Source organism: Bacillus salipaludis (assembly GCF_004358205.1).
This window is the reverse complement of record NZ_SMYO01000009.1, coordinates 173,015-230,685: the sequence shown is the minus strand read 5'-3', so window position 1 is coordinate 230,685 and position 57,671 is coordinate 173,015. Positions and strand designations below refer to the sequence as shown.

At 38.5% G+C, this 57,671-nt stretch carries 54 protein-coding genes and 1 pseudogene (2 of these 55 running past the window's edge); 46 read left to right on the top strand and 9 right to left on the bottom strand.

Annotated features, from left to right (window positions below; translation table 11 throughout):
- A protein-coding gene (locus E2K98_RS19920; RefSeq protein WP_133337179.1) for a winged helix-turn-helix transcriptional regulator crosses the window boundary here: on the bottom strand, positions 1 to 293 show its 5' portion. Its footprint begins 46 nt before the window's first position; the window shows 293 of its 339 coding nt (coding positions 1-293); it begins with the start codon at positions 291 to 293; its stop codon lies beyond the left edge, outside the window.
- Between the two features lie 168 nt (positions 294 to 461).
- Here E2K98_RS19920 and E2K98_RS19915 point away from each other — a divergent pair, with 168 nt between their 5' ends.
- From E2K98_RS19915 to E2K98_RS31095, 5 genes are all read left to right on the top strand, one after another.
- On the top strand, positions 462 to 590 hold the full coding sequence (locus E2K98_RS19915) for a hypothetical protein (RefSeq protein ID WP_407921221.1): 129 nt from the start codon (positions 462 to 464) through the stop codon (positions 588 to 590).
- Positions 591 to 607: 17 nt separating this feature from the next.
- Positions 608 to 1,159, top strand: a complete 552-nt coding sequence (locus E2K98_RS19910; RefSeq protein WP_133337175.1) for an NAD(P)H-dependent oxidoreductase — start codon at positions 608 to 610, stop codon at positions 1,157 to 1,159.
- 31 nt (positions 1,160 to 1,190) lie between these two features.
- Positions 1,191 to 1,904, top strand: a complete 714-nt coding sequence (locus E2K98_RS19905) for an SDR family oxidoreductase (RefSeq protein WP_133337173.1) — start codon at positions 1,191 to 1,193, stop codon at positions 1,902 to 1,904.
- Positions 1,905 to 2,596: 692 nt separating this feature from the next.
- The gene (locus tag E2K98_RS19900) at positions 2,597 to 7,684 is read left to right on the top strand and encodes an OmpL47-type beta-barrel domain-containing protein (RefSeq protein WP_235824878.1); all 5,088 of its coding nucleotides are present in this window, start codon (positions 2,597 to 2,599) and stop codon (positions 7,682 to 7,684) included.
- Positions 7,685 to 8,061: 377 nt separating this feature from the next.
- Positions 8,062 to 8,211, top strand: a complete 150-nt coding sequence (locus E2K98_RS31095) for a hypothetical protein (RefSeq protein ID WP_165976325.1) — start codon at positions 8,062 to 8,064, stop codon at positions 8,209 to 8,211.
- A 118-nt stretch (positions 8,212 to 8,329) separates the two neighbouring features.
- Here E2K98_RS31095 and fabF read toward each other — a convergent pair whose 3' ends face one another.
- Positions 8,330 to 9,565 (bottom strand): beta-ketoacyl-ACP synthase II, encoded by a 1,236-nt coding sequence (gene fabF, locus E2K98_RS19895; protein ID WP_133337169.1) that lies wholly within the window; start codon positions 9,563 to 9,565, stop codon positions 8,330 to 8,332.
- Between the two features lie 121 nt (positions 9,566 to 9,686).
- Between fabF and E2K98_RS19890 the strand changes: the two genes are divergently transcribed.
- Positions 9,687 to 10,538, top strand: coding sequence for a helix-turn-helix transcriptional regulator (locus E2K98_RS19890; RefSeq protein WP_133337167.1), 852 nt, complete (start codon positions 9,687 to 9,689; stop codon positions 10,536 to 10,538).
- Between the two features lie 357 nt (positions 10,539 to 10,895).
- Here E2K98_RS19890 and E2K98_RS19885 read toward each other — a convergent pair whose 3' ends face one another.
- Positions 10,896 to 11,792, bottom strand: a complete 897-nt coding sequence (locus E2K98_RS19885; RefSeq protein WP_133337165.1) for a LysR family transcriptional regulator — start codon at positions 11,790 to 11,792, stop codon at positions 10,896 to 10,898.
- 141 nt (positions 11,793 to 11,933) lie between these two features.
- Between E2K98_RS19885 and E2K98_RS19880 the strand changes: the two genes are divergently transcribed.
- The 23 genes from E2K98_RS19880 (at position 11,934) to E2K98_RS19765 (ending at position 35,513) form a co-directional block, all read left to right on the top strand.
- The gene (locus E2K98_RS19880) at positions 11,934 to 12,482 is read left to right on the top strand and encodes a flavodoxin family protein (protein WP_133337163.1); all 549 of its coding nucleotides are present in this window, start codon (positions 11,934 to 11,936) and stop codon (positions 12,480 to 12,482) included.
- A gap of 242 nt (positions 12,483 to 12,724) precedes the next feature.
- Entirely contained in the window at positions 12,725 to 13,324 is a 600-nt protein-coding gene (locus tag E2K98_RS19875) for a short chain dehydrogenase (RefSeq protein WP_133337161.1), read from the top strand.
- Between the two features lie 522 nt (positions 13,325 to 13,846).
- Positions 13,847 to 14,047, top strand: coding sequence for a hypothetical protein (locus tag E2K98_RS19870; RefSeq protein WP_133337159.1), 201 nt, complete (start codon positions 13,847 to 13,849; stop codon positions 14,045 to 14,047).
- Complete coding sequence (locus E2K98_RS19865) at positions 14,047 to 14,274, top strand: hypothetical protein (RefSeq protein ID WP_133337157.1); 228 nt, start codon at positions 14,047 to 14,049, stop codon at positions 14,272 to 14,274. Before E2K98_RS19870 ends, E2K98_RS19865 begins: the two co-directional genes overlap by 1 nt.
- Before the next feature lie 65 nt (positions 14,275 to 14,339).
- Positions 14,340 to 14,906, top strand: coding sequence for a hypothetical protein (locus E2K98_RS19860; protein ID WP_133337155.1), 567 nt, complete (start codon positions 14,340 to 14,342; stop codon positions 14,904 to 14,906).
- A gap of 294 nt (positions 14,907 to 15,200) precedes the next feature.
- Positions 15,201 to 15,446, top strand: coding sequence for an HpcH/HpaI aldolase family protein (locus tag E2K98_RS19855; protein WP_133337153.1), 246 nt, complete (start codon positions 15,201 to 15,203; stop codon positions 15,444 to 15,446).
- A gap of 106 nt (positions 15,447 to 15,552) precedes the next feature.
- A complete protein-coding gene (locus E2K98_RS19845; protein WP_133337151.1) occupies positions 15,553 to 15,780 on the top strand; it encodes a hypothetical protein in 228 nt (75 codons plus the stop codon).
- 510 nt (positions 15,781 to 16,290) lie between these two features.
- Positions 16,291 to 17,670, top strand: a complete 1,380-nt coding sequence (locus E2K98_RS19840; RefSeq protein ID WP_133337149.1) for an FAD-dependent oxidoreductase — start codon at positions 16,291 to 16,293, stop codon at positions 17,668 to 17,670.
- A 3-nt stretch (positions 17,671 to 17,673) separates the two neighbouring features.
- Positions 17,674 to 18,378, top strand: a complete 705-nt coding sequence (locus E2K98_RS19835; protein ID WP_133337147.1) for an isochorismatase family protein — start codon at positions 17,674 to 17,676, stop codon at positions 18,376 to 18,378.
- Positions 18,378 to 19,757 carry a dihydroorotase gene (locus E2K98_RS19830; protein ID WP_133337145.1) on the top strand — a complete coding sequence of 460 codons (1,380 nt, stop codon included), beginning with the start codon at positions 18,378 to 18,380 and terminating at the stop codon, positions 19,755 to 19,757. The genes E2K98_RS19835 and E2K98_RS19830 overlap by 1 nt, the downstream gene beginning before the upstream one ends.
- Before the next feature lie 25 nt (positions 19,758 to 19,782).
- Positions 19,783 to 21,039, top strand: a complete 1,257-nt coding sequence (locus E2K98_RS19825; protein WP_133337143.1) for a 3-isopropylmalate dehydratase large subunit — start codon at positions 19,783 to 19,785, stop codon at positions 21,037 to 21,039.
- 46 nt (positions 21,040 to 21,085) lie between these two features.
- The gene (locus E2K98_RS19820; protein WP_133337141.1) at positions 21,086 to 21,592 is read left to right on the top strand and encodes a 3-isopropylmalate dehydratase small subunit; all 507 of its coding nucleotides are present in this window, start codon (positions 21,086 to 21,088) and stop codon (positions 21,590 to 21,592) included.
- A 79-nt stretch (positions 21,593 to 21,671) separates the two neighbouring features.
- A complete protein-coding gene (locus E2K98_RS19815) occupies positions 21,672 to 22,961 on the top strand; it encodes an MFS transporter (RefSeq protein WP_133337139.1) in 1,290 nt (429 codons plus the stop codon).
- A 99-nt stretch (positions 22,962 to 23,060) separates the two neighbouring features.
- Positions 23,061 to 23,933 (top strand): isocitrate lyase/PEP mutase family protein, encoded by an 873-nt coding sequence (locus E2K98_RS19810; protein ID WP_235824872.1) that lies wholly within the window; start codon positions 23,061 to 23,063, stop codon positions 23,931 to 23,933.
- Between the two features lie 49 nt (positions 23,934 to 23,982).
- On the top strand, positions 23,983 to 24,714 hold the full coding sequence (locus E2K98_RS19805) for an IclR family transcriptional regulator (RefSeq protein WP_133337135.1): 732 nt from the start codon (positions 23,983 to 23,985) through the stop codon (positions 24,712 to 24,714).
- A 772-nt stretch (positions 24,715 to 25,486) separates the two neighbouring features.
- Positions 25,487 to 25,834 carry a PadR family transcriptional regulator gene (locus E2K98_RS19800; protein WP_133337133.1) on the top strand — a complete coding sequence of 116 codons (348 nt, stop codon included), beginning with the start codon at positions 25,487 to 25,489 and terminating at the stop codon, positions 25,832 to 25,834.
- On the top strand, positions 25,821 to 26,819 hold the full coding sequence (locus tag E2K98_RS19795) for an HAAS signaling domain-containing protein (RefSeq protein ID WP_133337131.1): 999 nt from the start codon (positions 25,821 to 25,823) through the stop codon (positions 26,817 to 26,819). Before E2K98_RS19800 ends, E2K98_RS19795 begins: the two co-directional genes overlap by 14 nt.
- A gap of 376 nt (positions 26,820 to 27,195) precedes the next feature.
- Entirely contained in the window at positions 27,196 to 28,392 is a 1,197-nt protein-coding gene (locus E2K98_RS19790; RefSeq protein WP_133337129.1) for an FAD-dependent monooxygenase, read from the top strand.
- A gap of 260 nt (positions 28,393 to 28,652) precedes the next feature.
- Positions 28,653 to 30,620 carry an LTA synthase family protein gene (locus tag E2K98_RS19785; RefSeq protein ID WP_133337127.1) on the top strand — a complete coding sequence of 656 codons (1,968 nt, stop codon included), beginning with the start codon at positions 28,653 to 28,655 and terminating at the stop codon, positions 30,618 to 30,620.
- Positions 30,621 to 31,058: 438 nt separating this feature from the next.
- Positions 31,059 to 31,292 (top strand): hypothetical protein, encoded by a 234-nt coding sequence (locus E2K98_RS19780; protein ID WP_133337125.1) that lies wholly within the window; start codon positions 31,059 to 31,061, stop codon positions 31,290 to 31,292.
- Between the two features lie 479 nt (positions 31,293 to 31,771).
- Positions 31,772 to 33,283, top strand: a complete 1,512-nt coding sequence (locus E2K98_RS19775) for a spore germination protein (protein ID WP_133337123.1) — start codon at positions 31,772 to 31,774, stop codon at positions 33,281 to 33,283.
- Positions 33,276 to 34,385, top strand: a complete 1,110-nt coding sequence (locus E2K98_RS19770; protein WP_165976324.1) for a Ger(x)C family spore germination protein — start codon at positions 33,276 to 33,278, stop codon at positions 34,383 to 34,385. The genes E2K98_RS19775 and E2K98_RS19770 overlap by 8 nt, the downstream gene beginning before the upstream one ends.
- An 18-nt stretch (positions 34,386 to 34,403) precedes the next feature.
- Positions 34,404 to 35,513, top strand: a complete 1,110-nt coding sequence (locus tag E2K98_RS19765) for a GerAB/ArcD/ProY family transporter (protein WP_133337119.1) — start codon at positions 34,404 to 34,406, stop codon at positions 35,511 to 35,513.
- Between the two features lie 334 nt (positions 35,514 to 35,847).
- On the opposite strand, the gene E2K98_RS19760 is transcribed toward E2K98_RS19765, so the two are convergent.
- Both E2K98_RS19760 and E2K98_RS19755 read right to left on the bottom strand, forming a co-directional pair.
- Entirely contained in the window at positions 35,848 to 36,594 is a 747-nt protein-coding gene (locus tag E2K98_RS19760; protein ID WP_133337117.1) for a response regulator transcription factor, read from the bottom strand.
- Complete coding sequence (locus E2K98_RS19755) at positions 36,569 to 38,347, bottom strand: sensor histidine kinase (protein WP_133337115.1); 1,779 nt, start codon at positions 38,345 to 38,347, stop codon at positions 36,569 to 36,571. The genes E2K98_RS19760 and E2K98_RS19755 overlap by 26 nt, the downstream gene beginning before the upstream one ends.
- A 231-nt stretch (positions 38,348 to 38,578) precedes the next feature.
- On the opposite strand from E2K98_RS19755, the gene E2K98_RS19750 reads away from it, so the two are divergent.
- From E2K98_RS19750 to E2K98_RS19710, 9 genes and pseudogenes are all read left to right on the top strand, one after another.
- Positions 38,579 to 39,931, top strand: a complete 1,353-nt coding sequence (locus tag E2K98_RS19750; RefSeq protein WP_133337113.1) for an ABC transporter substrate-binding protein — start codon at positions 38,579 to 38,581, stop codon at positions 39,929 to 39,931.
- Positions 39,932 to 39,986: 55 nt separating this feature from the next.
- Positions 39,987 to 40,937 carry a carbohydrate ABC transporter permease gene (locus E2K98_RS19745; protein WP_133337111.1) on the top strand — a complete coding sequence of 317 codons (951 nt, stop codon included), beginning with the start codon at positions 39,987 to 39,989 and terminating at the stop codon, positions 40,935 to 40,937.
- Positions 40,937 to 41,773, top strand: a complete 837-nt coding sequence (locus E2K98_RS19740; RefSeq protein ID WP_133337109.1) for a carbohydrate ABC transporter permease — start codon at positions 40,937 to 40,939, stop codon at positions 41,771 to 41,773. The genes E2K98_RS19745 and E2K98_RS19740 overlap by 1 nt, the downstream gene beginning before the upstream one ends.
- Before the next feature lie 53 nt (positions 41,774 to 41,826).
- The gene (locus E2K98_RS19735; protein ID WP_133337107.1) at positions 41,827 to 42,183 is read left to right on the top strand and encodes a cupin domain-containing protein; all 357 of its coding nucleotides are present in this window, start codon (positions 41,827 to 41,829) and stop codon (positions 42,181 to 42,183) included.
- Positions 42,184 to 42,215: 32 nt separating this feature from the next.
- Positions 42,216 to 43,301: a Gfo/Idh/MocA family protein gene (locus E2K98_RS19730; RefSeq protein ID WP_133337105.1), complete on the top strand. Its 1,086-nt coding sequence runs from the start codon at positions 42,216 to 42,218 to the stop codon at positions 43,299 to 43,301.
- Between the two features lie 14 nt (positions 43,302 to 43,315).
- Positions 43,316 to 44,230 carry a sugar phosphate isomerase/epimerase family protein gene (locus E2K98_RS19725; RefSeq protein ID WP_133337103.1) on the top strand — a complete coding sequence of 305 codons (915 nt, stop codon included), beginning with the start codon at positions 43,316 to 43,318 and terminating at the stop codon, positions 44,228 to 44,230.
- Positions 44,223 to 45,464 (top strand): Tm-1-like ATP-binding domain-containing protein, encoded by a 1,242-nt coding sequence (locus E2K98_RS19720; RefSeq protein WP_133337102.1) that lies wholly within the window; start codon positions 44,223 to 44,225, stop codon positions 45,462 to 45,464. Before E2K98_RS19725 ends, E2K98_RS19720 begins: the two co-directional genes overlap by 8 nt.
- Positions 45,451 to 46,293, top strand: a complete 843-nt coding sequence (locus E2K98_RS19715) for a phosphoenolpyruvate hydrolase family protein (protein WP_133337100.1) — start codon at positions 45,451 to 45,453, stop codon at positions 46,291 to 46,293. The genes E2K98_RS19720 and E2K98_RS19715 overlap by 14 nt, the downstream gene beginning before the upstream one ends.
- 381 nt (positions 46,294 to 46,674) lie before the next feature.
- Positions 46,675 to 47,162 (top strand): annotated as a pseudogene (locus tag E2K98_RS19710) (SDR family oxidoreductase); the annotation flags it as partial.
- Between the two features lie 477 nt (positions 47,163 to 47,639).
- Here the strand turns inward: E2K98_RS19710 and E2K98_RS19705 are convergent.
- From E2K98_RS19705 to E2K98_RS19690, 4 genes are all read right to left on the bottom strand, one after another.
- Positions 47,640 to 48,266, bottom strand: a complete 627-nt coding sequence (locus E2K98_RS19705) for an amino acid ABC transporter permease (protein ID WP_372512766.1) — start codon at positions 48,264 to 48,266, stop codon at positions 47,640 to 47,642.
- Between the two features lie 40 nt (positions 48,267 to 48,306).
- Positions 48,307 to 48,954 carry an amino acid ABC transporter permease gene (locus E2K98_RS19700; protein WP_208025393.1) on the bottom strand — a complete coding sequence of 216 codons (648 nt, stop codon included), beginning with the start codon at positions 48,952 to 48,954 and terminating at the stop codon, positions 48,307 to 48,309.
- Positions 48,955 to 49,047: 93 nt separating this feature from the next.
- Positions 49,048 to 49,854, bottom strand: a complete 807-nt coding sequence (locus E2K98_RS19695; protein ID WP_133337096.1) for a transporter substrate-binding domain-containing protein — start codon at positions 49,852 to 49,854, stop codon at positions 49,048 to 49,050.
- 18 nt (positions 49,855 to 49,872) lie between these two features.
- Complete coding sequence (locus E2K98_RS19690) at positions 49,873 to 50,601, bottom strand: amino acid ABC transporter ATP-binding protein (RefSeq protein ID WP_133337094.1); 729 nt, start codon at positions 50,599 to 50,601, stop codon at positions 49,873 to 49,875.
- 377 nt (positions 50,602 to 50,978) lie between these two features.
- Between E2K98_RS19690 and E2K98_RS19685 the strand changes: the two genes are divergently transcribed.
- The 8 genes from E2K98_RS19685 to E2K98_RS19650 all read left to right on the top strand — a co-directional run.
- Positions 50,979 to 52,763 carry a S9 family peptidase gene (locus E2K98_RS19685; protein ID WP_133337092.1) on the top strand — a complete coding sequence of 595 codons (1,785 nt, stop codon included), beginning with the start codon at positions 50,979 to 50,981 and terminating at the stop codon, positions 52,761 to 52,763.
- A 402-nt stretch (positions 52,764 to 53,165) separates the two neighbouring features.
- Positions 53,166 to 53,969 (top strand): STAS domain-containing protein, encoded by an 804-nt coding sequence (locus E2K98_RS19680; protein ID WP_133337090.1) that lies wholly within the window; start codon positions 53,166 to 53,168, stop codon positions 53,967 to 53,969.
- 2 nt (positions 53,970 to 53,971) lie between these two features.
- Positions 53,972 to 54,334, top strand: coding sequence for an STAS domain-containing protein (locus tag E2K98_RS19675; RefSeq protein WP_133337088.1), 363 nt, complete (start codon positions 53,972 to 53,974; stop codon positions 54,332 to 54,334).
- A 2-nt stretch (positions 54,335 to 54,336) separates the two neighbouring features.
- Positions 54,337 to 54,738, top strand: a complete 402-nt coding sequence (locus E2K98_RS19670) for an anti-sigma regulatory factor (protein ID WP_026572865.1) — start codon at positions 54,337 to 54,339, stop codon at positions 54,736 to 54,738.
- A gap of 10 nt (positions 54,739 to 54,748) precedes the next feature.
- Entirely contained in the window at positions 54,749 to 55,756 is a 1,008-nt protein-coding gene (locus tag E2K98_RS19665) for a PP2C family protein-serine/threonine phosphatase (protein WP_133337086.1), read from the top strand.
- Positions 55,757 to 55,809: 53 nt separating this feature from the next.
- A complete protein-coding gene (locus E2K98_RS19660; protein WP_133337084.1) occupies positions 55,810 to 56,409 on the top strand; it encodes a PP2C family serine/threonine-protein phosphatase in 600 nt (199 codons plus the stop codon).
- Between the two features lie 115 nt (positions 56,410 to 56,524).
- Positions 56,525 to 57,346: an STAS domain-containing protein gene (locus E2K98_RS19655; protein WP_133337082.1), complete on the top strand. Its 822-nt coding sequence runs from the start codon at positions 56,525 to 56,527 to the stop codon at positions 57,344 to 57,346.
- Positions 57,347 to 57,567: 221 nt separating this feature from the next.
- Positions 57,568 to 57,671, top strand: the 5' portion of a protein-coding gene (locus tag E2K98_RS19650) for an STAS domain-containing protein (RefSeq protein ID WP_133337080.1). Its footprint extends 733 nt past the window's final position; only the first 104 of its 837 coding nucleotides appear in the window; its start codon is at positions 57,568 to 57,570; its stop codon lies off the right edge, out of view.

The following is a 57,671-nucleotide window of genomic DNA, read 5'->3' as shown; positions in this document are numbered from 1 at the left end:
AATCGTTTTCCTTTTTCTGTTAACGTATATTCCACACGAGGAGGAACCTCTGGAAATACCTTTCTTTTTAATATCCCATGATCTTCTAGTTCCTTCAGACGGAGTGAAAGTGTTTTCGGGCTAATTCCATTCATTGATTTCAATAGGTCGCTGAATCGCATCGTTCCTTCAATAAGCAAATCACGAATAATTAAAAAGGTCCATTTAGTCCCAATCACGTCAAGCGTTTTAGCTATGGGGCAAGGCTCACCTGGTGCTCCTTTGGTCAGCACCACCGGCTCAATATCGCTCATCTGAAACATCCTCCTTAAAAATTTTTGACTAATTTTACCTTATCATATCACAATAGTATATTTTCGGAAACTTTATGAATTAAATATCACTACTTCCATAAATGAATTTACTACATATATAATATCGATGAATCTATTATTCTAACCCTATATTGAGGAGGTGATATTTTGCATTTCAGTAATGGAAAAATCGTTGAGGATTGGCATCTAGAGGATCATCTTACATTAATGCAACAGCCGGGAGTAGTATCTCCGAAAATTGAACACCTAATGGTTTTTAAAGAGACTACAGAATGAAAGGAGCTAGAAAAAAGATGAAAAATATACTTATTATTAACGGTCATCAGAAATATAGTTCAGCAGAGGGGAATTTGAACCAAACCTTGATGGACAAGATGGTCAGTTTGTTAAGTGAAAAGAACAATATAAAAACTACAATTATTCAAAACGGATATAAAATCGAAGATGAGCAAAAAAAATTTTTATGGGCTGATATTGTTATTTATCAAACACCTATCTATTGGTTTAGTGTTCCAGGCTTACTGAAGACATATATGGATGAAGTTTATGCTTATGGTTTATTTTTTAAGGGTGCTGATCAGTATGGAAGAGGCGGTTTATTGACCGAAAAGAAATATATGTTTTCGACTACCTGGAATGCTCCTGAAAAAGCATTTAACGATCCAAGTCAATTTTTTGAAGGGAGCAGCTTAGAAGATGCATTAAGCCATTTACATCGTATACAGAAATTCCTCGGAATGAAACCTTTAAAGAGTTTTACTTGCTATGATGTAATCAAAAATCCGAAGGTTGAAAAGTTTGTATCCGAACTTGATATACATCTGAAAGAGGTATTGAATTTTTAATCTATTAAGTAAATCAAGTGGAGGTAAAAACATGTTAAAAGATAAAAAAGTTGTAATTATCGGTGGAAGCTCTGGGATTGGTTTGGAATCAGCTAAACAGGTTATATCCCAAGGGGCAGAAGTAATCATTGCCAGCCGTTCTGAAGATAAATTACGGAATGCAAAAGAGCAGCTAGGAGATAGGGCTACGGCTTTTACGCTAGATACAACACAAGAACAGCAAGTTCAGTCCTTCTTTGAAAAAGTCGGCCAGTTCGATCATCTTGTGGTAAGCGCGGCAGAAACATCCAGCGGATCATTCCTCCAAACGGATACAGCTCAAGCCCGACAACTGTTTGAAAACAAATTTTGGGGACAATATTATGCAGCGAAATACGGTGCTCCGAAAATTTTACCAAACGGATCAATCATTTTATTCTCTGGGGTGGTAGCCTACAAATCGATGGTCGGTTCGTCCATTCTAGGGGCAGTCAATGCCGCTGTTTCGAATCTAGGACAGACCATGGCATTAGAACTTGCTCCAATCCGAGTGAACATCGTTTCACCCGGTATAATTGATACACCTTCCCGCAGTAAAATGCCAGAAGAAACTCGTAATCATTTCTATGCTACGGTTGAAAACATCCTTCCAGTGAAACGAATAGGAAGAGCTGAAGATGTTGCACAAAGCGTGCTATACTTGCTTCAAAATAGTTTCGTGACAGGAACCGTTCTTCATGTAGAAGGTGGTCACATTTTAGCATAAGCCAGCAACTGAGGAAAAATCATATCCTCTAAACAAGAAAAACGCCATTCTTTTTGTAGAACTATACGAAAGGATGGTGTTTTTTTATGAATCTTTCCATCACTGAGAAGCTTTACCTTTTTTCACAGGAATACATCGATATGTGTCACCACAAACTCTAAAACAACTAGCTAAAGATAAATGAATCATGAGTGCTTGTCTAGAAAAGATGGAGTTCTTGGCTATCTGAAGTAAATGTACCCTATAGAGTAGATACCAAAAATAGTCTACCAGTAGGGTACATTTTAGATTCCGTTAGAGTTTTCTTTATAGCTCCTTTTTTTCTCTTTAATATCAAAATATACATAAAGATATATAAGTATATTTCAATTTTATTATATATGAAGTTATAAATTTTCATGGTCTCACTTTGCGGTCTGTGTCAGCCACACTGGTATTGGGCTTTTATGGAAAAATTACCTACCACCTGGGAATACGGATATGATACAATCTGATATGTAATTGACAGACTATTAAGATATTTTTCTGTAGTCATGGGAGATTGCTAGAGGGGGAAGATGATGAGAAGGGGAAAGAGGAAGAGGCGTTTGGGCAGGTTCATGAAGGGGGTGTTCATTCTTCAGTTTGTACTGATGTACCTATTGGGGGGGACATCCTTACCAAAGGTGCTTGCTGAGGGGGATCAGTTCTTGATGTGGAGTGAAGACGGAAAAACGTTTGCGTCGTTCGGTCCGAATCAGGAAATACGGATTCACACCGGGCAAATTCGGTTTTTGAAGGGCTGCGGGGAAGGCGGAGCTGATGACTTCGTTGAGCCGTATGCCGATATTTATGTGGTGCCGAGCGGAAAAGGCGCTCCAGGTGAAAAGCTGAAGGATGTGTCGGGTTCGCCCAACACGGTACAAGGGGTGCATGGCGGTCTTTTCATATCGGAGGTGATCGGGTACACAGCTCCGGGCGGCAAGATCGGGCCTGGAAAATATACAGTCGTATACGATGAATGCCAGGACGGGACAGTATCGCCGGAGGATAAGGTGTTCACGGATGCCTTTGAGGTGGTGTTCCCGACGGATATTCCGAACATCATGGCGGATCCGGCCATCGCGAAAGCGAAGCAAAAAGCAGCTGATGCGGAGGCGGAGTGGCAGGACTTACATGATACATACCGGGATTTTTTCGCGCTTCAATCGAAGCTTGGGACGCTCGGGAAGGTGTGGCAGTGCGGCGGCCTGAAGGAAACGGCCATTTCCGTCAGCACAAGCTTCAGTTTGACGTTGGTTTGTCCCAAAATAGGCGGGAAGCCGCTTCCGGGTGTGGTCACCTCTTGGGATGTACAGAACGGAGCGCTAATTGACGGATTCTTTACTGGGCTGACAAAGGGAGTGGAATGGGCGACCGGCGTGAATCCAAAGCAGCTCGTGCTGAAGCAGATCTTGGCGACAGCTTCCCACTATAAAGGGATTGCGGCCGATCCGCCGAATCCGAATTTCCAGAAGCTCACGCCGCTGGATACGCGTGATGTGATCACGACGGAAAGCAACGATCCGGAAACGATCGCCGCTGTCGGCATCGGCAATGAGCTCGCGAATGAGGGGCCGCTCTTGCGGGCGTTCTTGACATCGATTGAAAAGTATCAAGGAAGCGCGATCGCGAAGGACGGCGATTGGGCGTTGATCCATGCGCGGGCTGTGAAGCAGTATGCGGCTCAGCTGAAGGAACAGATCAGGCGCACCAACACGTCTATTGCGATTGCGAAGCAGGTGGTAGAAGAAGATCCGCGTCCGCTCGATCAAACGGTAGCGGACCTGAAGGCATTCCGCAATGAAGCCGCGTCTCAAGGGCTTTCGCCGGAACTTGTGCGCAATCTGAAGAACTTAGGCTATACAGATGCCCAAATCGAAGACATGAAGAAGGAGTTCCTTGGGCAAAGCGATTCATTCAGCAAGGCAGCCATGCTGAATCAGCTTGATGCGTTGCGCAGCACAAATGACAAGTTGATCGCAGCCTTCGGGGAACTGGCGGTGAACATGGAGGAGGATTGGATCAGCTATTTGACTGCGATGCCGAATGTGCATGATAAAGCCCCGATTGTTAATGCGGGCGGCCCGTATGATGGAAAAGAGGGAAGTGTGATTTCGTTTGACGGCTCGGCATCGGCAAGCCCGAGCGGCATTGTCAGCTATGAATGGGATTTGGACGGCGACGGCGCATTCGATGACGCCACGGGACCGAAGCCAACCTATAAATACAATTTGAATGCCAACAAGCTGGCAGGCTTGAAGGTCACGAATGCGGACGGATGGTCCAACATCGGTTACGCGACTGTGTTCATCGAGAACAGCGACAAAGGCCCGATGATTACCAATATGGTGCCGGATAGGGCTGAAACAGAAGTGATTACGGGCGAAACGAAGAACTTCGCAATTGATGCGGAGGATTCGGAAGGCGATGCCGTCCATGTCGATTGGTATGTGGACCGAGTCCATGCGGGCTCCGGAAGTGCTTATGCGTATACGCCTTCCGATGAAAAGATCGGTAAGCATATTGTGGAAGCGATCGTGACGGATTCCGCCAAGGAAAGCTATGAAGCAGTAAGCTGGCCAGTATCTGTCCTCATGCTGGATGATGACGGCGACGGATGGAGAAACAATGCGGATTGCCGTCCTAAGGATCCTGGCGTGAACCCGGGTGCGGCGGAAAAACGCGGAAACGGCAAGGATGATGACTGCAATCCGAACACATCGGATGAAGATTTCGCGCCGAAGGTCTACTTCAATGCCGGCGGTTTAGGGAAGGTTGTTTCCTTCAATTTGCAGGGAGCGAAAATCGAGGCAGCATCAAGTTCATATGATGGACGGCATGTACCGGAGCAGTTATTGGCCTTGGGAAATGAGTCTGGGTTTCCGTGGGCGACGAGCCGGAAGGATAACCAATGGGTCAAAATCAGCTTGGCGGACAGCGGCACGTATTTGATTGATCGTGTGCAGGTTCAGCCGCGCCCTATGTATGACAATCAACGGGTCAAGGATTTTGAGGTGGCGGTATCCTCGACGACATTGGATGATGCCGCGTTCACAACAGTGCTGAAGGCAACGGCCGCCAATAACGGCAATGTGCAGGAGTTCAAGCTGCCGAAGCCGGTTTTGGCGAAGTATGTGATGTACCGGCCGCTGAACGCACAGGGCGGGGGAGATGTTATCTCCACACAGCAGTTCCGAGTGAAAACGCCGCAAATCAGCGTGCCAACGGTGACTTTTGAAAACCTGTCAACCGATCCGGAAGATGATATTGTGTTATGGGAGTGGAACTTCGGCGACAATAGCCCTGTCAGCACGGAGAAGAACCCGACCCATACGTTCCCGGATTCAGGCACCTATCCGGTCATGCTGAAGGCGACTGATGCAGCAGGGAACACCGACACATATACGATGCAGCAAACCATCCAAGCGGTGGACTTTGAATATGCGCCGAAGAATCCGAAAGAGGGCGAAACGGTGACGTTCTATAACACTTCCATCGGGGCGGATAACGGACAGCTGAAATCCCGCACATGGAATTTCGGCGACGGTTCCTCCGCGGCTGTACCGAATGATCAGCCGCTGACGCATAGCTTCAAGGATAATGACGCATACACGGTTATGCTTGAAACCGTGGATCAGAGCGGGAAGAAATATCAAGGAAAGAAAACGATCACACCGACGAACGTCGCACCGACAGTGAATGCGGGTTTAGATAAGGTGGCCCGCTCCGGTCAAAAGGTAGATTTCTTGCCTTCTATCACGGACCCAGGCGCAGACGGTAAAACATGCCGCTGGGATTTCGGCGACGGAATGACTTCGGACATTTGCAACGCGAGCCATACGTATCCGGCATTATCCATGGATGCGCCTGATAAGAAATATACTGCTGTTCTGATAGTGACGGACGATGACGGCGGTACAGGTACGGACAGCCGCGACATTATCATCCGGGCTGACCGCGAACAGAAAATTGCCGCCTACTACACATTCGACGGCGACTTCAAGGACTATTCCGGCTATAACAACAACGGCACTCCGACGGGTACGATGTCATTCGCGGACGGCCTAAGAGGGAAGGCGGCTAAGTTCGACGGGAAAAGCGGCATCAATGTGAAGGATGCGGATTCCTTGGATTTCTCCACCTCCCTGTCGTTTTCCATGTGGCTGTATAAAGAAGATGCGGGGGCTGGCGGCTGGGCGCCGGTGCTTTCCAAGGGCGAAACGTCCAATTATGAGGGGTATGCGCTCCTGCATGATTCTTATGGCATTTCGCCGGCAGTCCGCTTCACAGATGGTTTTGACGAGACGGACCATAATCTAGCCTCAACAGCATTAACGAAGATGAAGGAATGGTATTTGCTCACAGTGACTTGGGACGGCACGACCATCAAGTATTATGTGAACGACAAGTTGATGGAGACTAAACAATGGACCGGCGTGTTCCGGAATTCGAACAGCCAGCTGCTGATCGGCTATGACCCGCCAGGGAAAACGGAGTATTTCCGCGGGATGATGGACAATTTCAGACTCTACAACTATCCGCTCAGCCAACAGGAAATTTCCGATTTATACAAAAATGACCAGCAACCGGCCGATCAGGAGCCACCTGTCACAACAGCGAAAGTGACACCATCTGCACCGAATGGGAATAACGGCTGGTATACGACAGATGCGAGTATCACCCTGACAGCTGTCGACCTGGGTTCGGGAGTGGAGAAGACAGAATATCGTATGGATGATGGAGCATGGCAGGGGTATAACGGAACGATTGCGATTACTGATAACGGCTTTTACAATATCGAGTACCGCAGTACAGACAAAGCGGGCAATGTAGAGGCAAGAAAGTCCGTATCCCTGAAGCTGGATAAAACGAAGCCGGTGACAACGGCTGAAGTGACACCATTATCACCGAACACTTGGCGCAAAACAGATGCAAGCGTCATCCTTTCGGCGGAAGACCAAGGTTCAGGCATTGACAAGATACAGTACCGGCTGGATGAGGGAGATTGGCAAGTCTACGAAACTCCGATTGCGGTGAACACTGACGGTACCCATACGGTGGAATACCGGAGCATCGACAGAGCCGGAAACGCGGAAGAAAGCGAGTCTGTGACAGTGAGGCTGGATAAAACAAAGCCAGTGACAGCCGCAAGCGTGACGTCTGGCCGGCCGGACGGGGAGAACGGCTGGTATACGAAGGATGTCACAGTGGAGCTTTCGGCAAAGGATGAGCAGTCAGGTTTGAACAAAACCGAGTACCGGATAGACGGCAGCCAGTGGCTTCCGTATGGGACACCGCTCCAGTTGTCGACGGAAGGCGTCCACACCATCGAGTACTTCAGCACAGACAACGCAGGGAATACGGAGGATGCGAAGACACTTCAAATCAAAATCGATAAAACGGCGCCGGAGCTGACGCTCAAGCTGAATCAAGGGACGCTTTGGCCTCCGAACCATAAAATGGTGACGATTAAAGTGACGCCTGAATGGAAAGAAGCACTATCCGACATTCAGTCAATCGTACTGAAATCGATCACGAGCAATGAGCTTCCTGACAGGACTGGAGACGGTCATACGGCACAGGATATTCAAAATGCCGCATATGGTACGGCGGACTTTGAGTTCGATTTACGGGCGGAGCGGTCAGGCGGCGGAACGGGACGCATATACACGATTACGTATACGATCACCGATAAGGCTGGAAACGCCAGAAATGTGTCAACAGCCGTGGAAGTGGCTCATGACCAGTCAAAAGAATAAGAGATAAAGAAAAAAATAGAAAGCTGAATCCGGCTATACGGGCAGCAGGATTGGAATGAACAAAGAAACAGGATGGCGGGGCGTGTCCCTTGCTGTCCTGTTTTTTCTAGTACCGGACGGCCAAGTCAAGAGAGTTCATGCCTTCACAATTTTGTATTAGGAGTAAACATTTTGCCGATCATGTGTAATTGAAGAATGACAAACTGACCAAGAATGGGAAAGGGTTCAAACGATTTATTTTTAAACGCTTTTTTCGTATTCGGGGGAATCGGAGTTTACGAAATATCTCGATCAAAATTCAACAGAAAGAAGAAGGCTATTGGGGAGAATTGAAAATATAAAATAAATATAAATTTAGAATTGGGGGAGTGAGTAAATTGAGAAAAGTTTATATTATCAATACAAATCTATCAAATCGTCCAGATGGCGAAACTGAGCGAGATATGGTAGAAAATGAAAAGTGCGCGGCCTATTTTTCTCTTTGGAATTACCAAAAAATATTTGTAATCACTCTATCCATCTATTAGAGGTATTAGCTTTTTAAATTTTTGATAATTAGAGTTTTAAAGGTGAAATAATGGACGATGGCTAAATCTAACCGTTTCCTTAAGAAACGGTTAGATTTATTTACATGAGAAAGTTTATTCACTCGTATTTCCTTAAAACAATTGCCGCATTATGACCTCCGAAACCGAATGAGTTAGACAGACCCGTATTTATTTTCGCTTGGCGAGCAATAGATGGTACATAATCGAGATCACATAATGGATCAGGATTTTCTAAGTTCATTGTTGGAGGAATTATACCTTCCTTTAAACTCATTGCTAAAGCAATTGCTTCAACCCCGCCTGCTGCCCCTAACATATGGCCGATCATAGATTTATTTGCTGTTACTGGAATCTGATAAGATTGTTTACCAAACAGCTGCTTAATAGCCATTGTTTCGGAGATGTCTCCCACTTTGGTACTTGTTGCATGGGCACTAATAACATCAATTTCTTCAGGCGATATATTTGCATTTTTTAAAGCTGCTCTCATTGCAAGATAGGCCCCTTTACCTTCCGGATGCGTAGCTACAATATGGTGTGCGTCTGAACTTGCACCATATCCAATGACTTCTGCATAAATCTTTGCCTCTCTACGTAAAGCATGAGATAAAGATTCTAAGATTAGAATTCCAGCTCCTTCAGACATGACAAATCCATCTCGATTTTCATCAAATGGACGACTAGCTTTAGTAGGATCATCGTTTCTTGTTGATAATGCTGTAGCATTACCAAAGCTTGCTATTGATAAGTCTGTTATAGCTGCCTCTGTTCCACCTGCGAACAAAACGTCAACCTCTCCAGAACGAATTAGTCTAAAGGCTTCACCAATAGCTGTATTTCCAATTGCACAAGCTGAAACGGGCGACAAAGAAGGTCCCATTGCTTTCCACTTGATACTAATTTGTGCTGCAGCAGCATTAGAAATCATGGCAGGTACTAGGGTCGGGCTAACTCTTCTTGGCCCCTTCTGTCTAAGCACATCTATATTTTCAATCAAGGTTTCAATTCCACCTATACCTGAACCTACATATACGCCTAACCTTTCTACATCTATATGATCGAGGTCTAACTTAGAATCTACCCAAGCTTGTTCAGCTGCAGCCAAAGCAAATTGTGAAAAACGATCTAAACGTCTAGCTTCATTCTTTCCTAAAACTTCGTCTGCATCAAAATCTTGGACGATACCTGCAATTTTTGTCTTATGATTCGTAACATCAAATGTATCGATGGAGGATATACCAGATTCCCCGTTAATCAAATTGCTCCAAAATGTTTGGATGTTGTTTCCTATAGGAGACACTATCCCCATACCAGTAATCACAACTCTTTCCACTTTTCATCCCTCCAAATAAATATTTACTTGTATTTTACATCTCTTTTATCCTATTACAAGTGATAGTTTATCCTGGTATAATTACTAATAGGTTAAACTGATACGTTGAGGAGTTTTAAAAATGAATGATAAAACTAGGCTTGAAGCTTTGTCGACATTCTTAAAAGCTAAGCGTGCCCAAATTAAGCCAGAGTCTGTTGGTTTGCCTGCCGGAACCCGGAGAAGGACACCTGGATTACGAAGAGAAGAGGTTGCACAATTAGCAGGTGTGAGTACCACTTGGTATACATGGCTAGAGCAAGGAAGAGATATAAAAGTTTCTTCAATCGTACTTGATTGTATTTCTACAGCTCTACAATTAAATAATGATGAAAGAGATTACTTATATGACCTGGCATTAGAAACAAAATCAGAAATTCCAAATCAAAAAAAGAATCAATCAGAGCTTAGCCCTTCTTTAAAGCGAATACTAACTGAATTAACCTATTGTCCGACTATCATTACCGATCGACATTGCCATATAGTGGGCTGGAATCCTGCAGCTGCTCATGTTTTTTTAGATTTTGAACAAATACCGAATGATCAAAGAAATTTGATTCGTTTAGTGTTCACTAGAAAAGAATTAAAAGCATTGGCCGTCAATTGGGAACATTTTGCGAAAGGTTTTCTTGCTATTTTCCGTACCTATTATGGACACTATTTAGGCGATGAATGGTACAACCAATTTATTAAGGAAATGAGTGATGCACATTCAGAATTTCAGGATTTATGGCAAGAAAGTCAAGTAAGTAAGGCTCCAGAAATGATAATTGAATTCAGACATGCAAAAGCAGGCAAAATGTTGTTTAATTTAACTTCTCTTCAGGTTCAAGGCGATATGGATTTACGGTGCAGTATCTATACACCAGTAGAGGAAACAGATACAGAAAATAAATTAAAGCGATTAATGAAGAGGGTTACGGTTGAAAATTAATTTTCTTGTTTAACTAAAGGGAGCGATTGTTCAATAAGAGCGGTCGTTTTTCTTGTTCCGATAACTAGGCAGGTTAATTTAATAGTAGCAAGAGAAATGAAGATGTTAATCATTGTGTTTTAACCAAACCACAGATTAATGTACGGAAAAATGGACACCAGACTTAAATCTGGTGTCCTTAGTGGTGTATTTCGTTACACTAGCAATTTATCCAACTATATTTTCTTTTTGGTCTTAAATTCTTCTTCAGTAATGAAACCTGATTGTCTGTCGTAAAAAGGAAAAACACTACCGTTTGTGAAGAAACGACCTATTCTCAAGACATGTCGTTATAACATATTTAATCAAAATTTCTTTTCAACTGAAGTAGTCATCGGATAGAAATATCTGACGAGTTAAATTAATAAATGCCTCTAATGGGGGAGTTATCCATTTATCCTTATGCCAAGCAATTTGCGTAAAAAGTGATGATTCGGAACCCTTCCATGGTATTTCCTTCATTCTACCCTCTTGAATATCTTTTTTCACGACCATCTCTGGTAATAGTGCTACTCCTAGACCTGCGATTACACATTGTTTGATTGCCTCAATACTACTGAATTCGATTTTATCCAGTGAAAATACTCTTGCTGATTTAAGGGAGTCTTCGAATATCATTCTATAAGAACATCCCATTTCTGTGAGCAAGAGCGTCTCATCCTTAAGGTCATTTAGTGAGAGCACTGGTTTGGGGTGGTTTGGTGCGACGACCAATTTGAGCTCCTCTTTGATCAGTTGCTCCACTCTTAATGAACCCTCAGGCTTACTTAAATCCATAAAAAAAGCAACATCTAAAAGACCCTCCATAAGATGATTTCTCGCCATTTCGTCAGAATGTGCAGGTTTAAAGACGAGCTTCACTTTGGGAAATGCAGTCTTGAACTCTTTAAGAATTGGAGGTAAACGATAGGTGCACTGGCTCTCCTGGGCACCAATTATTAAGGTACCAGTTGGTTCTTCTTCTGCGTTCACTGCCGTAATCGCTTCTTCGCTTAGTTTTATCATCTTTTCAGCATATAGTTTAAACTGGTGCCCAGCCTCCGTTAAAATCAATCGTTTCCCTAGACGCTCAAATAAAGGTTTGCCAATTTCTTCTTCGAGAGATTTGATTTGTGCAGTCACACTTGATTGTGCAAAATTTAATATTTTTGCAGTCTGGGTAAAGTTCAAATTCTCTGCGGCATTTTTAAAAGTTAATAATTGTTTAATTTCCAAATTATCCACCTCCTTAATCGTTTTTTTCGATTTAATTAATCAAAATAATCATCTTTATCGATTTTTAAATTCATTATAAGATATAAGTAATCAAGGAACAAATAGTAAAATTTAAATTTAATGAAAAAGGAGAACTGAAAAATGTCAATAGCAGTCATATATGGGGGAACCCGTCATAATGGAAATTCGGAGATGCTGACAGAACATGTAATTCAAGAAATAGCTTCAGAAAAAATTCATTTAAGAGATTTTAACATTCAACCCATTATTGACATGCGTCACTCGAAAGATGGTTTTCAGGAAAGAAATGATGATTATAATTCAATAATTGATCGTATACTTCCACATGACATTTTAATATTCTCTACTCCAATTTATTGGTATAGCATGTCGGGAACAATGAAAAACTTTATTGATCGATGGTCACAAACTTTAAGGGACCCGAAATATCCTGATTTCAAGAAAAAAATGGCTTCCAAAAAAGCGTTTGTTATTGCTGTTGGAGGAGATGATCCTTACATTAAAGGACTGCCAATGATTCAGCAATTTCAATACATTTTTGATTTTATGGGAATTGAATTTGCGGGATATATTCTTGGAAATGGAAACAAACCTGAAGAAGTATTTCAAGACAAAAGAGCACTTTTCGCAGCTACTCAAATGCGAAATAAACTAACTGAAAATATCTAAAATTAACCATTCAAAATGGGTTAATGCAAAGGGGGTGAACTAGTAATGACACAAAAACAAGCAAACTTGATTTTAGTTACTGTCGCCATGGGGTGGGGCTGAAGGCTATATTCTACAAAAATATAATTCATGTAGAGCTAAAACTGTGTTTTGGAATTTGTAATATATTAACATGGAAATAGGTTATTCAGCGATCGGGCGAGATTGTCGAATAATCCTTAAAGAGAAAGGGGATGTTGAAATTGAAAGTAATTGTTGTGGGGGCAAGTGGTACGATTGGACAGGCAATTGCTAAAGAATTAGGAAAAAATCATGAAATTATTCGAGCTGGACGAAATGGCTTAGATGTTACTGTTGATATTACCTCTGCTCAGAGTATAAAAAAAATGTACGAACAAACTGGAAAAATTGATGCTGTAATTAGTGCAACAGGTGGTGCCCATTTTGGTTCCGTTTCGGAACTAACACCAGAATTAAATGAAATAGCAATCGAAAGTAAACTTAAAGGTCAAATTAATTTGGTACTTCTCGGAATGGACTATGTTAATGACGGTGGAAGCTTTACGTTAACAACTGGAATTATGATGGATGATCCTGTTCCACAGGGCGCTTCCGCTGCCATGGCAAATGGTGGTGTTAAATCATTCGTAAAATCAGCAGCGATTGAAATGCCGAGGGGAATTCGTATAAATAGTGTTAGCCCCAATGTATTGGAGGAATCATTAGACCAATACGGGGAATTTTTCCCGGGATTTGTGGCAGTCCCTGCCAGTCGTGTAGCACTTGCTTATAAAAAAAGCGTGGATGGAGCTCAAACCGGACAAAATTACGAAGTCTATTAATTTAATTTGAAAATGTGCTGATTCTAACAGGAGCGATAAGCTCTTTTTTTTTGCTTTTGTTCCCTTATTTTTTTCTAAAAATTTTGGATATAACTGTATACGGAGTATGACACATCTGTTGTGTTTCTCCTCATCAGAACTGTGGTGCCTGACCCCCGGTGAGTTAGAAATTATCCAAAGAGGCTTTCAATATTAAATTGGATTCTTGTCGAATTTATGAAAACGATTTGGATTAGTGGTGTATTAAATGACATAAATGTTAAAATTAACTTATGGTTAGTAATTTCTCCTTGGTTATAAATCAATCAATTCCTACCTCATTTAACTACCTTCTTCCTACCTTTGTTAAAGGCTTCTTTTGCTCTCGTTTTCATTTAATTTTCTACCTATATTCTCATTTTTATCGCAGTCTTCTTTGTCAATTAGACTATTTTTATATATTTCTCAAAGGGGAGGTGTATCTTTCGTTAAGTCAATAAATTAAACAACCTTGTTTTTATTTTATTGAGGGGGTATAAAATTATGGCATCTTTTTTTCTTCCTGTAGTTTGCCCAGATTGTGGAAGAATTGCTGTTGAAGACCATCATTATAAAACTGGTGCGGGCTATAGCATCTGCCAATGCTGTGGTTGTGAAGTTGACCCCGAAGCAAAATATGATAGAGAAAAAATATTTCTTATTTTGAGGAAGAAAAAAGAAAGGGGTATGGAAGATTTTTTTTAATGATGAAGGATGCAACCTTCAGTAGTAAACGCTTAATGAGTCCGTTGACGGATGAACAATTTGAGATTTTTAAAGGAAAATATGATGATGATGATGTGGATAAAGAGAAAAGCTATCTAGTTTGTTATCGAAATGGTGAGTTCGAAATTTTATTTGGTACTGTCCCTGAGTATTTCCATTTGTCTTTTGAGGAGTATGTTGAAAAATATGGATATGATTATATCTAAAATCTATTTTACATTTAATTGAAAATCAGTTAATGTTTTGTTAATCAATGAGCGGGGGTGCGTTTATGGAGGAAACATTAAATAAAATCCTTTCAGAACTGCAACATTTAAGTACTGGTCAAAAGGAATTAATAAACTGCACAAGTAATCTAGATAAAGGACAGAAAGAATTAAAAAGCCGTACAGACAATTTAGAAAAGGGACAAAAGGAATTAATAAGCCGTACAGACAATTTAGAAAAGGGACAAAAAGAATTAATAAGCCGTACAGACAATTTAGAAAAGGGACAAAAAGGATTAATAAGCCGTACAGATAATTTAGAGAAGGGACAAAAAGAATTAATAAACCGTACAGGTAATTTAGAAAAGGGACAAAAGGAATTAATAGGTCGAACAGATAAATTAGAAAAAGGGCAAAAAGAATTAATTACAAGTCATAAACAATTAACGATTCGAATGGAAAATGTTAAAAAGGGGCAACAAGAAATAATAGTTCAAACAGATCATTTGGAAAAGGGCCAGAAGGAGTTAATAGGGCGCACAGATAATTTAGAAAAGGGACAAGAATTATTAATATCGGGACAGCAAGAGATAAAAGATATTATTAAACACACAGCAACACTCATGACTTAAAATTTCATAACTATCAGAAGAGACATGAAAACATTGGCTTTTGATGTTAATTCAGATGTAGAACTTTTATTTAAAGAAATGGCAGAAGTAAAGAGAAAAGTGAATAAACTGGAACAGAAATAAACAATGATGATATAAATCCACTGGAAAAATCACTTCTCCTGACTCTCCAGAATGTCCATCCACAACGTTCAAGAATCCGTTGTCGATTCATGTCGTAATCAAAACGGTCAGGACCAAGCGTATATTCACCAGCACAAATGAAGACAATGATTGCCGTTGCCGTTGAGGTAATTGGTTAATTTAGTGCCAATTATCAGGGTTTCTTATGATGCATCAAGTATACAAAAGGCGCTGGATCGGGAAGCCAAAGGGATACAAGTGCCTATGGTGAACAATAAAGAAGATGCAGAACTAGTGGTAAAAAGAGCAAAATTTCCCCCACATGGACAGCGGGCAGCTGCTTTTGTGATCCGGGCGGCACGTTTTGGTAAGGATGGAGGGGAGCTTATTTTAATAATGCAGGTGAGAATATCTTAATTTCTGTTCATATCGAGACGCCTGAAGCCGTACAAAACTTTAGGGAAATCTTGAATGTTCCCGGAATAGACATGGCCTAATTGGATCAACAGATTTATCTGTTAATATGGGCTTTAAGGCAGAAGGACCAGGACATCCAGAAGTTCAGTTGGCCATCAATGAGTTGTTTGAGATGGGAAAAGAGGAAGGCTTTAAAATTGGGACAGTCGCTGCTAATTCTGCTGGAGTTCGTAAGGTTTTTGAGTCAGGGGCTTGCTATATCGGAATTACAGGGACTTCTGTTATTTCGAATGCGTTGGAACAGGTTGTTAGTGAAACGATCAAGGTGAATTAAAAAAGGACCAATATTAAATAAACCAATTTTCAGCCAATATAAACATTATTTTATAAATTTATAGGGAAACAAAAGAAAACCTGCCATTTTTTAATTGGCAGGTTTTCTTTTGAGATTGATTTGGCATTATTATCAAACTTGGGATTTTCATGCTCTTGTTACTTGTTAATCTTAAAGAATAGTCGGGAGACCCCTCTTTTTCCTTACATACAACCATAGATAAAAATTAGTTACACCTGTCGATTACGTTTAAAAGGCATATGACAGTACAACCACAAGTATGAAAAATTGCATTTTTCTAGAGTATTCAAAAAATAGTAAATCTTTTTAATATTGACAAAAACATTCTATGAATTTAAACTAAAAATATCTTATTCAGATTATGGAATGCGTTCCATAATGTGGAACGACAAGGAGGAGGAAAAATACAATTAAGGAGATTGTCAAAAATTAATGGAATGAATTCCACGATGCGAAACAAACAACTGTTTTAGGATGGTGATTTAATTTATGCAATGGGATATCGAGGTGGACGTTGTTGTTGTCGGTGGTGGGGGCTGTGGTCTAACTGCCGCTCTTGCAGCAGCGGAAAGTGGATTGGATGTCGCTATTTTGGAAAAAACAGAATTTGTTTTGGGGAATACTGCAGCAAGCGCAGGAATGATACCAGCGGCAGGCACACGCTTTCAGGAAGAAATGAACATTAGTGATTCTCCAGAAAAAATGGCAAATGAGATTTTAGAAAAAAATAAATATACAGGTGATCCTGAGCAAACTCTAAGAATATGTGAGGAATCAGCAAGTTTAGTTGAATGGTTGGTTGATCAACATGATATTAAACTATCACTAGTAACAGAGTTTTTACTGCCAGGCCACAAAACATACCGCATGCATGCTCCACCATCAAGATCAGGATTAGAATTAATGAAAATGTTAAGAGGAGCTGTAAGGAATAGGGATAACATTTACCTAATGCTGAAATCACCAGTTACTAAAATATTATTCACCGATAACAATGAAGTAATCGGTGTAGAAACGAACACGCCCAATGGAATGCAACGGATAGGAGCAAAAAAGGTAATCCTAGCCGACGGCGGATACGGTGGAAACAAGAAGATGGTGAGTGAATTTATTCCTGAGATTGCGAACGCAATATATTTTGGCTATGAAGGCAACACTGGCGATGCTGTATCCATGAGTGCGGAGGCAAATGCCGAACTGAAAAATATGAGTGCCTACCAAGGACATGCTTCCGTTTCCGAAGCACATGGACTTCTTGTTACATGGGGAGCCATCATGTTGGGTGGATTCATTGTCAACAACCAAGGTTTTAGATTTGGCGATGAATCACAGGGATATTCCGAATATGCTACAGAAGTATTAAAGCAACCGGAAAAGCATGCTTATATGATTTTTGATCGAGAAATTTACAATCAATTGCTTGGGATTGAGGATTTTAAAAATTTGGCGAATTTCGAAGCTTTTCATTACTCGGACTCCATTGAAGGCTTAGCAGAAAAATTAGGATTGAATTCAAAAACCCTTAAAACGACACTGGAAAAATACAATGATTCAGTTACGGTAGGGGAGGATGAATTTGGGAGAAAAGTTTTGCCAAAGAAACTTATAAATTCCTATTACGGAATTAAAATCGTTCCCGCCTTGTTTCATACACAGGGAGGACTGAAAATAAACGAAAATGCACAAGTACTTGGGATGAATGGTACTCCAATTCTTAATTTATACGCCGGGGGTGGAAGTTCTGTAGGTATTTCCGGAACTCGTGCTAATGGTTATGTAGCAGGTAATGGTTTGTTATGTGCATTGGGGTTTGGAAAAATTGCTGGGTCCCATGCAGCAAAATCAATAAAACAAGTGGAGGTAAGATAGCATATGTCTCATGTTTGGGAAAGCGCATTAACAGATGTAGATAAGATTGTAATTGAAAAAGGCGGTTATGGAAAAAGAAGAGGACTTGGAAAAAAGCCAGTCTTCATGATTATTGATGCACAGTACAACTATATCGGAGCAGATGAGCCCATTGAAGACCAGCTTGAACAATGGCCTAGCGGAGGGGGATCTTCTGCCTGGGCAGGAATAAGAAAAATTAAAGAGTTAAAAGAGCAGGTTCAAAATGTTGGTATTCCAGTCATCTATACAAGAAATGTACAAAAGAAAACGATTGCTTTCGATTCCTTCGGTTTAAAAGCTGCAAGAGACAATTCTAAATATATTGATGGACGGCCAGAAACGCAAATTGTTGAAGAGTTAAAGCCAGAATCTCAGGATATTGTTGTCGATAAAAGTTATGCAAGCGCTTTTTTTGGAACTCCACTCATTAGCTATTTGATCAAGCTCGGTGTGGATTCTATTATCATTGTCGGCGGGTCTACGAGCGGATGTGTGAGAGCAACGGCAGTTGATGCGGTTACACACAACTTTAATGTAGCGGTAATAGAAGATTGCGTTTACGATCGTATCCAATTATCCCACCAAGCAGGACTCCTAGATTTATGGATGAAATATTGCGATGTCATGAAGGCTGATGAGGTCGTAACGTATCTACAAAACTTACAATACAAGGAGGTCATTAAGTAATGTTGGATCTATTAATTAGAAACGGGCAGGTTGTTTTTCCTAAAAGAGGAGTTTTACGTGCAGATTTAGGAATAAAAGATGAAAAGATCGTTGGAATTTATGACCCAGATCAAGAAATGGACGCTATGAAAATTATTGATGCAGAAGGCCTACATATCTTCCCAGGAGTGGTCGATGCCCATGAGCATTTGGGAATTTACAATTCGCTGGAAGATGATTTTATCGATACAAAGCAGCATGCCGTTGGTGGCGTAACAACGTTAGTTAATTATGATCGAATACCTAAAAGTTATTTGGAAGCTTTTCCTAGATTGAAAGAAATAGGCGAGCAAAACAGTTATATTGATTTCGGCTATAGTTTAGGGATTTTATTAGAAGACCATATTGATGAACTTGAAGAAGTAATTGAAAGATTTGGTGTTACGTCATTTAAATTTTTTAGAAATTATGAAAGACAGCTCAACGATAAATTTAAGGTATCCAATGCCATCGATCTTACTTCCATGGACTTAATGAGAATACTAGAGCGGTTTATAGGCATTTCTCCTAAACTACTTTTGGGCATGCATTGTGAGAACATGGATATTAATCGGTATCTAACCAAAAAGCTGAAACAGGAATCTGTGGAAGACACTTTGAAAACATGGTCGAAAACGAGTCCGGGATATGCTGAAGCAGAATCCATGCTTAGTACCCTCTATTTAAATCAGAATGTTGGTGGAAACGTATTTGTTGTTCATTTATCTTCCGGAACGAGTGTTGATCTGCTGGAGAAAGCTCCATGGTTATTGGAAAGCGGTGCAAAAGTCGAGACTTGTGTCCATTACCTAACATTGACGAATGAATCTCCAACGAATCTTCATGCCAAAGTCGGTCCCCCAATTCATACACAATGGGATCAAGATCGCTTGTGGGACGGGATTAAAAAGGGACTTATTAATGCCATCGGTACGGATCATGTTCCATGCAGCCAAGACGTGAAATATAAAAGTGGAACCGGTGTCTTCGAAGCACAATACGGGTTTCCAGGCGTAGGTGCTTTGTTGCCGCTCATGATTACAGAAGGTTATGTAAAAAGGGGTGTTCCGCTTGAAAGAATTGCAGATATTTGTTCTACCCAAGTGGCCGATTCTTTTAACTTACCACAAAAGGGCCGCATTGAAGTAGGGGCGGATGCTGATTTTGCCATTGTAGATTTACAGGAGAAAAAATCGATTACCCACCAGCTGCTTCAAAGCGCTTCTGACTATACAGTGTATGAGGGAATGGATGCAGTTGGCTGGCCAGTGTACACCATTAGCCGAGGTGAAGTGATATTAGAAAAAGGTAAGATTACTGCAAAACCAGGCAGGGGGAAATATCTCCATCGCCAAATCTAGTTTTACAGAAGGGAGTGGAGTTCATATGGGATATACTTTAGCCCAAAAGATTATTGCGAGAGCAAGTAAAAAGAGTCAGGTCCAAGTGAATGAAATTGTTGAGGTCGATATTGATTTTGCAATGATTCATGACTCGAGTGGACCACGAAGATTCGGTTCTACCTTGGAGAAGTTAGGAGCGACTGTTTGGAATCCTGATAAAGTTGCTTTGATATCTGACCATTTTGTTTCATCCAGCGATTCTACCGAAGCTTCCATTCTGAAATTGACTAGGGAATGGGCGAAAAAATATCGGATTTCGAAGTTCCATGAGAGGGAAGGTATCGGTCACATTGTACCCGTTGAACGAGGATACATCACACCAGGTATGATGTATGTCGGAGCGGATTCTCATTCAACAACAGCCGGAGCAATGGGATGTTTTGCAATCGCACTAGGATCAACTGATATGTTAGGTGTCATGGCGACTGGGAAAACATGGGTGAAAGTACCTGAATCCATCAAGATTATTTGGAAAGGGAAACTTTCCAAAGGGGTAATGGCTAAAGATATGATGCTGAAATCAATACAGAGAACGGGTATTGATGGTGCTACCTATAAATCCGTTGAGTTTTCGGGAAGTGCAGTCGATACATTACCAATGGATGAAAGATTAGTTCTGTCAAACATGGCAATTGAAATGGGAGCAAAAGCTGGAATAATCGAAGCTAATGATATTGTTATCGACTACCTTAATGAGAGGAATGTTAGTAATTTTGAGGTAGTAACTGCGGATAAAGATGCTTTCTATTTCGAAACTTTAGAATTCAATGCGAATCAGCTAGAACCAATGGTTGCACTTCCGCATTCTCCTGATAATGTAAAGCCTGTTTCAGCAATTGATCACTTCGAGCCTCTAGATCAAGCTTATATAGGGGCTTGTACGGGAGCTAAGTATTATGATTTGGAAATAGCTGCCCAAGTTCTTAAAGGCAGAAGAGTTTCCAAAAACACGCGATTGCTGATTGCACCGGCATCATCGGAAGTCATGCGAAGGGCTACAAAAAGCGGCATAGTTGAAACGTTGCTCGATGCGGGAGCAACATTTCTGCCGACAGGTTGCGGAGCGTGCGCTGGACTTGGCAATGGTGTGCTTGCTCCCGGGGAAAGATGTATATCTTCGACAAACCGGAATTTCCCTGGCCGGATGGGATCTGGGTCGGAAGTATATCTAGCTTCCCCTGCCACAGTTGCGGCATCCGCTATTACAGGCAGAATAACCGACCCAAGAGAGTTTTTATAGTCTTACGGTACCCAGACTACATGTCAGCTTACTTAGGAGGATAGATATGCAAAAGATTAAAGGGAAGACATGGGTGTTTCCAGATAATGTGGATACGGATATGATTAACCCCGGACGGTATTTAAAATTATCAGCTGATCAAGCTGCAAAACATATATTTGAGGGTATCGACCCCGACTTTCCTTCCAAATTCCAAGCGGGGGACATTATCGTTGCCGGTAAAAACTTTGGATGCGGATCAAGTCGGGAGTCAGCCCCGGCTGCTATAAAATTATCTGGTATTAGTGCCATCATTTCGGTATTTTTTGCAAGGATATTTTTTCGAAACGCGATAAATTTAGGTTTACCTGTAATCGAATGTAAGGAAGCAACTAGAATTGAAGAAGGAAATGAGATTGAAATTGATTTTGAAAATGGTGTGATTTATAACTTAACGAAAAACGAGTCTTATTCAACAACGATCTATCCGCCGTACATACAGGAAATTATCAATCATGGCGGTCTGGTTAACATGCTAGAACGAAAGTTGAGCAATAAGGAAATCAAATTATAAACTAGATGTGCTTTTCTTAAGGTAGGTCGACTATATTAATTCACCACTATAACGTTGGAAAAAGGAGTCGGTTGGGTATATGAAGGGTAAGTTCCGCTGGGTCATTGTAAGCATTATTGCTCTTACAATTTTAATAAATTACTTGGATAGGTCTGCTCTTGGTTTTGCCAATGGAGCAATTACGAAACAGTTTAATATTAACAATGCGGAGTGGGGCCTAATTGGCAGTGCCTTTTCTATTGGTTACTTGATTCTCTCCTTTGTAGGCAGTCCTATTATAGACAAAATTGGAGTAAAGAAGGCATTGTCCCTTTCTGCAGGGCTCTGGTCAGTATTTAGTATTTTGACCGCTTTCATGGGTTCTTTTGTCAGCCTTTTCCTAGTTCGGGTATTACTCGGTGGATCTGAAGGACCAGCCTTTCCAGCAGTCAGCAGGGGAATTAGCCGTTGGCTGCCAGGAAAGGAAAGAGGGAAGGCTTTAGGGATGATCGTTGGATTTGGGGTCCCTTTTAGCCTCATGATCGGTGGACCTATTATTACACAGCTAATGGAAAGCCTGGGATGGAAATCGCCGTTCGTTATTTTGGGAGCATTAGGATTGATATTGGTTGGAATTTGGTTATGGCTGTTTAAGGATTCTCCTATTGGCTACCATCGAGTTAGCCCTCAAGAACAAGAATACATTAAAAGCGGCTTAGTAGAAGAAGAGACAACGGAGCATGTAAAAAAAGTAGAATGGAAGAAGATATTTACCAATAAGAATCTTTTGATTTCCGCATTTGGTTATTTTTCTTGGGGATTCATGTTCTGGGGATTTATGTATTGGTTGCCGGGCATACTCAGCCAGGTTTATCATCTCAACATCGTTAAAGTTGGATTTTTCACGGTTTTACCATGGGCCGTTGGGACGGTAGCTACCATTGCAGGCGGACTTATTGCAGACCAACTATATAGACGTAAACCAGGTATACGAAGCCGATTTAATTTGATAGGAATATGTTTATTGTTATCGGGTGCTTCCCTTATTCCAATCATGTTTAATCCATCCCTATATGGTGCCATTACATTTATCTCCCTTGGAGTAGGATTTGGGATGGTTACGGGTTCGATTTGGTGGATCGTTGCGATTGATTCTGCTCCAGACCAGCCCGCAGCTGCATCAGGGTTTTTGAATGCTGCATTTGCTCTTGCCGGAATTGTTGCACCCACTGCAATGGGAGTTGCTATTCAGATAACGGGCAGTTTCAGCGCAGGTTTTGGGGTTATGATTGTTCTTGCTTTACTTAGCTCAATCGGATTCTTATTCTTTACAAAAGAAAAACAAGGTACAATTTCAGAGGAACAGAGAATTAAAACCATAGTCCATTAAAATTACTTCGATTAACCCGCCATAGATTAAAGAATCATTAATTAGGCGGGTTGGTCAACTTATTAATAAAAAAGTTGAGCAAATAAAGGGAAGTGAGATATGATGAATTCAATTAGAAAAAAATTCAAAGAACGAGTATCGCAAACTGGAATTATCATTGCACCGGGGGCATATGACAGTTTGACTTCGGTACTAATCGAACAGGCTGGGTTTGAAGCACTTTATATGACAGGCGGCGGCATCTCTTATACCACATTAGGAAAACCTGATATAGGTTTAATGACGGCAAGTGAAATGGCAACAAGAGCATCATATATATGTGACGCGGTACAAATTCCAGTAATCGCAGATGCTGATACGGGGTACGGAAACTACTTGAATGTGATGAGGACCGTAAAAGATTTTGAGCGAGCAGGCATTTCCGCAATCCAACTGGAAGATCAGGATTTCCCGAAAAGGTGCGGTCACTTGAGAGATAAAAATGTAATCCCTTTGTCTGAAATGATTGGTAAAATCAAAGCTGCAGTAGACACTAGAGTAGATGAAAACTTGCTAATCATTGCACGTACTGATTCGAGAGCAATAAACGGTTTACAGGAAGCAATTGAACGGGCACAATGTTATGTGGAAGCAGGCGCAGATATAATTTTTGTAGAGGCTTTGGAGAACAAGGATGAGTTCTCGATCATAACAAATTATATCCAAAAGCCTTTATTGGCGAATATGGTGGAAGGCGGAAAATCCCCATTAATGTCTGCTTCTGAACTTGACAGCATGGGTTATAAAATTGTCATCTTTCCAAACAGTGTTACTCGTGTAGTTGCAAAGGCGGCACAAGATTTATTTCATGAATTGAAAGAAACAGGAACTACGGCTGGGATGAAAGACCAGATGTTGAATTTTAGTCAGCTTAATCAACTACTTGGCATCCAACGGTATCATGAGATAGAAGAAAAATATGTCTTGAGATAATCGTTCCTGAAATTTTAAAAAGCGCTATCTATGAAAGGAACAAAAATATATGGTTGCGAGTATTGAAAAATTATTTAAGATTTTAATGTTATTTTCATTTGAACGAAACACACTTTCAATCGCCGAGATTCATGCTGAGCTTAAATACCCTAAAAGTACAATTGTCAGGTTATTAGCTACGCTAGAGAGCATGGATTTTATCAAACAAGATCCTGACACGCGCAGGTATTCTTTAGGATTTCCGTTCTTTAGGCTAGGGAATATTGTGATGAATGATTTTGATTTACGTAAAGTTGCAAAACCGATTATGGCTGAGTTGGTAAATGATACAGGGATGACAGTGGATTTAAATATCAGGGCTGGGAATTCCCGGGTTTGTATTGATAAGATTGACGGGCCTGAGATTGTGATTAATTTTATCCGGATTGGTGAACATACCCCTCTTTTCACCGGGGCATCCGGAAAAGTGTTGCTTGCCTATTCAAAAGATAAGGATGAAATCTTACAAAAGATCATTGAAGAGGCTGATGTTAACATTGAGCAACTAAATGAAGAATTAAACGAAATTCTTGTTAAGGGATATAAAATAACTACAGGTGAAAGAAGACCCGGAAGCTTTGGAATCGCAGTGCCGATTTTTGATCATTCCAATGAAATTACGGCGAATCTTACCGTTGCAGGCCAAATTCATATGTTAACAGAAGAAAACAAAATATTTTTGGTAGACAAGGCTAAATATTGTGCAAATTTAATAAGTGAAAGATTAGGATATAGGTGTTAAATAATTTTTGTTATCCAAATGGAAGATTTAAAGAGAAAAAGATTCCTTAGTTCTTAAATAGAACTTATGATCCAAAGGGGAGTTAATATGAGGTGGATTCGGCGAATTCGAACCAATATATATTTCTGGAGTAGGTTCTCGTATTGCTAAAAGAAAAGCTGCTTGATTTTTCTATTATTTCGGAGGCAATAGTTCGTGTGTAATTTCCAAATATTATTCTAGTAGTAAAAACAAAGCACCCGTTACATTCGGGTGCTTATAATTTTCTTAATGGAGAAAAACTTTACAGGTCCTTCTGTTATTTCGAATGCGTTAGAACAGGTTGTAAGTGAAACGATCAGAAATAGAGATAGATAAAAACTTTTTAAATTAAAATATTTAGGCTTAATTATAGTCATAAAATAGAAAGAAAAGTTCCCATTTTTATAAATTTTGGGAGCTTTTTTTGCGTAGATTTCAGGGGGATTTGACGACTTCTACAAGAAGTGAATGAAATGTAATATAAAGATGCTAAAAAGCTCCTCAACTACTGTATTTCAGTTTCTATGAAACATTTTTTAGTAAAAATAAAAACAGAAAAGTAAATAGCATTTTTTAATTGCCAAAAACACCGGAAAAGGCTTTTCAAGAAAAACAATTCGTCCCCATGGTTTTTTGTTATTTCAAAAAAGGCTATTTAATTTACATTGATATTGTAACAACAATAGTGTATGACGCATAGCATAAATCATATGCTGTATGTCATATAGTAAATAAAAAATGAGGTGGGTGAATGAGTACTTTATTGAATTCATTAATGACAGAGCTTAGGAGAGGAACGTTGACATTAGCCGTTTTAAGTCAATTACAAAAACCACAGTATGGATATTCACTTGTTCAATTATTGGAGGAATCGGGCATTACCATTGACCAAAGTACCTTATATCCATTGCTTCGACGATTAGAAAAACAGGAGTTAGTTTCGAGTAGTTGGGATACATCTGAGAGTAGACCCCGTAAATATTATGTTTTAAGTGAATATGGCTTAGAGATTTTTTTGCAGTTAAAAAGAGAATGGATTAAGAATTCGAAAGAGCTCTTTGGCTTATTAAAAGGGGAGGGAGACGATGAATCTAATTGAGATTTATATACAAGAAGTTACTCGGAGGCTGCCTGAAAAAAATCGTGAGGATATTGCACTCGAGTTGCGGTCAACGATAGAGGATATGCTGCCTGATGATTACCAGGAAGAAGATATAAAGGCAGTTCTTGAAAAATTGGGGAGCCCCGTCACATTGGCTAGTGGTTATCGAGATCGGCCAATGCACTTAATTGGTCCACGCTATTTTGATGTATATGTGACGCTGCTAAAAATGATTTTACCGATTGCTGCTGTCATTTCGTTCATCTCGATGATTGCCGAATATTTTATTGGATATAGTGGTGAACAAGCGGTTATTAATATTGTTTTGAGTCTTATGGGCGAAGGAATAGGGAGGATCATTGAAGTGGGGATCCAAGTATTCTTTTGGCTAACACTTATGTTTGCCATATTAGAAAGAACAGATAAGGGAAGAGATGAGCAGCCATTAACAGCAAGCCTTAAAAAATGGACTCCCGATGATTTGAAAAATATCCCGTATATCCCTAAGAAAAAAGCGATTTCTAAGGTCGAAGTATTTGGAAGTCTATTGTGGACTGCAATCTGGGCAACACTTTATTTTAATGCGAATCATCTTGTTGGTGTATATATAGGTGGTGGAGAAGGACTTAAATTCGTAACTCCTTCTTTAAATCAGGAAGTTTTACTGTGGTATTGGCCAATCGTTCTTGTTGTTATTGGTTTAGAAATAGCCTTAGCCCTTTATAAATTAATAAAGGGACAGTGGACAAAAAGAATGGCCATTTGTAATACTGCCCTCCAGCTTATTGCAACCATTGTATTCATTGTGATATTCAGAAATCCGAATGTAATCACCCATGATTATATTACGTATATGTCTAATTCATTTACCATTACAGCTAATCAATTTGAATTGTGGATCGTGGGCGGTGGAATTTTAATCTTTATGATATCTTCGGCAATCAGTGTATTTGATGGGTTCCGTAAAGCTAGAATTCGTTAATCTATATTTGCTTATTAGTTTATAAGTTTAATAGGTTGTATATAGAGCTTACAGTTTTTGTATTGGGGGCATTTAAGCAGAATTAAGTGATCTCATGATTGGGGATATATTTTAATTAAAGGGTGCGATTTCGCAGCAAGAATTGTGCTCTTACTTTATGTTAAGAGTGCATTTCTGTAGTAAGAAATGCACTTTTTTGTATTGGGCCACTTATGTAATTAGTTATGGGATTACTCAAAGGGAAATCGAGTTAATTTAGAGTTATGTTATTTTATTCGCCAATTTAGAGTACCTATGTTATGTAGGGAAGGGCCAATATGACCTGAAAGTTGCCTACGAAAGGTTTAAAAGCAGTAGATTGGAGTGAATCATAATTATGAAAAAAACGATGCGCGTTCTTATTTCTGGTGCCAGTATTGCCGGACCGGCACTTGCTTACTGGCTTCACCGCTACGGTTTTGATGTGACTGTCATAGAACGTGCGCCCTCATTACGCCCAGGTGGTTATGGGGTTGATATCCGTGGTGCAGCCATTACGGTGCTTAAGCGGATGGGTATATTCGATCAAGTTTTTGACGCTGACACAAACATATCAGGTGTTTACTTCGTGAATAGTAAAGGTAAGATTGAAGGTCAAATAAGCGAAGCAAGTATGGGGAACCAGAAAGGTCTGGACATTGAAATCATGCGCGACGATCTAAGTAACATTTTATTTGATTTAACCAAGAATACGACCAATTATATTTGGGGCGATTCAATTACCGCCATACATGAGACTGAAACTGGTGCAGAAGTTCAATTTATTCATAACAAGCCGCAGACATTCGATTTGGTAATTGGTACGGACGGGCTCCATTCAAATGTACGCACATTGACTTTTGGCGACGAAGCACAGTTTAAACGTACGCTTGGCTGTTATATATCGATTTTTACTCTCGAGAATTACCTCAACCTTGACCACCGCCAACTGTTGTATACGGTTCCAGGCAAAACTGTAGGGATGTATAGCGCACGTGACAATACCGAAGCAAGAGGGATGTTTTTGTTCCAATCAAATGAATTAGAGTACGATCGCCATGATACAGAATATCAAAAGAATCTTGTAGAAAATGCCTTTGTTGGCCAATCGGGTTGGGAAACCTTGCCTCTACTCAAAAGCATGAAAGAAGCGACAGACTTTTATTTTGATGAGATTTGCCAGATTCATATACAGACATGGTCAAAAGGTCGGGTTACATTGGTAGGAGATGCGGCGTTTGGCCCATCACCTCTCTCAGGTCAAGGCTCAAGCCTGGCACTCGTTGGAGCTTATGTATTAGCTGGCGAACTCAAAGCTGCAAATGGCGATTATGCCCGAGCTTTTGTTGCCTATGAACAAGAAATGAGAAAGTTTGTTGAGAAAAATCAAAAAATAGGACGAATAGCCGCAGGGAGCATGATTGAAAAATCAAACTTCAAAATCTTTCTAAGAAATTTAATATTGCGCGTACCCACTCTTATGGCCGTACAGTTTAAGATGATTTCAAAAATGATAGCGAAAGCTGCCAACGGAATAGAACTGAAAGATTATTGAAATGAAAGGGAAAACCAAGGGGACGGTTCTGGCTTAAAAGCCGCAAGAACGTCCCCTTGGTTTTTTCAAAGTAATTTTCATATTTTGTTCACAACTTGTTCATATCTTGGGGTTAATATAAAAACATGAAAAGTACTTTTTCATGTTGACCCCCTATTTAATATATTTTTGTTTATCCGGCTTCTAGCTGGATAATTTTTTTTGTAATAAGGGACGAGTATGGTAAAAATAGTATTTATCGATTTGAAAGGAGTTTTAAGATGGAAAAGGTCGGACTACTAAAAAGATTCGAAAAGAGTCATATTACCTTTTTTGTTATAGCAGTTGTGTTATTTTGGATCAAGACCTATGCAGCCTATCAAATAGAATTTAAATTAGGCATAGATAATAATCTACAAAAGTTTTTGTTAGCTATTAATCCAATTAGTTCTGGATTATTCTTTATTGGATTAGGTTTACTTTCTAAAAAGCATACCAAAAAGATTATGATTATCATCAATTTTGTATTGTCATTCCTTTTATATGCGAATATTGTTTATTATCGATTTTTCAATGACTTTATAACAGTCCCGGTCATTATGCAGGCGAAAACGAATGCTGGACAATTGGGGGATAGCGCCAATTCCTTAATGTCCCCACTTGATATTTTTTATTTCACAGATACCCTTATTCTAATTGTTCTTGCGCTAACGATATTTAAAAAAGCTAGTGCGAAAAATCGCAAATCCTATAAAATCGTATTATTATTTGCTGTCACTGTTTTTCTTTTTAACCTTGGATTAGCAGAAAAAGACCGTCCGCAATTATTAACACGTTCCTTCGACAGAAACTACCTTGTTAAATATTTAGGAGCATATAATTTTACCATTTTGGATGTCATTCAAAATATCAAAACTTCTAGTCAAAGGGCACTCGCTAGCAGCAGTGATATCACAACTGTAGAAAATTATCGAAAAGCCCATTATACGGCACCAAATCCAGCTTACTTTGGCAAAGCAAAAGGGATGAACGTTATTTACGTCTCCTTAGAATCATTCCAAAATTTTATGATTGATTATAAAATGCCAAATGGACAAGAAGTGACGCCATTTTTAAATTCATTGGCTCATGATGGCAACACCTTCTATTTTGATAATTTCTATCATCAAACAGGACAAGGTAAAACATCAGATGCTGAATTCTTGATGGAAAATTCACTATATCCGTTAAATCAAGGTGCTGTTTTTATCAATAAGGCACAAAATACGTATCAAGCGACCCCTGCTATTTTAGGTCAAAAAGGCTATACATCTGCAGTTTTTCATGGAAACTATAAAACTTTCTGGAACCGGAATGTTATGTATCGAGCATTAGGCTATGATCAATTTTTCGACGCAGAATATTATAATATGTCTCCTGAAAATATAAAGAACTATGGGATGAAAGATAAGCCATATTTCCAAGAGTCCATGTCCATGCTTGAGGGGTTAAAACAACCTTTTTATACCAAATTTATTACGTTATCCAACCATTTCCCATTTGAAATGGACAAACAAGATACTAATTTTCCAGCCGGAGACTTTGGTGACTCAGTTGTAAACAATTACTTCCAGTCAGCCCATTATATGGATGAAGCCCTTAAACAGTTTTTCGATGCTTTAAAAGCAGATGGGCTATATGATAAAACGGTCATTGTCCTTTATGGAGACCACTATGGTCTTTCCGAAAACCACAATAAGGCAATGGCAAAAGTTCTTGGCGTTCCAAAAATTACGCCAACCATTAATGCCAAGTTGCAGGAAGTACCATTATATATACACGTTCCAGGTGTAAAAGGTGGGGTTCAGCACCAATTTGGCGGTGAAGTAGATGTTCGACCAACCCTTCTACATTTATTAGGTGTTGATACAAAAGATTACATTGAATTCGGTTCCGATTTATTATCAAAAGATCATCGCAACTGGGCATTGTTTAGAAATGGTGATTATGTATCTCCTCAAGTAACTGAAGTAAGCGGGAAATTCTACAACCCTGACACGGGTGAATTATTACCGAATCAAAGTGCCTATAAATCAATTAATGATAAGATCTCAACAGAACTTCAAATGTCCGATGCAGTGGTCAATAAAGATTTATTACGGTTCTATACACCAAAGGGATTTAAACCGATTGATCCTAATGAATATCAATATCTTGGTCCTAAAGGAAATACGAAACAGCCTAAGGTTCAAACAACTGGGGCTCAATAGATCGTTTGTTCCAATCTAGTTATTTGCTGACTTATATTTCATATCTCTTGAAATATAAGTCGGCTTTTTTTCTTCATTTTGAACTCTTTACAAGTTTGGTTTAGCAATATTTTTTATGAAGTAAATGCTCTAATTTCTTATGGTAAATTTATTATCTTTATTTGTTTATTCATGAATTCCTTTCTTACCTATCCTTCTAATACCTACATAAATTCTTCCTTTAAGACTTTTTTGCTATCGCTTTTATTATTTTTTTCTACCATTTTGCAAAATCTTACAAAATACCGGCAGCACCTAGAATGACAAACCGACCAAGAGTGGGAAACGGTTCTGACGATTTATTTAAACGCTGATTTTGTAAATATTGCTGCTGGATTATAATAAACTATAATTGACTTCAATTAACTTACAATAAAATCCTATAAAGGGGGTATCTGTATGATAAAGAAAACTTTTTGGATTCCAACCATTGTATTTATCGTTACAACGTCTGTATTATACTTTTGCGGTCATTTGTATAATATTGAATCACTAAGTTGGTTCAATTTTGAGGAAACCTCAAATGGCGGATTTACCTTCGATGGTTCATTGAATCCAATTATGTTTGGTTTTGTAGTTGGATTTATTGCGGAATGGATATATAAAAGGAGAGAAAAAAAACGCACGACTTAATATAGTGGTCGGTTTAAGAACAACTAAACATATACAGGAATCTGCAAGATGATGAAATAATCCACCCGAACTCACTCAAGGATGGATTATTTTTTATGGTTAAAGACAGAATGACTACAATTAGACTAGCTTTTTGGGTGATATTTCATATCATTATGACCACGCCTCGATTCCACAGCAAAATTCTTTAATTTATAATGTGTGGGTAGATCACTTGAATTCTAATATTCTTTCTAAATTCCTTAAGAGGGATTTTTTTTAATTTAAGTAAATAATACTTTTTCATATTGTCTATTTTCAATTTTTTTGCTGGTGAATAATGGCGAAGGGGAGAAATATAGGGAATTTAATTTAAATGTAAGGGCATATTAATCATTGTGAAATTCATAAAAAGGTGTGATTTTTTATTTTTTAGAGTGTTCATGGTTTATCACACGACAAATTTTAAAAAAATGTAAAAGTCCATTCAGGTGATATAAATGTATTTCAAGTTTTTAGAAAGATTTAAAAATAGTCAGGAACCAGAGAACGGGACAAAATCAATAAAAATGATTTTTCAACAAGCTGCTAAATCAAGTGATTTCCATCAATTTTCATTATCTGAAGAACAGGGTATTACAATTAGTTACTATAAAAGTATGGTTGATCCAAAGAAAATAAATAACCTTCTTCTCCCAGCAATTCAAGAACATATTGAGAAAATTAGGGAAATTAATGATATAAAAAAGTTTATTCCTTTTGAGAATGTCATAGTAACAACCAATCCCTTAGATGTCGAAGAAAAACTAATTAAAGGATATGTTATTGTTCAATTAAAGGATTCCAACCAATATTTTTTGACCATAAATATTGATAATGCAAATCTAGGTTATCGAGAGAATAATGATACAGAGAATGAATTTAGTGTTATTGGTCCAAAAGTTGGTTTTGTAGAAAATATTAGTACGAATCTTCATTTATTAAGAAAGCAAATGGCCGTTACAGAATTAGTTTTTGAGGAAATAAAAATTGGTTCAATGTCTAAAACGGAAGTAGTCATTGCCTATTTGGATGGAATTACTAATCCGGAATATATTCAAACGGTTCGACAGCGACTGAAGGATATTAATTTTGATGTTATTTTCGATAATTCCCAAATTGATCAAATGATTTCAGATCATTCAAATACCCCCTTTCCTATTTTTTTATCTACTGAACGGATTGACAGGGTTTTATATGCAATGATATCAGGACAAGTTGCAATCTTATCGAATGGGTCACCTTACATTGTTACAGGACCAACAACGATATTAGATTTTTTCATTTCTCCAGAAGACTATTATCTTAATTGGGTACTCGGGTCGTTTTTTCGAATCATTCGTATTATTAGTGTTATTTTCTCTCTGTTTGCTACACCTATATATGTAGCAATTTTAACCTTTCATTATGAAGTTGTACCTGATGATTTATTGCAACCCCTTATTAGCTCAAGAGCTCATGTTCCATTTCCTCCGGTATGGGAAGCGATTTTTTTGGAAATTACCATTGAATTGTTGAGAGAGGCGGGGGCACGCTTACCGACAAAAATTGGGCAAACACTGGGTATTGTAGGTGGTATTGTTATCGGTCAGGCATCTGTCCAAGCTGCTCTAACAAGTAATATTTTACTTATTATTGTTTCATCATCTGCACTTGCTTCTTTCACAACTCCAATCTTTAAAATGTCAAATGCAATTCGTCTCATCCGGTTTCCACTAATTTTACTTGCAGCATTTTTGGGCGGCTTTGGAATTATAATAGGATTTGTTCTTCTGTTAGGACATTTATTAAAACTTAAATCCTTGGGAAATCCATATATGGTACCTCTATTTCCTTTTAGAATAAAGAACTTTCGCGACAGTTTTATTCGATCATCCTATCAGTTTACAACGACACGAAGCAGATTTTTAAGACCTCTTTCACTTAAAAGATATACACCAAATCAAGATAAGGATGATATTAATAATGAATAGTCAAAAGCGAAAAAATATAAGGTATTTTTGTGCTCTTTTGCCTCTCATTTTGATTATTCCTGGCTGCTCTTTTCCACGGCAAAAAATTATAGATGATGTGCAACTTCCTAAAGTATTAGGTTTTGACAAAGTTGATAACCAATATGTTGGAACTGCGCTTTATTCTGATTATACGGGAGATGAAAAAGAAGGTGGGAGCTCTATTTTACAGGGAAAAGGAAGGAAATCCCATTTAATAAAACAATCTATCAATGCACAATCTCCTAAACCGCTAGAAATTGGAAAGTTGAACCTTGTAATCTTTGGTAAAGAATTAGCTGAAAATGGGGTGTCTTATTTTGTTAAGACTGTTTGCAGGGATCCTTTGATTGGAAGCAATATGTTAGTGGCTGTTTCTGAAGAAACAGCAGAAGAAATTTTAATGAAAAATAAAGATAGAAACAGCAATTATCCTTATAAAATGATTGAACAAAATTATCGAACTCAAAATGTACCAATTCCAACTTTGCAAAGTTTTTTATTTGATTTCTATGGAGACGGAAGAGACCCCTCCTTACCTTATTTAAAGATTAATCAAAAGGGTAACATTGAGGTAAACGGGCTAGCAGTGTTAAAAAAAGACAGACTAGGACTTATCTTAAATCAAAAAGAAAGCTTTTTATACAAAATATTAAGAGGAAGAGTGATTAGAGGGCAGACAGAATTTAACATACATAAGGGGCAGTCGGAGGATTCAGTAATTTTAGCCATTTTATATGGAAAAAACAAAAAATCAATTATTAACAAAGGTTCGAAATCAAAAGTAACATTCAATATAACACTAAACGGAATGGTAAAGGATTTTCCAGATTGGCTAGATTTAAGGAAAAAACAAAATAACCTATTATTAAAAAAGCAATTGGAAAAACAAATGAAAAAGGATTTTGAAAAGCTATTCGTAAAATTCCAAATGCATCAAGTCGATCCATTAGGTATAGGTGACTTTGCAAGAGCGAATTCAAAAAAATGGAACGAAAAGGAGTTTTATGAAAAGGTGTACCCAACTATTTCATTGGATATAAATTTAAAAATAGAACTATCTCAAGCAGGGATTGGCGAATGAAAAAAAAGGTGATTAACCATGAGTAAACAATTAAATAAAAGTTTGACAGTTTCTCCTTTTTTTTTATTTTTTCTGATTCACAGTACCCAATCCGGTGTAGGCTTGTTGAATTTTCAAGGTAAAATAATAAAGGGAGCAGAACAGGATGCATGGGTTTCAATTCTATTGGTTGGAATCAGTTTTCATCTCATTATTTGGCTACTGTATTTCTTATTAAAGAAATCAAATAATGGAGATATTATGTCTTTACATCAACAATTATTTGGGAGATGGCTAGGAAACGTATTAAATATTTTCTTTTATGGATATATGCTTTTAATTATTTCAACGATAATTAGGTCCTATTTATCCGTTCTGGTTACTTGGGTTTTTCCTTATACCCCTATTTGGTTTTTATCACTTACTATGATTTTTGTGATTTCATACTTAGTTGTTGGAGGCTTTAGGGTTATTACCGGTATTTGTTTTTGGGGGATGATCATCCCTTCGCTCCTTCTGTTAACGGTATATTTTCCATTCCAATATGCCTACTGGACGAATTTATTACCCGTTTTTAATCACAGTTTAAGTGACTATTTTGTATCGGCAAAAGAAAGTATTCTAATGTACTCAGGACCAGAATTTTTACTTATTTATTATCCTTTTATTAAAGATAATCAAAATTCCCAAAAATGGGCACACATTTCACAAGCGTATACAACCATTTTATATTTATTTATTACCATCATTTCATTTGTTTATTTTAGTCATGGGCAGCTTGAACATGTTACTTGGCCCACCCTCATGATGTCAAAAATTATCCGCTTTCCATTTATCGAAAGATTTGAATATATCTTTATTTTTTTATGGCTCTTAGTGGTCCTTCCCCCTTGTTGTATGGCATTGTGGGGGGCGATTCGAGTTTTGAAAGAATCGTTTAAATTTAAACCTAGAATGTCTTTATGGATATCCATTATTATCGTTCATTTCATGGTTATTAACGTCAAAAGTAAAGTGGAAGTTGAGGAAATGGGGACTTTCATTAGATTTGTCTCATCCAGCTTTCTATATATTTATATACCAATTTTGTTTTTGTTTATTCTCATCTTACAAGCCTTTAAAAAAGCCAAGAGTGTAGGGGTAAATTAGTTTTAATATTGTAAAACAGAATAGATTATTGCTTTTCCTGGTTTTGGCCAACTTTTCAATGGCCTCTTTTAAAAGCGAGTGTTTTTATCACTTTAGATATTTTTGGAAGTTTACATCTACCAGGTGAAACAACAACATCTGCATGGTCATTTCGTGGGGAAGGCAAGAAATCCTCGGATCCAGTAGGATTCGAGGATTTTTTATACGTCAAAAATTCATACCTTTGAAAAAGTATTCAATTTAACACATAATACGATATTTTTTTCAACTTTACGGAAAACCCCTTCGGATATGATCTTATGGGACTTTGAATAAGTCAAATTATTTCTAACACTTAAGAATGAAATATTCGATTCCTATATTCCCGCGGTGTTGATCCATATGACTTCTGAAACATTTTAGTGAAATATTTAGGGTCAGTATATCCCACTTGCTGGCTGATTTGATAATATTTAAGGTTCGGATTTTTCAACAGGTGACAGGCTTTTTCCATTCTTACTCGGGTAAGAAATTGATTGAAGGATTCGTTCGTTGTAGCTTTGAAAATTTGTCCGAAGTAATGCTCTGTTAGGTGAACACGCTTCGCAACATCTTTTAAAGAAATCGTTTTCATATAGTTTGCGTTTATGTAGGATTTGGCACTCAAAACTAATCTTTCATGATAGGAAGCAGATTTTTCCTCATTCAAAGGAGAATCTTGGCTCTTAATTTCTGTTTCCTTTTGAATCTTATCAATCACTTCAAATAATTCATCCGTATCGATTGGTTTTAATATATAACCCCTTGCATTATATTTCAGTGCATTATGAGCATAGGTAAATTCCTCATAACCACTCATAATAATGACCTGAATTCTGGGGGAATTTTCGTAGATATGTTTGGTTAATTCAAGGCCGTCCATATTTGGCATTCGAATGTCTGTTAAAATCATGTCTATTTTTTCGTTTTCCAACCAGTACAATGCTTCGGTTCCATTTTCTGCTGTTCCAATCACGTCAATATTCCGCTCATTCCATTCATCCATTGCCATTAAACTGCTGGAGATTAACCAATCGTCATCCACAATTAACATTTTTCTCATAATCTGAATTCACCTCTTTAGGGATTTTTACCGTGATGGTTGTACCTTTGTTTAATTTGCTTTCGATCCTGATTCCATAGTTATTTCCGTAATGTGATTGAATCCTAGTTTGAACATTGTATAAACCAATTTTCTTTTTATACTTAGATAAATCCTCTGAATTATTTTTTAGCCGGTCCTGTAATTGTTGGAGATTGTCTGGCTCTATGCCTTTTCCATTATCTGTAACGGTGAAGATGATATTCTCATCTACCTGTTTTCCCTTAATAATTAGTTTCCCGAAGGATCTTAAAGGGTCGATTCCGTGTATGATGGCATTCTCCACAATCGGTTGGAGAATCAGTTTTACAGTTAGACAGAATTTTATATCATCATTCATTACTATTGAATATTCAAGGGGATAGCGCATTCTGATCTTTTGAATTTCCAAATAACTTTCGAGGTACATAACTTCTTGATGTATGGGGATTTTCTCTTCAAAAGAGCTGATACTTAAACGTAATAATCTTCCTAAAAGAACAATTAAATGACTAATTTCGTGTTCCTTCTTCATTCGTGCCAGTGAGTTTATCGATTCCAGTGTGTTATAAAGGAAATGGGGATTAATCTGCAGTTGAAGTGCGGTGATTTCTGCAGCTTTTTTTAATTTCTCTTCCTCAGCCACTGATTGGACTAACCTATTAATCTGGACAATCATTTCATTAAATCCTTGTCCGAGTTCACCAATTTCGTCCTTCGATTTAACGATAAATTTTTGATTAAGGTTACCGTTTTTAACCTTGGACATCACTCTCTGCAATATCTTAATCGGTTTGGATATTCTATGGGAGATGAACATAGCTGATAATAAACAAACGATTACACTTGTAATGGTGATCATCCATACGATCCATTTCACTTGTGTGACTGGCTTATAAAAATCATTTGCTTCGAAATATTCTGCTACATACCACTTCGTTGTAGGATTATATTGTTTAAAAAGCAGATAGCTCTTATGGTCTTTGGTATGGATAGTTGACCCATTTTTTTGTTTTTGTACGGAGTCAAAGGAGATATGAGCTAAGCGTGCCGGTGCTAAGACAAAGCCTTGATTGTTATATATAAATGTTCCGGATGAAGTTTCGGAATCTAGTTCATTATTTAATATGTATTCGAGTAATTCAGGCTTAAAATCAATCACCATATAGCCGTAACTTCTTAGATTTCGATCCCAAACCTTTTGAACATAGGAATATACCTTTTGATTTTTATCTAGATTGGAATAGGTTCTGGTGTGTAGATTCGTAATAAGAGGGTTCAGGTTATTTTTTTCTATATCTTTTAACCAGGGAAGGTTATTAAAATTGTCTTTTGTAAAATTCATATTAAGGGAATAACCGTAATTGTAAACAAAACCGTTATTACTAATAATGGTTATACCAACTGTTTCCGGGCGGATCGTTTGAATACTTTCCATCAGAGCATCAAGTTTTAAGTAGAACTGTGGATGCAGAGTAGGATCTTGGTTTGCTAGAAATTGTGAAAATACTGCGCTGCTCTTTATTCCAGATTGCATTCTTTCTAAATCAAATAAAAAAGTATTAAGCGCTTTCATTTTCTGACTTAAAATATAATTTGCATGATACTGCAAATTTTCATAGAGGCTTTGTGAATATTTGTTAAATGTAATCCATCCAACCAAAGAAAGGGGAATAACTGAGATGAGTATAAAGGAAATAATGAGTTTAAAGAAGATGGAGTTTAAAAACCTCATTTGGTCAAATTTTCCTCCTTTTTAATAGATTACTTTAGTTTTTTTGCTATCCACGAAATGTCCCTTTTTTCCTACGATTTATCCCGTTGTTTAATTATTTAAAAAAATTATAATTATCAATAAGTTCAAGTTTGCTATTTTTAGAATAACGAAGGGAGGATAAAAAGTAAAATTCTTTTTCGGTAAAAAACTAAAAAATTCATAGGTAGATGTTTGGGGGAGGGTCAAAAGGTGAAAAATTACAGGAATTTTTTTACTTTGGTGCTAACAGTTGTTTTAGTGTTAACCATGATCGTTGGTTGTCAGTCTCCTACAGCTAGTAACGAAAACAATTCTAGTAAACAGGATGGAAGTAATAGTTCAAAAGCCGAGAAGGGCAAAACGCTTGATCTCTATATTCCCAATTACTATAACGATGTCGAAAAACAACAATGGGCAGATGTTGTTGAGAAATTTAAAGAACTAAACCCTGGTATTAACGTCCATATTGCCACAGGTGATGTACAAGTGGAATCTGGAAAACTGCCAACTCTCTTGCAGTCCGGAGTAAATCCGCCTGATGCGATTCTCATGAATGCCGGCCCCGGCAGGGTTTCTGTGTTATCGGATGTGAATTTAATTCAACCGTTAAATAAAATGTATGAAAGAAATGATTGGAAAGATAAACTGCGCCCATTTGCTTATAATCTTATCTCTGGTGAAAAAAATATTTATGAATTACCCCATATGATTGATGCCATTGGAATTTTCTATAACAAAGATATCTTCCAGAAAAGCGGGTTAGAGGTACCAAAAACAAAAGAAGAATTCTTGAAAACACTTCAAAAATTAAAAGAGGACGGAGTCTCACCTATTACGGTAGGAGCGCGTAATGGATACGCTATTGGATGGTTGTTTGGCGTTATGTTGGAATCTGTCGCCGGTACTGAAAAAGTAGAAAATCTTTTATATGGAAACGGAAAGTGGAATGATCCGGAAATTGTGAAGGTAGCAGAAATGATGAACGATTGGGTGAAAAGGGGCTATATTGCCAAGGAATCTGTAACGCAAACACAAGCTGATTCGAAATTCAGATTTTTAGGTAAAAAAGCAGCGATGGAAGCAGAGGGAACCTACTTAATTACGGACCTTGCGGCTCAAAGCTTACAAAAAAGCGTCAATATGTTTATGATGCCCTCCTTTATTGAAGGAAAGACGGCTAAACCAGTTGGTGGAATCGGGTTAACCTGGGTGGTTCCGACAAAAGCGAAAGATGTTGATTTAGCAGAGAAATGGTTTAATTTTATCGTTTCAAAGGATTATAGCGATATTGTTCTACACAAGCCTGATTACAATTTTGTTCCTGCCTCAAAAGCATCAGAAGGAATTGAACCGGTTAGCGATGTTTTAAAAACATCTATGAAAGAAATTGCAGATGGTTCTGGCTACAATCCAAGTGTGTTTATTGGAGTGGAAGCAAAAGAGGCCTATTATCAAAACTTACAGGGTCTGGTTGGTGGCTTGATCTCACCTAAGGAAGCTATGAATAATATTGAAGCAGCTGCCGAGAAGGATCGTGCTGCGGGATTCAAATTAAACAAGTAATAGAATATGAGGGGTTTAAAACTTTGAACCCCTCATCGTAAAGGAGGAGTAAACATTGAATTTATCTGATTCCGCATCCTCTTTAAAGATTGATCAAAAGAATAGTCCCGCAGTTATGAAGGGAAAAAGAAAAGTCAAAGTTAAAAAGATCCTTATGATTCTTTCCTTTCTATCACCAGCGCTCATTTTGTATGCCATTTTTATGCTCTATCCGATGATTGACGCCATTAGATTAAGTTTTTTTGATTGGGATGGAGCCGCATCCTCGATGAAATTTATCGGTCTCGAAAACTATTTAAAACTTACCGGTGACAAAATATTTTTAAAGGCACTGGGACACAATTTGTTATGGGTGGTCCTAAGTTTAATACTAATGGTTATCCCGACCTTAATATTGGCTGTTTTAATTAGCCGGTTAAAAAGAGGAAAGACTTTCTTCCGGGCAGGCTTTTACCTGCCAAGTGTTCTATCTTTAGCCGTTGTTGGGGTTTTATGGTCGAAAATTTATGATCCGAATATGGGACCCATCAACGTATTTTTAAGATCGATAGGCTTAGAAAATGCTGCAAAAAATTGGCTGGGAGAGCCTCTCTTTGTAATACCAGCATTAGTGGTTGCCAGCACTTGGGCCTTTTATGGTCTCTATTTGATACTATTTTTAGCAGGTTTACAGAATATTAATCATGAACTATATGAGGCGGCCGACTTGGATGGAGCAGGTCCAATCAGAAAATTTTGGAGTATAACGATTCCCAGTTTACGGAATACCCTGAACGTTGTCATTAGTATGGTTATTATAAATGCGCTAAAGGGTTTTGCATTAATTTGGATTATGACCCAGGGTGGACCATTCTATATGAGTGAACTTGTTTCAACCTATGTCTATAAGGCGGCCTTTAGTATGAATAAGGTAAGCTATGCAACGGCAGGAAGTGTGGTATTGGGAATCATCGTAATCCTGTTTACGGTTGCCTTTAATTATTACCGGGAAAGGAGTGAACATTAGTGGAGTCTATTCTTAAAAGATGGAAATCTTCACAAATTACCCTATGGGCGGTCCTGCTCATTCTTCTCCTTTTTATTACGGCACCTATCTTTTATGCGGTCATTGCAAGTTTTAAGACAAATATGGAAATTTTCAGCAGTCCTTTTTCGCTGCCAAAATCGTGGAATTTTGATAATTATATCAATGCCTGGAATCTGGGAAACTTTAAAGCTTATTTCTTAAACAGTGCTTTTATTACTATTGGCGGAATGTTGATTGTTGCGTTGGTGGCCTGCCCTGCAGGATATGCTTTTGCGCAATTAAACTTTAAAGGAAATAATCTCATTTTCTATTTGGTGCTATTAGGGATGTCACTACCTGTACAGGCAATCATCATCCCCATTTTCTTTCAATTAAAATCAATGGGCTTAGTGAATACATTGACAGGGGTAACCTTAGTTTCATCTGGGTTAGCGCTGCCGTTTTCCGTATTCCTGATGAGAAATACTTTTCGGGATATTCCAAAGGAGCTTAAAGAATCAGCAGCCATTGATGGTGCCGGTGAATGGCGAACCTTTTGGTCAGTTATTCTGCCTTTAGCCAAACCTGGTTTAGTAGCCCTGCTGATTTTCACTTTTATGAATATCTGGAATGACTTTTTACTTCCATTAGTCTTATTGATTTCTCAAAACAAATTTACGATTTCACTTGGATTATATTCTTTCCAGGGGGAGCAGACGACAAATTTTGGATTAATCTTTGGAGGTACTGTGATTAGTATGATTCCTAGCATTATTATCTATATTATTTTCCAACGGTCTTTTGTGGAAGGAATGACCGATGGGGCCAATAAGTAACGATTACTTCTACGCAGTTTTTAAAAATAACAAAGGAATGGAGAGATTTTTAAATGGCAACAATTACGGATTTGAATGCTGAAAAACACTTATTACCAATGGATTGGGGCGGAATTCAATGGCTCTGTGGCCAGGATATTGATCCAGAATGTGAAATGACATTTGGAATGGTATATATAAACGCCGGGGAAGCCAATGATCGTCACGTCCACCCAAATTGTGAAGAATTAATCTTCGTGTTATCCGGAGAGTGTGATCATACCCTTGGGGACGAAACCTATCATCTTAAGCCTGGAATGATGTTGCGAATCCCGAGAAATGTACCACATAATGCCACTGTTACTAGCTGGGAACCTTGTAGAATGATCATCGCCTATTCAGCACCAGCCCGTCAGACAATCGGTGAATAATAGTTTAATAAAGGGTGAAGAGGGGAGAAACAATGGAACCAATTAAATTTAATTATGAGTATTCCAATAAGATTAGGGTTGGGTTTATTGGATGCGGAGCCCATGCATTCCGAAATGTTTACCCAACGTTTGATTATGCACCAGTTGACTTAGTTGCTGTTTGTGATTTAAACCAAGATCGAGCTGAAATCTATAAAAAAAGATTTGGAGCAGAAAAAGCTTATACAGATTATAAAGAAATGTTGAAAAAAGAAGATTTGGATGCTGTTTTTGTTGTCTTAAATTTTGATCAAAATGGTCACCCTCTATATCCGAAAATTGTTCCAGATATTTTGAAGGCGGGACTGCCTGCATGGATCGAAAAGCCAGTTTCCTATACTGCGAGAGAAGCAGAAGAATTAATCGAGTTAGAAGAAAAAACAGGTCAGTTTGTTCTTGTTTCAAATAAACGTTATTTTTATCCAACGTTTGTCAAAGCCAAAAAGATTCTTGAGAGTGAGCTATTTGGAGAGCCGGTATCCATATCAGGGAGATACCCGCTTACTTTGTCCCCATTTCAAGAGGAGCTTTGCGAACGAACTGGTTTACATTGGTTTTTAGATATCTGTCACCCAATGTCCGGCATTCATTATCTCATGGGTGAAGTAAAGGAAATGCTTTTCATTGAGCACCAACCAAGTGGAAACGTTCAGACACTTCTCTCATTTAAGTCAGGTGCGGTTGGAAATCTGGAGCTACCTTCCACTCAAGCAGATACGAGTCCTCTTGAAAGATATGAAGTGATAGGAAATAAGCAGAATGTTGTCATTGATAACGGAATGAGGCTGTCCTACTATAAGGGATCAAAAGGCAGTGGAGAATATGGGAAGGCCCCGTCCTTTATTGGTGATAATCCGACGGATGGTCCAGTACATTGGGAGCCGGAGTTTTCTTTAGGGCAAATTTATAATAAAAACCTATTTCTGCAGGGAATGGTTCAAAGCGTCAATCACTTTTCCAATGCAGTATTAAATGGCAGGAAAATTGAACGGGCAACATTAAAGGATTCTCTACATTTAACCAAAATCTTTGAGGCATACAAAAATAATCGCTCTGGAAAATGGATCACAATTGAATAACAGGAGGGTAAAAAATGAATTTGAGTATTTTTACGGATATGTTAGGCTGTGAGTCATTTGAAGAGGCACTTCAACATGTTAAGAATTTGGGGTTTGTCAACATTGATTTAAGAGGAAAATTAGACGGTTCTACAATCGATAATATTCCCTTAGATAAAGCTAGAAAACTAAGTTTACAAATCGAAAAGGAAAATCTAAAGGTTAGCTGTTTAAGTTCTTGGTCTGTCAACCCATGTACCTTCTCCGGGGAACCATCTTATCGGAACGATGACGAAAATCATCATAAACAAATGAGTACCGTTTTAAATCGATTATTTGATTTAGCTGATATATTTAATACCTCGTATATAAGAATTTATTCATTATACCGCCAAGAGGATTTCAATCTATTATCGGATGAAGAAAAGCAACGACAGTATAAACATAATGCAGAAGTTTTACTAAGACATGCAGAACATGCAAAAAATCGAGGAAAAATCTTATTGGTTGAAAATGAACCCCCTACCTTAACGAGTAATTGTGAAGAATTAGGGATTCTGATGAAATACACAAATCATCCTCATTTAAAAATTAATTGGGATATTGTCAATGGCTGGCGAGCAGGGGAATATCCAACCTTGGAAAAATATGAACCTATTAAAAGGTCTATCTATCAAACCCATTTAAAAGGAGCTTCACGCTTATCAAATTCAATCACAAAAGAAAACCCATATGGCTTGTTTGGTAATTTTGCTATTGCAGGCAAAGATGACTTTGATCATGAATCTATTATGAAGGCGCTTGCAGAATATGACCCACAGGCAATTTTAACGATTGACACCCATTATCCGTCCTTTTACCAGCAAGATAAACTCGGTGAGGTAGAAGTTGTTCGCCGTACCAAAGAATATTTCGAGATTGTTCTAAAAAAGGAGGGAGCTCATGAGTAAGAAAGTTGTTTTAGTTGGTTCACTTGATACGAAGGAAAAAGAATTTTTATATGTAAAAGAGATTATTGAAGAATCGGGCCACGAAACCTTACTAATCAACACTGGTGTTTATGAGTCTTCTACTGTTGGTGACATTCTTAATAAAGAGGTTGCATTAGCTGGAGGTTCTTCAATTGAAGAACTAAGGAATAAAGAAGATCGTGGATTTGCGGTTGCAGTTATGACAAAGGGAGCAAATGCAATTGTAAAGAAATTAGTAGATGAAGACCGTGTTGCAGGTGTTTTTGGAATGGGAGGAACGGCTGGAACAACTGTTGGAGCAGCTGCCATGAAAAATGTACCGGTTGGAATACCAAAACTTATTGTTTCCACTGTTGCTTCAGGAAACACCAGACCATATGTTGGTGAAAAAGATATTATGATGTTGTATTCGATTGTAGATATTGCAGGAATTAATAGTTTATCTGCCCGAATCCTTCGGAATGCTGCAAATGCCCTCAGTGGGATGGTAAAAGGAAATTCCATTACTGCTGTGAATGAAGAAAAGCCAATGATAGGGGCTACCATGTTTGGAGTTACCACACCATGTGTGAACAAGACGAGAGAAATTTTAGAAAAGAATGGTTTTGACGTTCTTGTCTTTCATGCTACCGGAGCAGGTGGGGATGCGATGGAAAATTTAATAAACGATGGATTTATTCAGGGTGTGGTTGATATTACTACTACTGAGTTGGCCGATGGACTTGTTGGCGGAATTTTTTCTTCAAGTGAACAGCGTTTAGAAGTAGCAGGTGCTATGGGAATTCCTCAAGTTGTTTCAGTAGGCGCCCTTGATATGGTGAATTTCGGTCCTTCTGAAACAGTACCGGAAAAATTTAAAGATCGGAAATTCTATCAACATAATCCCACCACTACTCTTATGAGGACAACAGTGGAAGAAAACTATTTATTAGGTGGAATACTAGCACGGAAATTAAGTAAGAGTCATTCACCAACAGTTGTTATCTTTCCAAAGGGCGGGGTGTCATTATTAGACAGGGCTGGTCAGCCATTTGATGGCATGGAAGAAAGGGAAGCTTTGTATACTGGTATTAAAGAGAACTTAGCACCACATATTACATTTTTAGAAGTGGAAGAGGATATCAATGATTCTCGTGTTTCTAGTTTAATAGCTAACCAATTATTGGATTTACTAAAAACAAAAATAGGTGGTGTCAAAAATGCGAATTCCTAGAGAGGAAGTATTATCTCGTTTAAATAAACAAATTGAAAACAATCAAGTCATTATCGGCGGGGGTGCGGGAACAGGTTTATCGGCAAAAAGTGCAGAAATGGGCAGAATTGATCTTATTATCATCTATAATTCAGGCCGCTATCGGATGGCTGGCCGTGGTTCATTAGCAGGCTTAATGCCATATGGAGACGCCAACCAGATTGTGGTAGAAATGGGACATGAGGTATTACCGGTTGTGAAGAATACCCCTGTTTTGGCGGGGGTTTGCGGCACAGATCCATTTAGAGACATGGATTACTTTTTAAAACAATTGAAGGAATTAGGATTTTCCGGTGTGCAAAACTTCCCAACTGTAGGATTATGCGATGGGCAGTTTCGCCAAAACTTAGAGGAAACCGGCATGGGCTATGATCTGGAAGTGGAAATGATTAAAAAGGCGCATGCTCTGGGATTAGTGACTTCCCCATATGTTTTTAATGAAGATGATGCTGTGAAAATGGCAGAGGCAGGCGCTGATATATTAGTAGCCCATGTCGGTTTAACAACAAAAGGGGCCATTGGTGCGAAAACTGCTATCGATATTGATGGTGCCGTCAATCTGGTACAGCGGATTCATGATGCAGGTAAGAGAGTGAATCCAAATATTATTGTTTTGTGTCACGGTGGTCCTATCTCCGAACCAGAAGATGCCGAATATGTTTTAAGTAAAACCAAAGGTGTTTCAGGATTTTTTGGAGCCTCCAGTATTGAACGTCTTCCGACTGAATTGGCTATTTCGGGGCAGGTTAAGAAGTTTAAGGAGATTAATAAAAATAAAATCTATTCATAAAAAAAAGGCGGCAGGGTTACCTGTCGCTTTGGTTTTTAATAATTCAATTTAAAAAGCAAGAAAAGAGATTGGAGGAGACTTTTTTTATAAAATAACTTAAGAAAGAAAAGACCTCTGCAACTTGTAGGAAACTAAAATTCATAGAAGAAATATTGGACAGATGATTGCGTCATCTGTCCCTCTTTAATTTGTATCTTTTTATTTTAGTTCGATTTAGATAATAGGATAATACTGCTCATATCTCGGATTATAGTAATAAGGCGGCCTCGGTCCAATTTTTGGCATTTTAAAAGAATATGGATTCGCATTGTATATCAGTTTTACCTTTTTATCAGAATGTTCTACTAACAAGAGCATGACTTCCCGACTGAAATAATATGATTACTTTGTAATCATGTCGGCATCCAGTTTCAGCAATTAAGCCTGCTTGATATTACGGATGAGCAGTTTGATGATACATTTAAGGTAAATATCTACTCCCATTTTTATACAACTCGTGCCGCCCTCCCTTACTTAAAGGCAGGCAGCTCCATCATTAATACTGCCTCGGTTGTCGCATATTATGGAAGTGATCAATTGATGGATTACTCGGCGACAAAGGGGGCAAACGTTGCGTTTACACGCGCATTAGCACGAAATTTAATTGACAAAGGTAAGGGTAAATGCTATTGCACCTGGACGTATATGGACACCCCACATACCAGCCAGCTTTTCGGCTGATCAGGTAGCACTGGCAGAAAACCCAATGAAGCGCCAAGGCCAGCCGTTTGAGGTTGCTCCAACGTTTGTTTATCTAGCCTCTGATGATTCCCGTTTTTGAAACAGGTCAAACACTTCATGTCAACGGCGGGCAATTGATTGCATCTTAAAAACATCTAGGGAAGGACCAAGGGGAAACTTAGCGGACAGTTCTTGTTGCTTTTTTAGTTCAAAAGTGGCCGCAAGAACCGTCCCCATGGCACTCCAGTTTCTTTGAAATCTTTTTTAGTGAAAGGCTGTGTTAAAGAACAATGTTGATTTTTTGAACAGCGTTGATTGGAGCGGAAGGTGCGAGACTCCTCGAAAATGCTAACGCATTTCCTTCGTGCGTGGGTGGATTCAAGGAAGAAATTCAGTGTCCTGCGGGAGCAGCGGGACAGGTAGACCCCACAGGCGCTTAAGCGCCGAGGAGGCTTACCGCCCGCCCCGCGGAAAGCGAGCATCCTGGAGTGGAAATCAACAACTAAGTTTAACAGAGCTTTTTAGTAAAAATAAAAACAGGAAAGTAAATAGCATTTTTTAATTGCAAAAACACCGGAAGATACCTTTCAAGAAAAAAATCCGGCCAAAAAGAGAAGCCGGATTTTTTAAGTCTGTTTTACTTCTAACCTTCGTGCAATGAGTGACAAAGCATAATTTACAATAAAGTACATCAACGCCAAAATGATAAAAACAGGTATCACATACGATCCTTTTTGGGCGTAAATAATTTGTCCGTTGTGTAATAAATCCGGCAGGGCAATGACGACTGCCAGGGATGTATCTTTAAGCAGAGAAATAAATTGACTGACAATAGGGGGAACCATTCGTCTCAAAGCCTGGGGCATGATGATATAGCGTAATGTCTGGATATAGGTCAGTCCGGACGAACGTCCTGCTTCAATCTGGCCTTTTTCGATAGAGTTTAATCCGCTTCGGATAATTTCTGACAGCATGGCCGATTCAAAAACGGTCAATGCTGCGATCGCTGCAGTGGTTATTTCCATCTCAATTCCGATTTCGGGCAATGCAAAATAGGTAAAGAAAATGATCAGCAGCAAGGGAAGGTTACGAATCGTCTCGACAATGAAAGCAAGAACGGGTGAAACAACGGGAATCCGCGCATATCTGAGGGTGCCAATAAGACCGCCAATAACAAAACTGAGGACAATCGAAATGGCCGCGACCTTAAGAGTGACCCCAAATCCTTCCAATAAAAATTTAAAATTGTCCAGTGTATATACTTCAGTGAACGGTGCCAGAAAATCCACCCTTTTATGCACCTCCTACATGACTGCGAGCCATGCGTTTTTCTAAATACCCTACACCAAGGCTTAAAGGAATGGTTAACAATAAATAAAATAGGGCAACAAACACATAGGTATCAAAGGTTACGTAGGTTTTTGCTGAAATTAAGTCCCCCTGATACATTAAATCCCCGCCAGCGACGACGGCTAACAATGATGAATTTTTAACTAAATTGATAAATTGATTGCCGAGAGGAGGGATGACAATTTTAATCGCCTGGGGTAGGATAACCATTCTCATTGCCTGGCCGTAACTCAACCCAGTCGAGCGGGCCGCCTCCATTTGGCCTTTTGGAACCGACAAAATTCCAGCACGGATGGCTTCGGCAATGAAAGACGCCGTATAAATGGTCAATCCTATTGTTCCTGCCACCATCCCGCCAAAGTTTCCAACCAAGTAGGTGAAAAAGATGATAACGAGTACCGGTATATTACGGAAAAATTCAACATAGGACGTACCGAGCCAGTTTAGTAGTTTAAAGGGGCCAATTCGCATCACTGCAATCATTGTTCCCAAAAGGAAGCTGCATAGTAATGCAATTAAACTAGCAATTAGGGTTATTTTTAATCCTTGCAAAAATGAATCGATATTAATGGTTAAAATCGAGAAATCCACAAGCGATCTCCTCCTAATGAATCAGGATGAGCTGGATTGTAAACGTACAAACTTACAACTGCCCATCCTGACTTGAAACCTGTTAAAAAGGGATTATTTTTTTATCCATTTATTCTTTATTTCATCGTACTTTCCTGAATCCTTCAGGCTTTTTAATGCTTTATTCAACGCATCGACAAGATCTTTATTGCCTTTTTTAACAGCGATACCATAAGGTTCTTCCGTGAACGTTCCACCAACCAGTTCATAAGATGGATCTTCTTCTGCCATTCCATAAAGGATTGAATCATCTGTGGTCAAGGCATCACCCTTACCCGCCTTTAAGGCTGTAAAGGCCTCCGCATAGTTTTCGAATTCTAGGACTGTTGTTTCAGGGGCTTTTTCACGAATATTGATCGTCGATGTGGAGCCTTTAACTGCAAGCACTTTCGTCCCTTTTTTCAAGTCTGCAATGCTATGAATCTTGCTGCCTTTTTTCACAAGCAAAGATTGTCCCGCATCAAAATAAACATCCGTAAAGTCTACTTCTTTTTTTCGTTCATCCGTGATGGTCATTGTCGCGACAACGGCATCAACCTTGCCATTATTAAGGAGTCCAACCCTTGTTTTCGATGTAACCTCTACATACTCAGGTTTAACATCCTTTCCAAACATTTCTTCTGTAAGAGCTTTGGAGAGATCAATATCGAAACCTTCTACCTTACCCGTTGAAGGATTTTTCAATCCAAATAAACGCGTGTCATATTTAACTCCAAATACGATTTTTTTATCTTCCTTAATCTTGGCAAGTACATCCTTGCTGCTGCCTTTCGAGTCCTTGTCCCCGCCGCAGCCGGCAAGAAGCAGGGCAGCCATTGTTGATACGACCACCATTTTTAATAAATTTTTTGTTTTGAACATTTCCTTTCCCCCTATTAATTAATGATTTAATATACGGCTGAGAAATAAGCGAGCCCGTTCTTCACGTGGGTTCTCATAAAAATCAGCCGGAACTGCTTCTTCTAATATTTGTCCTTCATTCATAAATACGATTCGGTCGGCCACCTCTCTGGCAAAGCCCATTTCGTGAGTGACTACGACCATCGTCATGCCTTCCTTGGCAAGGGCCTTCATAACATCTAGAACCTCCCCAATCATCTCGGGATCAAGTGCCGAGGTCGGTTCATCGAAAAGCATGATTTCTGGTTTCATTGCAAGGCCGCGGGCAATGGCAACACGCTGCTGCTGGCCCCCGGAAAGCTGAGAAGGATAAGAAGCGGCTTTATCTAATATCCCTACCTTATCGAGATAGTGTTTTGCTGTATTCTTCGCTTCTTTTTCGGTTAGGTTCAATACTTTCATAGGAGCAAGAGTTATATTTTCATGCACCGTTTTGTGGGGATATAAGTTAAAGTGCTGAAACACCATTCCAATATTACGCCTTAGTTTATTGATATCTGTTTTTTTATCTCCTACAGATATCCCATTTACGGTGAGTGTACCGTCAGAGATTGATTCCAGACGATTAATACAGCGCAGCAAAGTACTTTTCCCTGAACCGGAGGGACCTATTACGACTACAACTTCACCTGGATTGATTGTGAGATTAATATCTTTTAAGACATGAAAATCACCATAAAACTTATTTACTTGTTTAAATTCAATCATTCTTAACCTCCTGATCCAATACCTCAAAGTTATGTAAAATACTTTTGGTAAATTTTAGAATCATTTAAAGTATATTCCTAATTTGTTTTAATAAACCAGGACCATTTACTTGTTTTTTTAGGATTATAAAATAGTAGACTAGGTAATCTAGTATAGATTACCTAAGTATTACTCCGATTTACTGTATAAGACATACATTTCTTACTCCAATAAGTAGAGTAGTATAAATGAGTATCAAGTATGGGCCAATTTAGCATAATTCCCCTTTGATTAAATAAAATGGATTGGAGAGTTTTATCATGTTTAATTTAATTTGAACTTTCAACAGCTCTCAATTGTAAAGAACGATTTTGATTTTATACAGGAAGGGGGATTTTATGGATGTCGTAAGTTTAGACCCGTATTTACATGTGCGTACTGCGAAAAATCCAGAATACGCTCCTGGTGGTAACAAGTTACGCTTTATTGCTGATTATACGGGTGTACCTCAAGTATGGGAGCTAAATCGAGGTGAAGGCTGGCCTGCCCAAGTCTCTTTTACACAGGATAGAATAACCCTTATTAAGTATGTAACCGGTACATCTAATGTAATTATTGGGATGGATATGAAGGGAAATGAAAATGAGCAATTACACTTACTAAAGAAAGATAATAAACTAATAGAGCTGACAAATTCACCAGAACATATCCATCGTTATGGCGGAAGCTCCCCTGATGGAAAATGGATTGCTTGGTCTAGTAATCGTCGGCATCCAGCTTATTTTGATCTATACATTCAAAATCTGGAAACGCTAGAAATCCGTCTTGCTTATTCGGATAATGGGCTATTTGCATCCCTTACATGGGCCCCAGATGGAAATTCGCTATTAATTGAGAAAATAAATGCACCTCTTGATAATGATTTGGGTATACTTGACCTTTCAACTGGGAGCGTGAACTGGTTAACAAACCATTCAGGAGAAGCAAGCTTTATAGATGCCCATTTTAATAAGGACGGAACTCATCTCTATTTATTATCCAATAAAGATAGAGAATTCTTTGGGCTTGCCTGTATTAACTTAAAAACAAAATATTTCGATTGGATGGAGCTTGGAGAGTGGGATTATGAAAATCTAGAAATGAGTCATGATAAAGAAAAGCTTGCCTATACGATAAATGAAGGGGGAATTTCCAAAGGGATCATTTTAGACTTAAACACAAGCGAACTTTATTCATGGAAGACACCAGTTGGTGTGATATCAAAAATGAAATTTTCCCCTGATAATCAAAAACTGGCCTATGAATTTAATGGTCCAGCCTATCCACCCGAAATATGGGAACTGGATCTTAAGAGCATACAAGCTGAGAGGCTTACATATGTTTCCCGATCACCAGTTCTCAAGGATAAGTTGATCGAACCGGAAATCATAACCTTTCACTCTTTTGATAAACTTCAGATTCCAGCATTTTACTACCAACCAAAAAATATCACTAAAAAACTGCCTGTTGTTCTTTATCTTCACGGGGGGCCAGAGAGCCAAAGCCGTGCTGTTTATAACTCGATCCATCAATACCTATTAAATCTAGGGTTTGCTGTTTGTGTACCAAACTTCAGGGGCAGTACAGGCTACGGAAAGACGTACACCCATCTTGATGATGTCCAAAAAAGAATGGATGCTGTAACGGATCTGGTTTATATAGTTAAGTGGCTAAAGACAAATCGAAACATAGATTTTGAAAGAATTGCCATAATGGGCGGCAGCTATGGCGGGTTTTTGGTTCTTGCTGCCATTAGCCATTTTCCTCAGTATTGGTCTGCTGCCATTGATATTGTAGGAATGTCAAGTCTTAGAACATTCCTCGAAACAACAAGCCCCTGGCGTAAGAAGCAGAGGGAGGCTGAATATGGAACAATAGAAAGAGACGGAAAATTTTTTGATAGAATTGATCCATTGAATCATACAGATCGAATCACTTGCCCGCTAATGGTTCTCCATGGGGAAAATGATCCCCGTGTCCATATAAAAGAATCCGAGCAAATGGTGACGAAATTAAAGGATCGAAATCACCAAGTTGAATTTATTCGGTTTGAAGATGAAGGCCATAAATTCGAAAAACTTAAAAATAAAAGTACTGCCTATAAAGAAATGGTACAATTTCTCATTCGGCATATTGGTGAGTGATTTCTCAGCTTTAAATAAGGAGAGTGCAGATTCCCATTTGAATCTACTCTCCTTATTTAGCTTGTTTTATGAGCGGAAAAAGGGAGCATAAAACCACCAATTCAATCAAAAAAAATATAAAACTTGGATGTAGTTTCTATTAAGCTACAAAAATTTCGAGAAAAAAATGTTAAAAAAGGTTTAAACGATTGAAAAGGGGGTAAATCATAATCAAGGTCGCAACAATTGAGGGAGGTATAATCGATGGACTTTTTGAAAACTGCAGAAAATACCTCAGAAAACAGACAGAGCTTGCACAAGATTGTGCAAGCTCATTTTCAGTTAGAACCGGCAGGATTTATCTGTTTTTTGGGATTATTGAATATATGATATACTAAATGTATAGGTTTAGGAGGGATTATCATGGAGCAGCTAGATTATATTGTTGAATACATACGAACAAATCGAGACCAACTGGTTAAAGAGTGGAAAGATAAACTCGTCAGCCTGGGTGAAGAAAAAACGGACCAAAATTATGCGAGTTTTTGTAATGAATATATTAATATACTGCTATCTCATTCCATGAACGAAGAAGAAGGGAAAATAGCTGTGTTTGCTCAGAGATTAGTAGAATTTGGCTGGACATTAACTTCTATTATAGATAGTGTCTCTGAATTCGGAAAGATTATTTTCTTTCATATCACTGGGAACGCTTCAGAAAAGAAACAAGTTGAGTTTGTTTGGGGTTATGATCAGCGGATTAGTCCGATTAACAACCGATTGTTTAACCAATACGCATCCTCTTGGCAAAAAACGGTCTCTCAGCAGAAAATTGCCCTGCAAGAGTTATCCGCACCGCTCATTCCCGTTTTTGATAATATTTCCGTCATGCCTCTTGTAGGAACAATAGATACAGAGCGAGCGAAAAAGATTATGGAGAATTTGCTGGAAGGTGTTGTCAAGTTTCGATCACAAGTGGTGTTAATTGATATAACAGGAGTCCCTGTTGTCGATACGATGGTGGCCCACCATATTATACAAGCTTCGGAAGCAGTAAGATTAGTAGGTGCACAATGTATTATAGTAGGGATAAGAGCAGAGATTGCCCAAACGATTGTTACTTTAGGAATTAACTTAGATCAGGTTATGACAAAAAGCAGCCTGCAAAAGGGGATTTTAGCCGCATTAGAAATGACCAATCGAAAAATCGTATCAATGGAGGATTAAGAATGGCTGTCAATATACCAATTCTAAAATTATATAATTGCCTGCTTGTTTCCATTCAGTGGGAGCTAGATGATCAAACGGCATTACAGTTCCAAGAAAATTTGCTTCAAAAAATACATGAAACCGACGCAGATGGTGTCGTAATCGATTTAACATCTGTCGATATGATCGATTCGTTTATTGCAAAAGTGCTCGGTGATGTCATTAACATGTCTAAACTGATGGGAGCAAGAGTCGTTTTGACCGGTATTCAACCGGCTGTAGCGATTACACTAGTTGAACTCGGAATACACCTTCAAGATGTCCGTACAGCATTGGATTTAGAAAAGGGGTTAGAAAGATTACAGCGGGAGTTGGAGGAGTGAGCATGGAGAACGAATCCTATGTAAAAATAATATCAGAATGGGATATCGTTGAAGCTAGGCAACTAGGAAGAAATATTGCCAAAGAGCTTGGATTTGGAACAGTTGATCAGGCAAGGATCACAACAGCGATTTCTGAGTTAGCACGAAACATCTATTTATATGCGGGAGAAGGAGAAATCCATATTGAATGTCTCCGTAAATTTGGAAGAATCGGTTTAAAAGTGACTGCCATGGATCAGGGGCCAGGTATTCGGGATATTCGAAAAGTGATGGAGGATGGATATTCCACATCAGGAGGCTTAGGAGCTGGGTTACCGGGAGTGAGACGTTTAATGGACAACTTTGATCTCATCTCGTCACCCGGAAAAGGTACGACGATCCAGGTGGAGAAGTGGCTGCGTTAGGAGTGAGAGAATGGATTTTAAAGCGATTTTAGAAGCAAGTTATCGGGAAATGCTCCGAAGATACATAGAAGAATCAAGTGAAGTGGCATTGTACCAAGGCCAAATGTTTAGCAGGAAATCAATTGAACATAAGGTATCGCCTGAAGAAATCATCCATATCCATTGTAATGTATTAAAGGATTTATTTCCTGATATTCAAAAGGAAATTCTATCCTCTTTTGATTTTCTTATGGAGTTTATGATGGACTATGGCTTAGCCTATCAAGAACATCAAAGCTTAAGAAATCGACAGTTTGAAATCATTTCAGAAATTGAGACTGCTGCAAGCATTCAAGAAAACCTTTTAGAAACGCCAGTCCCAGATCATGATGAACTAGATATAGGTGCTATTAGCGTTCCGGCAAAGAAAATGAATGGAGATTTTCACCAATTTGTTCATGAGAGAGAAAGGATTAGTATTGCCATTGCTGATATCATTGGCAAAGGAATACCCGCCGCTCTTTGTATGTCCATGATCAAATATGCAATGGACAGTTTATCGGAGTCCACAAAAATTCCAAAAGATGTTCTAGAATATTTAAATAAAGTCGTAGAAGGAAATGTCGGCTCAAGTATGTTTATTACGATGTTTTATGGAATCTATGATTCCGTTAAGCATTTATTTACATATGCTGCAGCTGGGCATGAACAAGGATTCTATTATCATTCATTAACAGATACCTTTGAAGATCTAATAACAGAGGGTATCGTGTTAGGGGTAGATCAGGATGTTACATATAAGCAATATGAAAAAAGGGTAGAACCGGGTGATATGCTTGTTTTACTCTCGGATGGTGTGACGGAATCAAAGACAGACGAGGGGTTTATCGAACGCTCGGCGATCACTGATTTAATTCAAACCTATATGCATTTATCCTCCCAAGAAATGGTGGAAAACATCTATCATGATATTGAGAGAATGCAGAATTTTGAGTTAAGGGATGATTTTACCTTAATTATTTTAAGAAGAAAGCAATAGGTAAGGAGAAATATGAATGAATTTAAAAGTAGAAAAGATTCTCGGGTGAAAAAATGATAGAGCGTGAATTCAATCAGTATATGAAGGCCATTGCCTATCAAATTCAAAAAAAGGGCAACGACGTTAATGGAGATAGTTTCTTTATGAAAGCAATCGATGAATACTTTATTTGCGCGGTTGCTGACGGTTTAGGGAGCGGACAGCATGCTCATGCCTCATCAAAGGCGATTTGTGAAGTGGTGGAACAACACCATGAAGAAGAGGTAGAAAGATTAATCGACTATTGCAATCATGTTCTTAAAGATAGAAGAGGTGCAACCGTATCCATTTTAAAGATAGATTTTTCACAAAAGAAATTCACTTATGGCTCGGTGGGAAATATTGAATTTATTCTCCATAGCCCCTCTGGCCGATTCATTTATCCGATTCCAGTTATGGGGTTTTTATCAGGAAAGCCGCAAAAGTATCAATGTGAAACTTTTTCTTATGAAGAAGGTTCGAAATTTATCATACATACTGACGGTCTTCTCATTCCAGGTATTAAATCATTAATAAGCAACTTTAGGACGATTGATGAAATTTCGAATCATTTAGAGAGCTATACACAAACCAGGAAAGATGACTTGACCTATGTGATCGGTCAACTGTTTTAACAATACAGATCCCCATATGCATGAGTACGTTTTTTTGAAGAAGGATCATTTTGATCATGAATGAAATCGTTTTGGGGAGCTTCAAAATGATACTTTTACATAAGGAGGACTAACTTTGAATACCTTTTATGACACAAGAAATATCTCAGAATATATTATCGCGAATAATGTGAAATTTCAGGAAAGGCTTTTATCGGAGGCGGTAAATGTTGCTTCTAATATAGAGGGAATTTTAAAAGCCGGAAACATTGATCTTTTGAAAAATGCTCAAAGAGTCGTTCTTTACGTTGTGGAAAATTCAATCGATGAACTCATTTCATTTGCCAAACAAGAAGGAGTCGCCTGGGCGAAACATTCATTAACTTTAGAGTTCAAACTAGAATGGGTACATGCAATAAGACGTACCTTATGGTATTTCATCGAGCTTTATGATCAAGAAAAAAAGAATTTTAATCATGCTGGCGTTTTTTTTGAATTGGAAAAGAGTGTAAATGATGGGATTGATGAATTTTTAAATACCTTTTTCATTAGCTATTCCCAGTATAAGGATGAATTAATTCTTTCTCAAAGGAAATTAGTTGAACATTTATCGGCTCCAATCATACCAGTCAGTCCAACTGTAGCTGTGCTGCCGTTGATTGGTCAGTTTGATTCGTATCGAATGGATATTATTGAAGAAAAAATTCTAAAGGAGATCGCGAGGTTAAAGATTCTTACCTTGATTATTGATCTTTCTGGAATATCGGATATGGACGAAATGACGATTTCCCATTTTCAAAAAGTATTGATTGGCATAAACTTGATGGGGGCTAAATCAGTCATAACGGGATTACGCCCTGAGCTAGTTAGGCAAATGGTTAATTTAGGAATTGACCTTAAAGGTCTAACAGAAACAAAAGCAACGTTACAACAAACACTAAATGAACATCTTGCTTAACCTTCACTTTTTTTGAATGAATCAATCGTAATGCTAAAAAGTAACCCCTCGTTCTGGTTGGTACGAAGGGTACTTTTTATTTGTTTAGCTCTGTTAAACTTAGTTGTTGATTTCCGCTCCAATCAACGTTTTTCAAAATTAATATCGGCCTTTAACAAGCCGTTTTTTAAAATATTATTATGGCTTTAAAATTGATAACAATTAGTGGGAGGTGGGATCGTATGAAAAATAATGAGTTATATCATTTTCTATTAAGGAAAACATGGAAGTTAACAGAACAATGGTATGATTCCTTGGATAAAAGCAACGCATCCGGAGTATATGC

Excerpts from the sequence above, each read along its gene's own strand:
- E2K98_RS19845 (WP_133337151.1), top strand. The coding sequence starts at position 15,553 with ATGGGCTTTAAGGCAGAAGGACCAGGACATCCAGAAGTTCAGTTGGCC.
- E2K98_RS19675 (WP_133337088.1), top strand. The coding sequence starts at position 53,972 with ATGGCTGTCAATATACCAATTCTAAAATTATATAATTGCCTGCTTGTT.
- E2K98_RS19730 (WP_133337105.1), top strand. The coding sequence starts at position 42,216 with ATGGAACCAATTAAATTTAATTATGAGTATTCCAATAAGATTAGGGTT.
- E2K98_RS19765 (WP_133337119.1), top strand. The coding sequence starts at position 34,404 with ATGAGTAAACAATTAAATAAAAGTTTGACAGTTTCTCCTTTTTTTTTA.
- E2K98_RS19780 (WP_133337125.1), top strand. The coding sequence starts at position 31,059 with ATGATAAAGAAAACTTTTTGGATTCCAACCATTGTATTTATCGTTACA.
- E2K98_RS19860 (WP_133337155.1), top strand. The coding sequence starts at position 14,340 with ATGGAGGAAACATTAAATAAAATCCTTTCAGAACTGCAACATTTAAGT.
- E2K98_RS19665 (WP_133337086.1), top strand. The coding sequence starts at position 54,749 with ATGGATTTTAAAGCGATTTTAGAAGCAAGTTATCGGGAAATGCTCCGA.
- E2K98_RS19835 (WP_133337147.1), top strand. The coding sequence starts at position 17,674 with ATGTCTCATGTTTGGGAAAGCGCATTAACAGATGTAGATAAGATTGTA.
- E2K98_RS19905 (WP_133337173.1), top strand. The coding sequence starts at position 1,191 with ATGTTAAAAGATAAAAAAGTTGTAATTATCGGTGGAAGCTCTGGGATT.
- E2K98_RS19795 (WP_133337131.1), top strand. The coding sequence starts at position 25,821 with ATGAATCTAATTGAGATTTATATACAAGAAGTTACTCGGAGGCTGCCT.
- E2K98_RS19805 (WP_133337135.1), top strand. The coding sequence starts at position 23,983 with ATGGTTGCGAGTATTGAAAAATTATTTAAGATTTTAATGTTATTTTCA.
- E2K98_RS19720 (WP_133337102.1), top strand. The coding sequence starts at position 44,223 with ATGAGTAAGAAAGTTGTTTTAGTTGGTTCACTTGATACGAAGGAAAAA.
- E2K98_RS19825 (WP_133337143.1), top strand. The coding sequence starts at position 19,783 with ATGGGATATACTTTAGCCCAAAAGATTATTGCGAGAGCAAGTAAAAAG.
- E2K98_RS19690 (WP_133337094.1), bottom strand. The coding sequence starts at position 50,601 with ATGATTGAATTTAAACAAGTAAATAAGTTTTATGGTGATTTTCATGTC.
- E2K98_RS19790 (WP_133337129.1), top strand. The coding sequence starts at position 27,196 with ATGAAAAAAACGATGCGCGTTCTTATTTCTGGTGCCAGTATTGCCGGA.
- E2K98_RS19660 (WP_133337084.1), top strand. The coding sequence starts at position 55,810 with ATGATAGAGCGTGAATTCAATCAGTATATGAAGGCCATTGCCTATCAA.
- E2K98_RS19695 (WP_133337096.1), bottom strand. The coding sequence starts at position 49,854 with ATGTTCAAAACAAAAAATTTATTAAAAATGGTGGTCGTATCAACAATG.
- E2K98_RS19725 (WP_133337103.1), top strand. The coding sequence starts at position 43,316 with ATGAATTTGAGTATTTTTACGGATATGTTAGGCTGTGAGTCATTTGAA.
- E2K98_RS19900 (WP_235824878.1), top strand. The coding sequence starts at position 2,597 with ATGTGGAGTGAAGACGGAAAAACGTTTGCGTCGTTCGGTCCGAATCAG.
- E2K98_RS19830 (WP_133337145.1), top strand. The coding sequence starts at position 18,378 with ATGTTGGATCTATTAATTAGAAACGGGCAGGTTGTTTTTCCTAAAAGA.
- E2K98_RS19880 (WP_133337163.1), top strand. The coding sequence starts at position 11,934 with ATGTCAATAGCAGTCATATATGGGGGAACCCGTCATAATGGAAATTCG.
- E2K98_RS19670 (WP_026572865.1), top strand. The coding sequence starts at position 54,337 with ATGGAGAACGAATCCTATGTAAAAATAATATCAGAATGGGATATCGTT.
- E2K98_RS19815 (WP_133337139.1), top strand. The coding sequence starts at position 21,672 with ATGAAGGGTAAGTTCCGCTGGGTCATTGTAAGCATTATTGCTCTTACA.
- E2K98_RS19680 (WP_133337090.1), top strand. The coding sequence starts at position 53,166 with ATGGAGCAGCTAGATTATATTGTTGAATACATACGAACAAATCGAGAC.
- E2K98_RS19810 (WP_235824872.1), top strand. The coding sequence starts at position 23,061 with ATGATGAATTCAATTAGAAAAAAATTCAAAGAACGAGTATCGCAAACT.
- E2K98_RS19870 (WP_133337159.1), top strand. The coding sequence starts at position 13,847 with ATGGCATCTTTTTTTCTTCCTGTAGTTTGCCCAGATTGTGGAAGAATT.
- E2K98_RS19715 (WP_133337100.1), top strand. The coding sequence starts at position 45,451 with ATGCGAATTCCTAGAGAGGAAGTATTATCTCGTTTAAATAAACAAATT.
- E2K98_RS19785 (WP_133337127.1), top strand. The coding sequence starts at position 28,653 with ATGGAAAAGGTCGGACTACTAAAAAGATTCGAAAAGAGTCATATTACC.
- E2K98_RS19840 (WP_133337149.1), top strand. The coding sequence starts at position 16,291 with ATGCAATGGGATATCGAGGTGGACGTTGTTGTTGTCGGTGGTGGGGGC.
- E2K98_RS19865 (WP_133337157.1), top strand. The coding sequence starts at position 14,047 with ATGATGAAGGATGCAACCTTCAGTAGTAAACGCTTAATGAGTCCGTTG.
- E2K98_RS19685 (WP_133337092.1), top strand. The coding sequence starts at position 50,979 with ATGGATGTCGTAAGTTTAGACCCGTATTTACATGTGCGTACTGCGAAA.
- E2K98_RS19735 (WP_133337107.1), top strand. The coding sequence starts at position 41,827 with ATGGCAACAATTACGGATTTGAATGCTGAAAAACACTTATTACCAATG.
- E2K98_RS19775 (WP_133337123.1), top strand. The coding sequence starts at position 31,772 with ATGTATTTCAAGTTTTTAGAAAGATTTAAAAATAGTCAGGAACCAGAG.
- E2K98_RS19760 (WP_133337117.1), bottom strand. The coding sequence starts at position 36,594 with ATGAGAAAAATGTTAATTGTGGATGACGATTGGTTAATCTCCAGCAGT.
- E2K98_RS19755 (WP_133337115.1), bottom strand. The coding sequence starts at position 38,347 with ATGAGGTTTTTAAACTCCATCTTCTTTAAACTCATTATTTCCTTTATA.
- E2K98_RS19800 (WP_133337133.1), top strand. The coding sequence starts at position 25,487 with ATGAGTACTTTATTGAATTCATTAATGACAGAGCTTAGGAGAGGAACG.
- E2K98_RS19890 (WP_133337167.1), top strand. The coding sequence starts at position 9,687 with ATGAATGATAAAACTAGGCTTGAAGCTTTGTCGACATTCTTAAAAGCT.
- E2K98_RS19770 (WP_165976324.1), top strand. The coding sequence starts at position 33,276 with ATGAATAGTCAAAAGCGAAAAAATATAAGGTATTTTTGTGCTCTTTTG.
- E2K98_RS19910 (WP_133337175.1), top strand. The coding sequence starts at position 608 with ATGAAAAATATACTTATTATTAACGGTCATCAGAAATATAGTTCAGCA.
- E2K98_RS19820 (WP_133337141.1), top strand. The coding sequence starts at position 21,086 with ATGCAAAAGATTAAAGGGAAGACATGGGTGTTTCCAGATAATGTGGAT.